This is a genomic window from Streptomyces sp. NPDC012835, assembly GCF_042900885.1.
Lineage (GTDB): Bacteria > Actinomycetota > Actinomycetes > Streptomycetales > Streptomycetaceae > Streptomyces.
The window spans coordinates 1,640,895-1,697,280 of the sequence record NZ_JBIBBW010000001.1 but is presented as its reverse complement, the minus strand read 5'-3'; the positions used below and the strand labels follow the sequence as shown (position 1 = coordinate 1,697,280).

The following is a 56,386-nucleotide window of genomic DNA, read 5'->3' as shown; positions in this document are numbered from 1 at the left end:
CGCCGTCCTGGAGGTCCTGATGCGCAGCGAGGGCGCGGTCGTCTCCGCCGAGCAGCTGCTGGAGAAGGCGTGGGACGAGAACACCGACCCGTTCACCAACGTCGTACGGGTGACGGTCATGACGCTCCGCCGTAAGCTCGGCGAGCCGCCCGTGATCGTCACCGTGCCCGGCTCCGGCTACCGGATCTGATGCCCGTGGCCACCACCCCGGCGCCGCCCACCGCGCCCCCGAAGCCCACCTGGGACCCCAGGCGTCCCGAGCAGAGCCTTCCGTGGGTGCGTCCGACCATCCGGATACGTCTGACGCTGCTCTACGGCGGGATGTTCCTGATCGCGGGCATCCTGCTGCTCTCGATCATCTATCTGCTGGCCGCGCAGGCCCTGCACGTGGGCAGTGAGCTGCCCTTCAAGATCGTGAGCGGCAAGGTCAGCAGCGATGTCTGCAACTTCCCCGACCAGGCGCCCCCCGAGCAGTTCAACGTCGCGATGAACACCTGCGTCAACCACCAGCGCCAGCAGGCGCTGGACGATCTGCTCAGCCGCTCGCTGTTCGCGCTGGTCGGGCTGAGCGTCATCGCCTTCGCCTTCGGGTACGCGATGGCCGGGCGGGTCCTGTCGCCGCTGGGCCGCATCACCCGTACCGCGCGCCGGGTGGTCGGCTCCGACCTGGCGCGCCGGATCGAGCTGGACGGCCCGGACGACGAACTCAAGGAGCTGGCCGACACCTTCGACGAGATGCTGGAGCGCCTGGAGCGGGCCTTCACCGCGCAGCAGCGCTTCGTCGCCAACGCCTCGCACGAGCTGCGCACCCCGCTGGCGATCAACCGCACCCTGCTGGAGGTCCATCTCTCCGACCCGGGGGCCCCGGTGGAGCTCCAGCAGCTCGGCAGGACGCTGCTGGCCACCAACGAGCGCAGCGAACAGCTGGTCGAGGGGCTGCTGCTGCTGGCGCGCAGCGACAACCAGATCGTGGAGCGCAAACCGGTCGACCTCGCCGAGGTGGCCACGCGCGCGGTCGACCAGGCCCTCTCCGAGGCGGAGGCGAAGGGGGTCGAGATCCGCGGGCACCGCGTACCCGCGGTCGTCCAGGGCAACGGTGTCCTGCTGGAGCGGATCGCCCTGAACCTCGTGCAGAACGCGGTCCGGTACAACATCCCCGAAGGGGGATGGGTGGAGGTCACCACGGAGTCCCAGCAGGGCCAGGCGGTCCTGATGGTCTCGAACACCGGTCCCGTCGTTCCCGCGTACGAGATCGACAATCTCTTCGAGCCGTTCCGGCGGCTGCGTACGGAACGGACCGGGAGCGACAAGGGGGTGGGCCTCGGCCTGTCGATCGCCCGCTCCGTGGCCCGCGCCCACGGCGGGCGCATCGTCGCCGAACCCCGTGAGGGCGGTGGACTGATGATGCGGGTCACTCTCCCGGTCTGAGAGACTGCGGGCAGTGATAGGGACGGAGGATCGCTTTGTTCGCTTTACGCGGAATTTTCCGGACCGTTTCACCGGATGGATATGTGTGATCGATCACAGGGTCGAATTCCCGCCTCTCCACTCTGCGTGATCATGCCTTCCGTGGAAGGCCGGTAAAGTCCGGGTTTCCGGGGGGCGGGATCACGGGAAGTACACGGGGTGGCGCCCGTGAGGTACGACAGGGGGACCGTGTACGGTCCCCCTCGCCACCCGAAGCCGATCACTCCTCGTGAGTGCGGCTGGGTGTCGATTCAGTAACAGACCTTGATGTGAGGCAAAATCTCCGCCTCGGGTCGGGCACAAGTCCGGCCCCTCACGCGTTACCCGCGCTGAGACACCACAGATACCCAGAGGGGGAGAGCGACATGGCAACGGATTACGACACCCCACGCAAGACCGACGACGACGTCGATCAGGACAGCCTTGAGGAACTGAAGGCCCGTCGGAACGACAAGTCGACTTCAGCGGTCGACGTCGACGAGTTCGAGCAGGCCGAGGGCCTGGAACTGCCCGGCGCGGATCTCTCCAACGAGGAGCTTTCCGTCCGGGTCCTGCCCCGCCAGGCCGACGAGTTCACCTGCATGAGCTGCTTCCTCGTGCACCACCGCTCCCAGCTGGCGAGGGAGAAGAACGGTCAGCCCATCTGCCGCGACTGCGACTGAGTCGGGACCGGCCGTGGCAGACGACTCACCGTCCAGGAAACGGCGCTTCCGACGCAAGGACTCACCGGAGGCGCAACAGGGCGGCACCGGCCCGGCAGAAGGCGTCGAGCCCCCTGCCGAGCACTCCGCCGCCCTGCTGCCCCGACACGGCACGCACGAGGACGAGCGGGGCCTTCCGGCCTCGCTCGAATCCGGCCGGAACGACCACGACGGCCCCATGACCGGGGGCCGGCGGCTGGCCGGTGTACGACGGGGAGTACGCAGGGGGAGCGAGGGCGCGAAGGCGGCACTCGGCCATCTCGCCGACGTGATCATCGACAACGCGCCCCGCGTCCCGGTCCGCGATCTGGCCACCCTGCGGCGGCAGTTCCCCGGGCTGGGCCCCGAGGAGCTGGCGGACAAGCTGGTCGCGGGCGCCGCGAACAGCAGCTCCACCGTGGGCGCGGGCGTCGGCGCCGCGGCCATGATGCCCGTACCGCCCGCCATGCCGGCGGAGCTGGCCGCGGAGATCACCGCCGTCGCCGCGATCGAGCTGAAGCTCATCGCGGAGCTGCACGAGGTCTACGGACTGCGGCCCCCCGGCACGCTCAAGGAGCGCAGCGCCGGCTATCTGACCTCCTGGACCCAGGAGCGCGGCGTCGACATCACCAAACCGGCGAGCTTCAACGGCGTCCTCAGCGGTCCGATGAAGCGCGAGCTGCGGCACCAGATCACCAAGCGCATGGTCCGTACCCTGCCGAACCTGGTCCCGTTCATGGTCGGCGCTGCCGTCGGCGCGATGATGAACCGGCGGGACACCAAGAAGGTCGCCGAGCACATCCGCAAGGATCTGCGCGCCCGCCAGATCCCGTGGGACGCGCTGCCGTCCTTGCCGCCCCTCGAAGGGCCCGGGACGCTGCCCCCTGCGCCGAAGGGGGAGCTGGGCGGCTGACGCCCGCCCCTCCCGGCCCGGCTGTCCGGCTCAGCCGTCCAGAGCGCTCCCGGCGCCACCCGGCGAACCCTCGCGGGAGCCGGTCGAGCCGGCCGCTTTGACGGTCCCCGCGGAGTCCGCCCGTGCCGCGTCCAGCGCCTTCAGGAGCCCCCGCGGATCACGCGTCGAGAGGTACAGGTACGGCGTCGGGTCCGCCGGATCCGTGACCGTCACCCGCAGCGCCGTCGGCACATAGCCGCGCAGCAGCATGAAGGCGCGCGGGTCGGCCTTGTGCAGCCGCCAGGCGATCGTCTCCTCGGGGTCCAGCACCTCGCCCTCGCCCAGCGCCGACACCGGGATCCGCGCGTCGCCCGCGACCAGCGAGTCCGCCACCACTCTGATCCGCGCCGAGCCGTAGGAACTGACCCCGGCGGCCGCCAGCCCGCCCGCCCCGATCAGGCCGCCGAGCAGCGGCAGCGCACCCAGCGGCAACAGCATCAGACCGCCCGCGAGGGAGATCAGGGCGGCGATGCCCCACCACGAGCGGGGTGCGGTCAGACGTTCGTCGTAGCGTGCGACGGAAGGCTCCATGGAGCCAAGCTTGGCACGGTGCGGTACGGGGGCGACCGCGCGGGTAAGGTCTGCGCCTGTGAGTAACGTGCCAACCACGGGAACCCCGTCCGGGCCCGACCCCGCGCCGCCGCCGGCGGGACCGGGACCGCTGACGCCGCCGTCCGACGCCGTGCCGCCGGTGCGCCACCCCGAGGCCCCGGCCCCGGGCGAGCCGCTCGGCGCGCACTACGAGCACTGCTTCGGCTGCGGTGAGGCACAGCCGCACGGGCTCCGGCTGCGGGCGCGGGCCGGCGAGGGCGTACGTATCACCGCCGAGTTCACCGTCAGGCCCGAGCACCAGGGCGCCCCCGGTCTGGCGCACGGCGGCGTCCTGGCCACCGCGCTCGACGAGACACTCGGCTCGCTGAACTGGCTGCTGCGGGTGATCGCGGTGACCGGCCGGCTCCAGACCGAGTTCCTCCGGCCCGTGCCGGTCGGCACGGTGCTGCATCTGGACGCCGAGGTCACCGCCGTGCACCGGCGCAAGATCTACTGCACGGCCACCAGCAGGATCGGCGGCCCCGAGGGGCCCGTCGCCGTCCGTGCCGACGCGCTTTTCATCGAGGTCAGGGTCGATCACTTCATCGACAACGGCCGCCAGGAGGAGATCCGGGCCGCGATGGCCGACCCGGACCAGGTCAGGCGCGTGCGCGCCTTCGAGGTGAACCCATGAGCCCCGCCCCCACCGGCCCCGTCGACGTGCTGATCCGCCGTATCGACCCGGAAGCGCCGCTGCCGTCGTACGGGCACCCCGGCGACGCCGGCGCCGATCTGGTCACCACGGCCGCCGCCGAGCTGGCGCCCGGCGAGCGGGCGGTGCTGCCCACCGGCATCTCCATCGCCCTGCCGGACGGCTACGCGGCCTTCGTGCACCCCCGCTCCGGGCTGGCCGCCCGCTGCGGCGTCGCTCTCGTGAATGCCCCCGGGACGGTGGATGCCGGGTACCGTGGAGAGATCAAAGTGATCGTGGTCAATCTGGACCCCCGCGAGAGCGTGCGGTTCGAGCGGTTCGACCGGATTGCCCAACTGGTCGTCCAGCAGGTCGAGAAGGTCCGCTTCCACGAGGTGGCGGAACTCCCCGGCTCGGCGCGGGGCGACGGGGGCTTCGGGTCCACCGGCGGCCATGCGGCCGTGGGTGGGGTACAGGGTGGGAATCGATACGCTTCGGTCGTATCCGACCGGGAAGGACAGTGACGTGTTCGGACGTCGCAAGAAGAGTGGTTCCGCCGAGGACACGGCGGACGCAACGGGCGAGACCGAGCAGGTCGACGGCTCCGCGGACGACAGTGCGGACGCCGCCGCCGGTGAGCCGGGGGACGCTCCCCGCCGGGTGAACCTTCCGCCGGCCCCTCGGCCCGACGGTCCCTGGGACCTCTCGGAGGTCTCCAAGCCCGACGAGGGCCGCGTCGACCTGGGCGGCGTCTTCGTGCCCGCGGTCGAGGGCATGGAGCTGCGCGTGGAGGTCGCCGGTGACGCGATCGTCGCCGCCACGGTCGTCGTGCGCGACAGCGCCGTACAGCTCCAGGCGTTCGCCGCGCCCAAGAAGGAGGGCATCTGGGGCGAGGTCCGCGAGGAGATCGCCACCGGCATCACCCAGCAGGGCGGCATCATCGACGAGGTCGAGGGCCCGCTCGGCTGGGAGCTGCGCGCACAGGTCCCCGTCCAGCTGCCGGACGGCACCGGAGGCGTACAGCTGGTGCGCTTCATCGGCGTCGACGGCCCGCGCTGGTTCCTGCGCGGAGTGATCTCCGGGCAGGGCGCGGTGCAGCCCGAGGCCGCCGGGCTGCTGGAGCAGATCTTCCGGGACACCGTCGTCGTACGCGGCGAAGGGCCGATGGCCCCCCGCGACCCGATCGTCCTCAAGCTGCCGGACGACGCGCAGATGGTCGCCGAGGGCGTCCAGCAGGAGGAGCAGGAGAGTTCCCGCTTCTCCGGCGGCATGGGCCAGCTCCAGCGCGGCCCGGAGATCACCGAGGTGCGCTGACCCGCCTCCCACACCTCCGACCGGTGGGCCGCATCCCTTCCCAGGGATGCGGCCCACCGGTTTTCGCGCTGGTCACGGTGGTGCGCCAGGCAGGTGCCCGGGCGGCGATCCGGGTGCCGGGCGTAGGAGATCCGTCAAGCCGGAGCCCCGGCGAGTATGAGACCCGTCAAGGAAGCCGGCACCCGCCGGAACAGCGGGTTTGCTCAGGGAGTCCGCTTTCTCCCGCACGCATCCAGGAGCACCCGATGGCCGATACGGCCCTCGTCGTCACCACACTCGCGGTCTTCGCGCTGGTGGCCCTCGTCGCCAAGGGGGTGACGAAGCTGTGACCGCCGAGAACATCGTCGGCCTGGTCGTCGCCGTCGCCCTGCTGGGCTATCTCGTCCTCGCGCTTCTCTTCCCCGAGAGGTTCTGAGCGATGAGCCCCGTCCTCGCCGGTGTGCTCCAGCTGCTCGCGCTCGTCGTGGCGCTCGCGCTGGCACACCGCCCGCTCGGTGACCACATGGCCCGGGTCTACGGCTCGGCCCGCCATCTGCGGCCCGAGAAGTGGATCTACCGTGCCATCGGCGCCGATCCCGCCGCCGCCATGCGCTGGCCCGCCTATCTGCGCGGTGTCCTCGCCCTCTCCGCGGCGAGCGTCCTCTTCCTCTACCTGCTCCAACGCGTCCAGGGCGCGCTGCCGGGCTCGCCCGGCTTCTCCTCGATCGGCCCCGACCAGGCGTTCAACACCGCCGCGTCGTTCGTCACCAACACCAACTGGCAGTCCTACTCCGGCGAACAGGCCATGGGGCACCTCGTGCAGACCGGGGGGCTCGCCGTCCAGAACTTCCTGTCGGCCGCCGTCGGCATGGCCGTCGCGGTGGCGCTGGTCCGCGGCTTCGCGGCCTCCCGGGGCGGCGAGCTGGGCAACTTCTGGGTCGACCTGGTGCGCGGCACCGTACGGATCCTGCTGCCCCTCTCCCTCGTCGGCGCGCTGGTCCTGGTGGCCTGCGGCGCGATCCAGAACTTCGCCGGCATCCATGAGGTCGGACAGTTCATGGGCGGCTCGCAGCAGTGGAACGGCGGCGCCGTCGCCTCCCAGGAGGTCATCAAGGAGCTGGGCACCAACGGTGGCGGCTACTTCAACGCGAACTCGGCCCATCCCTTCGAGAACCCCGGCGGTGTCTCGAACCTCTTCGAGATCTTCCTGATCCTGCTCATCCCGTCCGCGATGACCCGCACCTTCGGCCGGATGGCCGGCAGCCTCCGGCAGGGCTACGCGATCCTCGCCGCCATGGTGGTCATCTGGATCGGCTTCACCGCGCTGATGATGTGGACCGAGTTCCACCACGGTGGCCGGGCCTTCGACCTCGCCGGGGGCGCCATGGAGGGCAAGGAGGTCCGCTTCGGGATCGGCGGCTCGTCGATCTTCGCGGTGGCCGCCACGCTCACCTCGACCGGCGCCGTCAACTCCTTCCTCTCCTCGTACACCGGGTTCGGCGGCGGCATCGCGATGCTGGGCATGCAGCTCGGCGAGATCGCCCCCGGCGGTGTCGGCTCCGGCCTCTACGGGATGCTGGTCATGGCCGTCATCGCGGTGTTCCTGGCCGGTCTGATGGTCGGACGCACCCCCGAGTACCTGGGCAAGAAGATCGGCACCCGCGAGATCAAGCTCGCCGCGTGCTACCTCCTGATCACCCCGGCGCTGGTGCTCTGCTTCACCGCCGTCGCCGTCGCGCTGCCCACTGCGGGCAGCTCCGCGGCCAATCCGGGGCCGCACGGGTTCTCCGAGATCCTCTACGCGTACACCTCCGCCGCCAACAACAACGGTTCGGCGTTCGCGGGACTCGCCGCCGACACCCCGTGGTTCAACACCACCCTGGGGGTGGTGATGCTGGTGGGCCGCTTCGTGCCCATGGTGTTCGTCCTCGCGCTGGCCGGCTCACTGGCCGGGCAGCGCCCCGTACCCGAGAGTCTGGGCACGCTGCGTACGGACAAGCCCCTGTTCAGCGGGGTGCTCGTCGGTACGATCATGATCGTCGCCGGTCTCACCTACTTCCCCGCGCTCGCGCTGGGCCCCCTGGCCGAAGGACTGGCGACATGACCGTGCGACCCACCGGGGCTCCCTTCGGGGCCCGCCGGCTGATCGGCTCCCTCCCCGGGGCGATCCGCAAACTCGACCCCCGCACCATGGTGAAGACCCCCGTGATGTTCGTGGTCCTCGTCGGATCCGTGCTCAGCACCGTCTTCGCCGCGCTCGACCCGGACGACTGGTTCGGCTGGGCCGTCGCCGGCTGGCTCTGGCTGACCACCGTCTTCGCCAACCTGGCGGAGGCCGTCGCCGAGGGGCGCGGCAAGGCGCAGGCGGACACCCTGCGCAGGGCCAGGACCGACACCGTCGCACGCCGCGTGGTCCCCGGCGGCGAGGAACGGGTGCCGGGGACCGGACTCGCCGTCGGCGACCTCGTCGTCTGCGAGGCGGGCGACATCATCCCGGGCGACGGCGATGTGACCGAAGGCGTCGCCAGCGTGGACGAGTCGGCGATCACCGGCGAATCGGCCCCGGTCATCCGGGAGTCGGGCGGCGACCGATCGGCCGTCACCGGCGGCACGAAGGTCCTCTCCGACCGGATCGTCGTCAGGATCACCACCCGGCCGGGCGAGACCTTCATCGACCGGATGATCGCCCTGGTCGAGGGCGCGGCCCGGCAGAAGACGCCCAACGAGATCGCCCTGAACATCCTGCTCGCCTCGCTCACGGTCGTCTTCCTCCTCGCGGTCGTCACCCTCCAGCCCTTCGCCACGCACGCCGGCGGACCGCAGCCGATGATCGTGCTGATCGCGCTGCTGGTCTGCCTCATCCCGACCACCATCGGCGCGCTGCTCTCCGCGATCGGCATCGCCGGTATGGACCGGCTGGTACGGCGCAACGTGCTCGCGCTGTCCGGGCGCGCGGTCGAGGCCGCGGGCGACGTCTCGACGCTGCTGCTCGACAAGACCGGCACCATCACCCACGGCAACCGGCAGGCCGCCGAGTTCGTCCCGGTCCACGGCGTGGACACGGACCGGCTCGCCGCCGCCGCGCTGCTCTCCTCGCTGGCCGACGAGACCCCCGAGGGGCGTTCCGTCGTCGCACTCGCCACCCGGCGCTACGGGGTGCCCGAACGCCACCGGAGCGAGCTGACCGGCGCCGAGTGGGTCGGCTTCACCGCGCGCACCCGGATGTCGGGGGTCGGCGTCCCCGAGGGGGACGGCTTCCGCGAGATACGCAAGGGGGCGGCCGGCTCGGTCGTCGCCTGGGTCGAGAAGCGCGGCGGCCGGGTCCCCGAGGACGCCCTGACCCTCACCGACACCATCGCGCTGGCCGGCGGAACCCCCCTGCTGGTGGCCGAGGAGGACCGTGCCGGGGCCCGGGTCCTCGGCGTGATCCACCTCAAGGACGTGGTCAAGGAAGGGATGCGGGAGCGCTTCGAGGAGCTGCGCCGGATGGGGATCAGGACCGTCATGATCACCGGGGACAACGCGCTGACCGCCAAGGCGATCGCGGCCGAGGCCGGGGTGGACGACTTCCTGGCCGAGGCCACCCCGGAGGACAAGATGGCCCTCATCCGGCGCGAACAGGCGGGCGGGCAGCTGGTCGCGATGACCGGCGACGGTACGAACGACGCCCCGGCGCTGGCGCAGGCGGATGTCGGCGTCGCCATGAACACCGGCACCTCCGCCGCCAAGGAGGCCGGGAACATGGTCGACCTGGACTCCGACCCGACCAAGCTCATCGAGATCGTCTCCATCGGCAAACAACTGCTCATCACCCGGGGCGCCCTGACCGCCTTCTCCCTCGCCAACGACGTCGCGAAGTACTTCGCGATCATCCCCGCGATGTTCGTCGCCCTCCATCCGGGGCTCGACGCGCTCAACATCATGGGCCTGTCCTCGCCCCGGACGGCGATCCTCTCCGCGGTCGTCTTCAACGCGCTGATCATCGTCGCGCTGGTGCCCCTCGCCCTGCGCGGCGTGCGCTACCGCCCGATGAGCGCCGACCGGCTGCTCAGAAGGAACCTGGGGATCTACGCCCTCGGCGGCCTGATCGCACCCTTCGTCGGCATCAAGATCATCGACCTGCTCCTCTCCCTCATCCCCGGCATCGGGTGAACGGTGTGACTTCCATGAACAGCTCCGTACGCGACGCCGCACGGCTCCTCGGGGCCGGCTCGCGCGCACTCCTCGTCCTGACCGTCCTGTGCGGCGTGCTCTACCCGCTGGCCGTCACCGGCCTCGCCCAGGGCCTCTTCCCCCACCAGGCCAACGGCTCCGAGGTCACCGAGAGCCGCTCGGGCCGGGTCGTCGGCTCGTCCCTGATCGGACAGCGCTACGACCTGCCGCCGCGCGAGGGCCACGCCCCGGCCCCCGACCTGCGCTGGTTCCAGCCGCGCCCCTCCGACGGCCTCGGCACCAACACCGTCAACGAGCGGTACCGGCTGCTCCTGTCCGGGGCGACCAACCTGGCGGGCGACAACCCGGAGCTGATCCGGTCGGTCGAGGCCGCCAGGACCGCCGTCGCCGAGGACAACTCCACCCCGGGCCACCCGGTCCGCCCCGCGGAGATACCCGCCGACGCGGTCACCTCGTCGGGCTCCGGCCTCGACCCGGACATCTCGCCCGCGTACGCCCGTCTCCAGGCCCGCCGCGTCGCGGAACGCAACCAGCTGCCCCCGCGGCAGGTGGAGCGGCTGGTCGAGGAGCACACCGACGGGCGGGTCCTCGGCTTCGTCGGGGAGCCCCGGGTGAACGTCCTCGCGCTCAACACCGCGCTGCGGGAGCTGGTGGCGGCCGGGTAACCGCGCACCGCCCATCAGAATCGCGTCAAGAACGACTCGGAAGTCCGCCGTCGTCCCATTTGTCGCCTGTTTCGGCTGTAGTTTCAGGACAGCCGGCGCGTCGGGCGCGGTGGCTCAGCTGGAAGACAATGGGGCCATGGGACGCGGCAGACTTCGGATCTACCTGGGCGCGGCACCGGGCGTCGGCAAGACGTACGCGATGCTCTCCGAGGCACAGCGCCGCGTGGAGCGCGGCACCGACTGCGTGGTCGGTTTCGTCGAGCACCACGACCGGGCGCGTACGGAAACGATGCTGCACGGCCTCGAACAGGTCGCCCGCCGCGAGCTGGACCACCGGGGCGCGCGGCTCACGGAGATGGACGTCGACGCGGTGCTGGAGCGGCGGCCCGCCGTCGTCCTGGTCGACGAGCTGGCCCACACCAACGCGCCGGGCTCCCGCAACGCCAAACGCTGGCAGGACGTCGAGGAACTGCTCAGGGCGGGCATCGAGGTCGTGTCGACCGTCAACATCCAGCACCTGGAATCACTCGGCGATGTCGTCGAGTCCATAACCGGGGTACGCCAGCGCGAGACCGTCCCCGACGAGATGGTCCGGCGGGCCGACCAGATCGAGCTGGTCGACATGTCGCCCCAGGCGCTGCGCCGCCGGATGGCACACGGCAACGTCTACAAGCCCGACAAGGTCGACGCCGCCCTCTCGCACTACTTCCGCCCCGGCAACCTGACCGCGCTGCGCGAGCTGGCGCTGCTCTGGGTCGCCGACCGGGTGGACGAGTACCTCCAGCAGTACCGCGGCGAGCACAACATCCGCACCACCTGGCAGGCCCGCGAACGCATCGTCGTCGGCCTCACCGGCGGCCCCGAGGGGCGTACCCTCATCCGCCGCGCCGCCAGAATGGCGGCCAAAGGCTCCGGCAGCGAGATCCTCGCCGTCTACATAGCCAGGAGCGACGGCCTGACCGCCGCCTCGCCCAAGGAGATAGCCGTCCAGCGCAAGCTGGTCGAGGACCTGGGCGGCACCTTCCACCACGTCATCGGCGACGACATCCCCTCCGCGCTGCTCGCCTTCGCCCGCGGCGTCAACGCCACCCAGATCGTGCTGGGCTCCAGCCGCCGCAAGACCTGGCAGTACGTCTTCGGCCCCGGTGTCGGGACCACCGTCGCCCGTGAGTCGGGGCCGGACCTGGACGTCCACATCGTCACCCACGAGGAGGCCGCCAAGGGCCGGGGGCTGCCGGTGGCGCGCGGAGCCCGGCTGGGGCGCTCCCGGATCGTCTCGGGGTGGCTGGCCGGGGTCGTGGCCCCCGTACTGCTCTCGCTGCTGCTGGCGGAGCTGGGCAACACCCTGGGGCTCGCCAACGACGTCCTGCTCTTCCTCTTCCTGACCGTGCTCGCCGCCCTGCTCGGCGGGTTGCGGCCCGCGCTCGCCTCCGCCGCCGTCGGCTCGCTGCTGCTCAACTTCTACTTCACCCCGCCCACCCACACCCTGACCGTCCAGGACCCCAAGAACCTCGTCGCCATCGTCATCTTCTTCGCGGTGGCCGTCTCCGTGGCGTCCGTGGTGGACCTCGCGGCCCGCCGTACCCACCAGGCGTCCCGGCTGCGCGCCGAATCCGAGATCCTCTCCTTCCTCGCGGGCAGCGTGCTGCGCGGGGAGACCGCGCTCGACGCGCTGCTGGAGCGGGTCAGGGAGACCTTCTCCATGGAGTCCGTGGCGCTGCTGGAGCGTGAGAGCGACGTCGAGCCGTGGACCTGCGCGGGCAGCGTCGGACCGCAGCCCGTCGACCGCCCCGAGGCCGCCGATGTCGACATGCCGGTCGGCGACCACATGGCGCTGGCGCTCTCCGGCCGGGTCCTGCCCGCCGAGGACCGCCGGGTGCTGGCCGCCTTCGCCACCCAGGCCGCCGTCGTACTCGACCGCCAGCGGCTGGTCGGCGAGGCGGAGCAGGCCAGGGCGCTCGCCGAGGGCAACCGCATCCGTACCGCGCTGCTCGCCGCCGTCAGCCACGATCTGCGGACGCCGCTGGCCGGGATCAAGGCCGCCGTCACCTCGCTGCGCTCCGACGACGTCGACTGGTCCGAGGAGGACCGGGCGGAGCTGCTGGAGGGCATCGAACACGGCTCCGACCGCCTGGACCACCTGGTGGGCAATCTGCTGGACATGTCCCGGCTCCAGACCGGCACCGTCACCCCGCTGATGCGCGAGATCGACCTCGACGAGGTGGTGCCGATGGCGCTCGGCGGCGTACCGGAGAACAGCGTGGAGCTGGACATCCCGGAGTCGCTGCCCATGGTGGCCGTCGATCCGGGCCTGCTGGAGCGCGCCGTCGCCAACATCGTGGAGAACGCCGTCAAGTACAGCCCCGACGGCCGGCCCGTCACCGTCGCCGCGAGCGCCCTCGGCGCCCGGGTGGAGGTACGGGTCGTGGACCGCGGCCCCGGCGTCCCCGACGAGGCCAAGGACCGCATCTTCGAGCCCTTCCAGCGCCACGGCGACGCGCCGCGCGGGGCCGGCGTCGGCCTCGGACTCGCGGTCGCCCGGGGCTTCGTGGACGCCATGGGCGGCACGCTCGCGGCCGAGGACACCCCCGGCGGCGGTCTGACCATGGTCCTCAACCTCGGAGCCGCGTCCGGACGCGCGCCCGCACGTACCGAATCACCCGCCCGGCTCAGCACATGACCGGGGCAGCAGAAAGGCGGACCCTATGACCCGGGTGCTCGTGGTCGACGACGAGCCGCAGATCGTACGCGCCCTCGTGATCAACCTGCGCGCGCGCAAGTACGAGGTGGAGGCGGCCTCCGACGGCGCGAGCGCGCTGGAACTGGCCGCCGCGCGCCACCCCGACGTCGTCGTGCTCGACCTCGGCCTGCCGGACATGGACGGCGTCGAGGTGATCAAGGGGCTGCGCGGCTGGACGAGGGTGCCGATCCTGGTGCTCTCCGCGCGCCACACCTCGGACGAGAAGGTCGAGGCGCTCGACGCCGGGGCCGACGACTACGTCACCAAGCCCTTCGGCATGGACGAACTGCTGGCCCGGCTGCGCGCCGCCGTCCGGCGGGCCGAGCCGGTGGGCGGGGACGGCGACGAGACGGCCGCGGTCGTCGAGACCGGCGGGTTCACCGTCGACCTCGCCGCCAAGAAGGTGCACCGGGGCGGCCGGGACGTACGGCTCACCCCGACCGAGTGGCATCTGCTGGAGGTGCTCGTACGCAACACCGGCCGGCTGGTCAGCCAGAAACAGCTCCTCCAGGAGGTCTGGGGGCCCTCCTACGGCACCGAGACGAACTATCTGCGGGTCTACATGGCCCAGCTCAGACGCAAGCTGGAGGCGGATCCCTCGCACCCCAGGCACTTCGTCACGGAACCCGGTATGGGGTACCGCTTCGAGCGTTGATACGACCGTCGCGGCGACCGCCCGCCCCCGCGTCCCGGTACGCTCTTGCGTATGAGTGCTGACAAGCCGACCGGCCGCTTCCGCCGGATGCTCGACCGGCTGTCCAGCTCCCAGGAGGATCTGGAGTCGGAGGAGCTGAGGGAGGACGCGCAGGCGTCCGGTTGCACCCGGATCTCCGAGTGCGACGACCGCCAGATAGTACGGGTGACCGGTACGTTGCGGACGGTCACCCTCCGTCCCAGAGCCGGTGTGCCCGCGCTGGAGGCGGAGCTGTTCGACGGCACCGCGCCCCTGGACGTGGTGTGGCTGGGCCGGCGCTCCATCGTGGGCATAGAGCCGGGCCGCAGACTGATCGCCTCCGGCCGGATCTCCCTGAGCCACGGCCGGCGGGTGCTGTTCAACCCCAAATACGAACTCCGACCGCTCGGACAGGAGTAGCCGGTGACGTCACCCGACGACCCCACCGCCCCGCCCGTTTCCCCAGACCCCCGTCCCGCGAACGCGGCCGACCCGGACGGCGAAGCGAAAGCCGTCACCGAGGCGGCGCTCTTCGAGGCGTTCGGCGGAGTGCGCGGCATGGTGGAGACAGTCCTCCCCGGCCTGCTCTTCGTCACGATCTACACGATCAACAAGGACCTGCACACCTCGGCGATCGCGGCCCTGGCCGTCTCGCTGCTGCTGGTGGCGGTCCGGCTGGTCCGCCGCGACACCGTCAAGCACGCCTTCAGCGGGGTCTTCGGCGTCGCCTTCGGTGTCGTCTTCGCGATGATGACCGGCAACGCCAAGGACTTCTACCTCCCCGGCATGCTCTACACCCTGGGGCTGGCGCTCGCCTACATCATCACCACGCTGGCGGGCGTGCCGCTGATAGGGCTCATCCTCGGCCCGGTCTTCAAGGAGAACCTCTCCTGGCGCACCCGTAACCCCGGCCGCAAGAAGGCGTACGCCAAGGCCAGTTGGGCCTGGGGGCTGATCCTGCTCGCCAAGTGCGCGATCCTCTTCCCGCTCTACTGGTGGGCCGACACCGCGCAGCTCGGCTGGGTGCTGATCGCGCTGAAGATCCCGCCCTTCCTGCTGTCCGTCTATCTCACCTGGGTCTTCCTCGCGAAGGCGCCGCCGCCGATCGACGTCTTCGCCGAGATGGAGGCGGAGGAGCAGGCCGAGAAGGAGCGCAAGGCGGCCGCCGCCGCGACGGCCGGGGACAGGCCGCCCGCCGCCCGGCACCGCAGGTAGCGGCCGGCCGCACGCACACGTACCACCGCGCACACGACATCGCCGTACGGGGCTCGTACCCGTACGGCGATGTCATGCGCGCGTGTGTGCGTCGCCCTGCCGGCCCGTCAGCCCTTCGGGTCCTCGTGACGTACCGACAGCAGGTCCTCCAGCTGCTCCTCGCGCGCCTGCGCCGCCACGAACAGCAGCTCGTCGCCCGCCTCCAGGGTCTCCTCCGGGTTCGGTGTCAGGACGCGCGTACCGCGGATGATGGTGACCAGGGACGTGTCCTCGGGCCAGACGACCTCACCGACCTGAGTGCCGGCCACCGCCGACTCCGGCGGAAGCGTCAGCTCCACCAGGTTCGCGTCCCCGTGGCTGAAGCGCAGCAGCCGGACGAGATCGCCGACGCTCACCGCCTCCTCCACCAGCGCCGACATCAGCCGAGGCGTGGAGACCGCCACGTCGACGCCCCACGCCTCGTTGAACAGCCACTCGTTCTTGGGGTTGTTGACCCGGGCGACCACCCGCGGCACGCCGTACTCCGTCTTGGCGAGCAGCGAGACGACCAGATTGACCTTGTCGTCGCCGGTCGCGGCGATCACGACGTTGCAGCGCTGGAGCGCCGCCTCGTCCAGCGAGGTGATCTCGCAGGCATCGGCCAGCAGCCACTCCGCGAGCGGTACCCGCTCGACGGAGATGGCGGTCGGCGCCTTGTCGATGAGCAGGATCTCGTGCCCGTTCTCCAGCAGCTCACCCGCGATGGAACGGCCCACCGCACCGGCTCCGGCAATCGCGACGCGCATCAGTTCACGCCTCCGTCCGGGCCCTCGGCGAACGCCGCCTCGACCTTCTCGATGTCATCGGTACGCATCATCACGTGGACGAGGTCGCCCTCCTGGAGGACCGTCTGGGACGTCGGCAGCATCGCCTCTCCCAGCCGGGTGAGGAACGCGACCCGGACGCCCGTCTCCTCCTGAAGCGTGCTGATCTTGTGGCCGATCCAGCTCTCCGAGGTGTGCACCTCGGCGAGCTGCACGCCCCCGCTGGGGTCGCGCCACAGCGGCTCGGCGCCGGACGGCAGCAGCCGGCGCATCATCTGGTCGGCGGTCCAGCGGACCGTGGCCACGGTCGGGATGCCGAGACGCTGATAGACCTCGGCGCGCTTCGGGTCGTAGATCCGGGCGGCGACGTTCTCTATGCCGAACATCTCGCGGGCCACCCGGGCCGCGATGATGTTGGAGTTGTCGCCGCTGCTCACCGCGGCGAAGGCGCCGGCGTCCTCGATCCCCGCCTCGCGCAGGGTGTCCTGGTCGAAACCGACCCCGCTGACGCGACGGCCGCCGAAGCCCGAACCGAGCCGCCGGAACGCGGTGGGGTCCTGGTCGATGACGGCGACGGTGTGTCCCTGCTGCTCCAGGTTCTGCGCGAGCGCGGCGCCGACCCGGCCGCAGCCCATGATCACGATGTGCACGTCGCCCTACCCCGCAGTCCTGGTCGCCTCGATGACCTGCGAAAACACCCTGTTCACTCTTCTTTCTCGACCTGCCGCGTATCCGATGGGGCGCCACGCTCCGCGGCCCCCGACGACGAGCTTATGCGTCGGCGGTCGCGATGCCGTCATCCCCGTGGCCCGGCGGCGCGCATCGGGCGGGGGTGGTGGCCGCACGGGCGACAGTTCGAACGCATACGATCCCTTCCGTGTCCAAACTGACCGACGTGCCCAAACGCATCCTGATCGGGCGGGCGCTGCGTAGCGACAGGCTCGGGGAGACCCTCCTCCCCAAACGCATCGCGCTGCCCGTCTTCGCCTCCGACCCGCTGTCCTCGGTGGCGTACGCCCCCGGAGAAGTCCTCCTGGTGCTCTCCATCGCGGGAGCGTCCGCGTACCACTTCAGCCCGTGGATCGCGGTGGCCGTCGTCGTCCTGATGTTCACGGTCGTCGCCTCGTACCGGCAGAACGTGCACGCCTACCCCAGCGGCGGTGGCGACTACGAGGTCGCCACCACCAACCTCGGCCCCCGCGCCGGGCTCACCGTCGCCAGCGCGCTGCTGGTCGACTACGTCCTGACCGTCGCCGTGTCGATCTCCTCCGGCGTGGAGAACCTCGGCTCCGCGGTCCCGTTCGTCGTCGAACACAAGGTCGTCGTCGCCATCGCGATGATCGTGCTGCTCACGCTGATGAACCTGCGCGGGGTACGGGAGTCGGGCAAGCTCTTCGCCATCCCCACGTACATCTTCGTCGGCGGCGTCTTCATCATGATCGTCTGGGGCGCCTTCCGCGGGCTCGTGCTGGGCGAGACCATGCACGCCCCGACGGCGGACTACCAGATCAAGCCCGAGCACCAGGGGCTGGCCGGGTTCGCGCTGATCTTCCTGCTGCTGCGGGCGTTCTCCTCCGGCTGCGCCGCGCTGACCGGCGTCGAGGCGATCAGCAACGGGGTGCCCGCCTTCCGCAAGCCCAAGAGCAGGAACGCGGCGACGACGCTCGCGCTGATGGGCGCTCTCGCCGTCACGATGTTCTGCGGCATCATCGGGCTGGCCATGGCCACGGACGTCAAGATGGCGGAGAACCCGGGCACGGATCTGGTGCACAACGGCGTCCCGGTCGGCTCGGCCTATGTGCAGAACCCGGTCATCTCGCAGGTCGCCGCGGCCGTCTTCGGCAGCGGGACGTTCTTCTTCGTACTTCTCGCCGCCGCCACCGCGCTCGTGCTCTTCCTGGCCGCGAACACCGCGTACAACGGCTTCCCGCTGCTCGGCTCGATCCTCGCCCAGGACCGCTATCTGCCGCGCCAGCTGCACACCCGAGGGGACCGGCTCGCCTTCTCCAACGGCATCGTCCTGCTGGCCGGTGCCGCGGCCCTGCTGGTCGGGGTGTACGGAGCGGACTCCACGCGGCTGATCCAGCTCTACATCGTCGGTGTCTTCGTCTCCTTCACCCTCAGCCAGACCGGCATGGTGCGGCACTGGAACCGCCATCTGCGCACCGAACGCGATGCCGCCAAGCGCCGCCACATGGTGCGCTCGCGGGCGATCAACACCTTCGGCGCCTTCTTCACCGGGCTGGTGCTGATCGTCGTCCTCGCCACCAAGTTCACCCACGGCGCCTGGGTCGCGCTGCTCGGCATGGTGATCTTCTACGGCACGATGACCGCGATCCGCCGGCACTACGACCGGGTCGCCGCCGAGATCGCCGCGGCCGAGGCCCCCTCCGACGACACCGTCCGGCCGTCGCGGGTGCACTCCATCGTCCTCGTCTCCAAGGTCCACAAGCCCACGCTGCGGGCGCTCGGCTACGCGAAGCTGATGCGTTCGGACACCCTGGAGGCGCTCTCCATCAATGTCGACGCGGCGGAGACCAAGGCGCTCAGGGAGGAGTGGGAGCGGCGCGGTATCAATGTGCCGCTGAAGATCCTCGACTCCCCGTACCGCGAGATCACCCGGCCGGTGATCGAGTACGTACGGGGGCTGCGCAGCGAGAATCCGCGCGACGCGATCAGCGTGTACATCCCGGAGTACGTCGTCGGCCGCTGGTACGAGCATCTGCTGCACAACCAGAGCGCCCTGCGGCTGAAGGGCAGACTGCTGTTCACGCCGGGGGTGATGGTGACCTCGGTGCCGTACCAGCTGGAGTCCTCCGAGCGGGCCAGGACGCGCCTGAAGAAGCGCGCGGTGTACAACGCGCCGGGGTCGGTACGGCGCGGCCCCGTGGACGCGCGGCAGCCGGGCGGGACGCGTCCCAAGGAGTGAGTGGCGGGCGGCGGGGCGACACGCACGTAGACTCGTGGGCTGTCGTCCCGCCGTACCCCCTTGATCTTGGAGCCACCCCCTCATGTCAACAGAACCGCAGGCTTCGCTGATCGGGGAGGAGTACGAGGTCGAGGTGGGCCCCGTCGCACACGGCGGCCACTGCATCGCCCGTACCGAGGAGGGGCGCGTGCTGTTCGTACGGCACGCGCTGCCCGGCGAGAGGATCGTCGCCCGGGTGACGGAGGGCGAGGAGGGCGCGCGCTATCTCCGTGCCGACGCCGTGAAGATCCTCGACGCCTCCAAGGACCGCGTCGAGGCCCCCTGCCGCTTCGCGGGCCCCGGCCGGTGCGGCGGCTGCGACTGGCAGCACGCCAAGCCGGGCGCGCAGCGCCGCCTCAAGGGCGAGGTCATCGCCGAGCAGCTCCAGCGGCTCGCCGGCCTCACCCCGGAGGAGGCCGGCTGGGACGGTACGGTCATGCCCGCCCCCGGCGACAAGCTGCCCCAGGGCGAGGTGCCGGCCTGGCGCTCACGCGTGCAGTACGCGGTCGACGAGAACGGACGCGCGGGCCTGCGCAAGCACCGCTCGCACGAGGTCGAGCCGGTCGACCACTGCATGATCGCCGCGCCGGGCGTCAGCGAGCTGGGCGTCGAGCGGCGCGAGTGGCCGCAGATCGCCACGGTCGAGGCCATCGCGGCGTCGGGCTCCGGCGACCGCCAGGTGGTCCTCACCCCGCGCGAGGGCGGCCGGCTCCCGCTCGTCGAACTCGACAGGCCCGTCTCCGTCCTGCGGGTCGAGGAACACGACGGGGGAGTGCACCGCGTCCACGGCCGCGCCTTCGTCCGCGAGCGCGCCGACGGCCGTACGTACCGCGTCGGCATGGGCGGCTTCTGGCAGGTCCACCCGCAGGCCCCCCAGCTGCTGGTCGAAGCGGTGATGCAGGGGCTGATGCCGAGGAAGGGCGACATGGCGCTCGACCTGTACTGCGGGGTCGGCCTGTTCGCCGGCGCGATCGCGGAGCGCGTCGGCGAGAGCGGCGCGGTGCTCGGCATCGAGTCCGGCAAGCGCGCGGTCGAGGACGCCCGGCACAACCTCCAGTCGCTGCCCCGGGTCCGTATCGAACAGGGCAAGGTCGACCAGGTCCTGCCCCGCACCCGCATCACCGAGACCGACCTGATCGTCCTGGACCCGCCCCGCGCGGGCGCCGGCAAGCAGACCGTGAAACACCTCGCGAGCCTGGGCGCCCGCCGCATCGCCTACGTGGCCTGCGACCCGGCGGCGCTCGCGCGGGACTTGGCCTACTTCCGGGAGGGTGGCTACAAGCCGCGGACGCTGAGGGCGTTCGACTTGTTCCCGATGACCCATCATGTTGAGTGCGTCGCGATTCTGGAGCCTGCTGCAAAGGGGCTCTGACCTGCAGTCTTACCGGGGTTCTCAGGCATGGCGAGATGCGCTCGGCATGTTTTCCACCGGACACGACGTGGAGCGCACGGCCGTCCAGACACACTGCTCTGACCTGCGGTTTCACCCAAGAGCGCAGAGGTAAGCAGTCTGCGGGGGCCTTCGTTGGGAATGGTGCACGACGGGCTCGACGCTCATCTGACGCTCATTCTTATGGTGTGTCAGGTGAGCCTCGAACCCAGCGCAGTACGGGTCGTCGCGTCATTATGGAGGCGAGGTTTCTTGGCTGCCGCGAGCCATCTGGGCGCCCGGGCGGCCAGATGGGTGCAGCCGTCCTGGCCCCGGTCGGTGCGGTCAGGGCGCTGAGATACATCCGCCTTCGGACTGCGGATCGCCTGCGTCTCCTCCGGGTTGCGCTGTTGAGGCCCTGGCGATGTCCTCAAAGGACTGCGGTCACCGGCCAGTCGGACCTTCAGGTGGGGTCCCGCGAGGGCTCGACCCTGCGATGCTGTCCACCTTCGTGACTTCTTGCGGCTGTGGAGCGCCCGTCCCTCGACCGTCCAGCCGGATCAGACGTTGGACAGCATCGCCGCCAGCGACTGGAACCAGGCGCCGTGGGAGAACGGTTCCGGCGGGCCCACCTCCATGCCGAGTTCGGCGGCAGCCAGGGCATAGTCCCCCTCGTCCAGCGGGAGGGCGAGCAACTCGTGGAGTTCACCCACGAGGCGGGCGACCAACTGCGGGTTTGTGGTGTCGGCGTAGTCGGCGACCGCGGCGTCGTGGCCGAGGAACTCGTCGACGATGTCCTGCGAGAACCAGCCCCCCCCCAGCAGTTGCGCGGTCTCCGGGAAACGCGCGTGCCACTCCCAGTGCGTCTGCGGGGACGATGGCTCCGGGACGTCGCCCTCCTCGATGCTTCTCTTCAGGTGGTCAGCCAGCACTGTCAGCCAGTCGCCTATGTCCGACTGGGGCTTTCCGGTGTCCGGGATCGAGTAGAACTCACCCAGCTCCTGCCGAATGCGGCCCGGAGGATTACGGCTGTACTCACGCAGTTGTCGCTCCGCCTCCGCGACGGCCGCAGGGCGGGTATGCCAGGTGTGACGGAGATACGCGTCCAGGGCGCGACTGCGCCGCTCCGGGGTGTCGTCCGCCGACTGACCCAGATACGCGCGCATCACATGGTCCAGCTCGCCGTACCGCCGGTCGTGCTCGAGGGGCTTCATGGACATGTGCGTGCGACCCCTACAGGTAGAACGGGACGGTCGTGTGGACGACGAAGCCGAGCGGACTCGCAGGCTCGCGGCGCAGCACCACGCGCGCCGCGCGCACGTCGACGGGGCCGCGCCCGGCCAGCAGGTCGCCCTCCAGCTGGACTCGGCCCACGGGCTCCTCACGGGACGGCCAGGCTGCCCCGAGGGTGAGGCGGACCCGGGTGTTCTGAGCGAGCCAGCGGTGGACGGCCTGTTCATTGGCGGTCACCACCTGCTGGGTGGCCCACTGGGCGGTCTCCCGGTCGGGATAGGAGGCGGAACGGGTCAGCCCGGGGGCATCCTCTCAGATTGCCTCTTCAGGAGCCGAACTCCTACGGGTGGCAGGCGGTTCAGTAGTCGGCGAAGTTCCAGAACATGCCCACCTCGGTGTCCGAGACGACGATGAGGCCGTAGTCCTCCGAGTACACGCTCAGCGGGCTGTACGCCCAGCCCGACGATGTGAAGTCGAGCGTGCCGATCACGTGACCGGGCTTGTCGACGTTGGTGTGGAAACTGGCGGAGTCCCCGTAGCGCGTGAGGATCGTGCGCGCCATCGCCCGGAGCTCCGCCTCGCTTTCGGCGAAGCGACTCAGATTGGACAGGGTGCAGCCGTCGTCCGTAAGGGCGAGGAGCAGGTTTTCGGCACTGTCCCGATCGATCTCCTGGAGACGCCTCGCGATGTACTCCGGCGGGTGGGCGACGAAGGGATACGTGAGGGACGCCTCGCGCTCCGGGTTCTGAGCCGCGTCATCGAGACCGGTCCAGCCGCGGGGGTCCGGAGCCCGTGCCATCAGAGCAAGGACGTCGGGGACCCAATTCTCATGGCGACGCGGGCCCGTGGCGTCGTACGGGTACGCGTCCTCGTACAAGTGCCGTACCGCGGCTTCCCAGGACGTCTGGTCGACGGACATGTGGTGCTGGCCTTTCTCGGCTTTCGCTACGACTTGGAGGGCATCGACGTCATGACAGTGAACGGAGGGTTGCGGCTGCTGTCGTAGCGGATACGCGTGTCGACGCCGCTCACGTCGTACGCCTGGGCATTCAGACCGCCCTGCTTGTACCCGGACAGCGGGTCGTTGGGGTCCACCGGCTGCTTGCTCACGCTGCGGCCACTGGTCTCGCCGCTCGGCACCGTGTCGTAGAACGACTTGACGTCGCCGTCGGAGGCCGGCGGAGGCCCCTTGATCCATGCCTCGATGGCGGCCTTGTTCGTGTTGAGGTTGCGCTCGGTCAATTCTTCGGCGCGCTGGTAGTTCGGGAAGGCGGAGGAGCCGCTGGGCATCGGCTTGCCGTGGGGCCAGGCCGCTGTCGGGCCGCCTGCCTGCTGGTCGCGCAGGCGCTGCGCCAACTGCTCGTCCGTCTTGCCGACGTGCTTGTCCAAAGTATGGCCGTTCGCCATGTATTCGTTGGCGGCGAGGTTCAGGTCGTAGTTGCCGTTCGAATCGACCTTCAGTCAGACCTTCGAGTCCTTGAATTCCTCCAGGGCTCGGGTACCGAAGCCGTGTGAACGGGCGACGCCGGCCTCGAACTTGGGTGCGCTCCGGAATGCCTCGTCCAACGGCTCCCTCAGCGCCTCGATGCGGGTGGTGAGGCCCCCCAGGATGCCGGTGTACTTGTCGACGATCCCGTTCAACTTGCTCGTATCGATGTTCAGTACGGTCTTGACGTCGAACGAAAGGACCAGGCCCGCGCCCTTGCCGATCACGGAGGTTACGGTGCCAAGGATGCTCTTGGGGTCCTTGGGCTTCGCGAGATCTTCGATGATCTCCTTGGCGGCTTTCCACATGGCGCGATGGAGCTCGTCCGCGACATCGCGGTTGAGGTCGACGGCGGCCTCGGCGTACTCGCGCAGGATAGTGGCGATTTTGTCCGCAGGGTCCTCGAGCACGGCCAGAACCGGCGCACTGCCCGTGGGTACCCGTGGTGTGCCCGGACCTGAGTTGGCGGTCAGCCCCCACCGGTAGCCGTCCCGCTCCGCCACCCAAGCGACAGAACAGGGAGGGCTGGGCCAGTCAGTCACCGGGGCGCTCGGGCCAGTTGTGTCCGGGTAGCCGTCCCGTTCGTGCACCCGGAGCCGGTGGGGAGCGGGACCGACTGCCCCATCCGGCCGGCACGAGCCCTCCCGGGCAAGGTCACGTCAGGCCCCTGAGCCGCCTTCACGAGGGTGGCAGCCCGGTGTTGAGCCGGTCGGGGGGCACCCGCTCGACGCGGGTCCAGCCCCTCCAGCCCCGCTCCTCCAGGATCGCCACGAGTCGCCGGGCGCACGGAGCGGACTCGACCATGGTTGAGTCCAGCAGGTCGACGAACTGGTCGTCGAAGCCGTCGGCGGCCACCTCGCCGGCCTCCACCGCGCGCACCATCAGGCGCTCCACGATGTCGGCCACCTCGACGACCCTCGGATCGTCGACCGGCCAGTCGAGTGCCCCGCTGAGCAGGCTGTAGAGCTTCACCATGTCGGGGTCGTCCAGCTCCTCGTGCTTCTTGGCGATCACGGCGTCGACTCGATGCGGCACCCGGGCGGCGACCATGATCCAGGCGTCCCGCTCCATCTCGATGTACCCCTCCTCGACGCCGAGACCGCGCAGCCGGTCGAGGTAGTCCACGATGCTCTGCGGGAACGCGAGGTGTTCTCCGGCGGCCAGCCGGACGAGCCGTCCGCGGGTGCCCTGCAACCGCCGGATCTCAGCTCGCAGATCCTTGTCGATCTCCTGGACACCATCGGCGAACTCCTCCCGGGTGGCGTCGAGGAGTTCCTGCACCCGGGCCAGCGGCACGCCGGCGTCTGCCAGGGTGCGGATCCGGATCAGTCGCACGACCGCCCCGGCGTCGTAGGCCCGGTAACCGGACCGGTCGCGTTCGGGCTCCGGCAGCAGCCCTATCCGGTGGTAGTGGCGTACCGCCCGTACCGTCACCCCGGCGTACGCCGCGAGCTGGCTGATGGTGAGCATGGGTCCCAGACTGTCTCAGACGCGGTTACGGCGATAGGCGGCCATCGCGAAGAGGTACGCGACGACGAGGATGCCGACGCACCAGCCGAGGGCGAGCCAGATGTCGTCGCCGACCGGCCGCTGGGCGAACAGGTCGCGGATCGTGTTGACGATCGGCGTCACCGGCTGGTGCTCGGCGAACCAGCGCACGGGGCCCGGCATGGTCTGCGTGGGCACGAACGCCGAGCTGATGAACGGCAGGAAGATGAGCGGGTAGGCGAACGCGCCCGCGCCCTCGACCGAGGTCGCGGAGAGCCCGGGGATCACGGCGATCCAGGTCAGGGCCAGGGTGAACAGAAGCAGGATGCCGGCGACCGCCAGCCATGCCGACACCCCGGCCCCGGTGCGGAAGCCCATGAGCAGAGCGACGCCCAGGACGATCACGAGCGAGATCAGGTTGGCTGCCAGCGAGGTGAGGACATGTGCCCACAGCACACCCGACCGTGCGATCGGCATGGACTGGAACCGCTCGAAGATCCCGCACTTCAGGTCGGTGAAAAGCCGATAGGCGGTGTAGGAGATGCCCGACGCGATGGTGATGAGCAGGATGCCGGGCAGCATGTAGTTCACGTACGGAACCGCCCCCGTGTCGATCGCGCCGCCGAACACGTAGACGAACATGAGCATCATGGCGACCGGCGTGACGACGGTCGTGATGATGGTGTCCGTACTGCGCGTGACATGACGCAGGGTCCGCCCCGTGAGAACAGCGGTGTCGCCGAGGAAACGCATGGTCATCCTTGCCTCCGGTCGATTGTGCTGGTGGCGTCGCTCATGTCGTCGCCGCCGATGATCGCGAGGAAGATCTCCTCCAGGGTCGGCTGCTTCTCGACGTATTCGACCGTGGCCGGCGGGAAGAGCTGCCTGAGCTCGGCGAGGGTGCCGCTCACGAGGATCCGCCCCTGGTGGAGGATCGCGATCCGGTCGGCGAGCTGTTCGGCCTCGTCCAGGTACTGCGTGGTCAGCAGCACGGTCGTGCCGTGGTCCGCGAGCTCCTTGACGGCGTGCCACACCTCGATGCGCGCCTGGGGGTCGAGCCCGGCCGTCGGCTCGTCCAGGAAGATCACCGGCGGATTCCCGATGAGGCTCATCGCGATGTCCAGCCGGCGGCGCATCCCACCCGAATACGTGGACACCTTCCGCGTGCCGGCGTCGGTCAGCGTGAAGCGCCTCAGCAGGCCGTCCGCGATGGCGCCGGGGTCCTTGAGATGGCGCAGCCTGGCGACGAGCACGAGGTTCTCCCGACCGCTGAGGATCTCGTCCACGGCCGCGAACTGCCCGGTGAGGCTGATGGACTCGCGCACCTCAGCCGACTGCGTGGCGACGTCGTAGCCATGGACGCCGACCGTCCCCGCGTCGGCCTTCAGGAGCGTGGCGAGGACCCTCACGGTGGTGGTCTTGCCCGCCCCGTTGGACCCCAGCAGGGCGAAGATCTCGCCCCGCGCCACGTCGAAGTCCACTCCGCGCAGCACTTCGAGCGTCCCGTACGACTTCTCCAGACCCCGCACATGAATCGCCGGACCGGCGATCGAGTGGGCCACCATGGTCATCCGCCTCCTTCGTGGAGCTGTCCCGGCCGACTGCGAGAAGCTCCTGCCGGAAGGATGGAGGGTTGACCCGGCGTCAAGGTCAAGCCCGCTCCGGCCACCGCATCCGGATCGCCGGCCCCGGCACCGCGAACGTTCGCCGCCGTCCGGGGCGAGCCCCGGCCCGTGACCGGCCAGTGGACCTGTTCGAGGCGGGCGGTCAGCCCGGCCGCGCCGCCGCTCGGCGCGTGCACGGCGACATCGGGGCGCGCGGCTCCGAGTGCCGCCGTGTCCAGGGCTGAGGGCGGTGATCCGGAGGCAGGGGGACGGCACGCATGCCGCCACCCCATGCGCTCCGCCACCGGCTTCAGGCGCCCCGGCGCCCCGGCGATCGTGTCGCCGAGGTCAGGCGCCCCGGCGCACGGCGATCGTGTCGCCGACGCCCACGGTCGTCTCCCGGGTGGCGGTGGTGAAGGACGAGCCGTCGACGCTGACCTTCCAGCTGGCCGAGCCGCTGTTCGCGGTGCCGTTGAGGGAGGTGACGGCTCCCGCGCCCGCGGACGGGACCACGGACGTCACGCAGCCCGAAGGGGTGGCCGCGCCGGCGGCGGCGTCGAGGAGGGCGCCCAGTGAGGTGGTCGAGCCGGTCGGGGTCAGGGCGACGGAGCACACCTTGAGGGCGCCGGTGCCGTCGTCCACGGTCAGGGCCAGCTTCGTCGCCGTACCGGAGGTGAGGGTGGATTGGCCGACCCACCGCGGGGCGCCCGCGGTCACCGGGACGGGCGGGGCGGAGGTGAAACCGCCGCCCGCGACGGCCCGCAGGCCGTCGATCGACGCGTACGCCGACGGGCCGGTGTCGCCGGGCAGGTACTTGAAGCCGCCGCCGGGGTTGAACTGCTGGGCGATCAGGAAGTCGACCGGCGTCCTGCCCTGGGAGGTGAGGAAGTCACCGGTCTGCGGATTGATGCCGCAGGCGTTGAGGCCGGAGACGGCCCAGCCGTTGGAGTCGGTGTTGACGCCGAACATGGCGTTGAAGGCGCCGCTGCCCGCCACCAGCTTGCTCTTGAGGAACGTCTTGGCCCGCACGATGTCGGTGTCCGTGGCGGGCACGCCGGACACGCACAGGGCGGCCATCGCCGCGCCGGTCATGTCGATGTCGCTCGTCGCCGCGAGCTGGCCCGGGTTGCCTTCGGCCTTGCTGTGGTTCCAGCCGCCGTCGCTGTGCTGGTTGGCCCGCACGCGGGTGATCATCGCGTCGCGCAGCGCCTGCGGGACACGGATCCGACCGGCCTGGGTCCTGGCGCCGTTCAGGGCGAGCGCGGCGAAGACGGTGCCGTTGAAGTTGGCCGAAGGACCGAAGTAGCCGGTCTCGGAGGTCTGCCAGTAGCCGTAGATGTCGGCGATGAGGTTGCGGGAGGTGGAGACGCGGGCCGGGTCGACGCCGGCGGCGTAGGCGTTGAGGGTGGCGCGTTCGTAGTCGGTGACGACGGGGGAGGCGGACGGCCAGCCGCTGGTGGACAGCAGGTCGCGGTAGACCGTTCGCGCGTTCTTGCCCGTGTCGCCGCCGGGTGTGACGTCGACGGCGGCGGTTCCGGCGGCGGCGAACGCGCTGAACGCCCATTCGTTCGACAGCCCTGAGCCGGCGTACGAACCGTCGGCCGCCTGGAGGGAGGTGAGGTAGGTGACGCCGTTCGTCTTCGACGTGGCGATCTGCGCCGGGGTGGTGGTCGCCGCCGCCGGCAGGGTGGTCAGGGCGAACGCGCCGAGCGCGGCGGCCGCGCTCAGCGCGGGGCGGCGGAAGGACGAGGACACGGTACGGGGCATGGCCTGCTCCTGGGACGAGGGACGCCGGCCCGACCCGTGCCGGACCCTCGCGGATCGAGGGGAGCGGCGGGCACGGCCGCCGTCCGAGACGCGTGGACCGGCTTCCGAAAAGTGCTTCACCGCGTGGGCATTCGGGCTCGGTCCGGCATCCAGCCGCCCCACACCGCTGCGCGTCAGCCCCGGAATCCCACCGGGTTCCCCCACTCGGCAGTGCGGGATGGTACCCGACCGGTATCCCCGTCGCCAGAGGCGCTCCGGACGGCCCGTGGGCCGGCCCTTCCGCATCTTGACGCTCCCTGCGAACCGTGTTCAAATCCGTCTGATACGCAAGGAGTTCCAGGGGAAGCCGGTCGAAATCCGGCGCTGACCCGCAACCGTGGGCCCGGTACCACCGGGCGAGCCGGAATGCCTGGAGCGTTCAACAGCGACAGACGCCGTCGCGGACTACGGCGTGGTGCGACCAGCTTCCATGCGCGGACGGTTCTCCGCGTTTCGGGGGCCCTCAGCCACGTTTGCGCCCGTGCCGGTCAGGGACGAGGGGGCCGCGGTGGGGACCGGAAAGCGAAGGGGCGAGCGGACGGGGACCGGACCCGGACGTCGTACGGCACTCGCATCCGCGCTGCTCGTCCTGCTGGCAGCGTGCACGACGTTCCTCACGACAGTCCCCGCCGCGGCCGATCCGATCGGGGACTGCACCGCCACCAGGGGATCGGCCGTCGCCGTCGACTTCGGACCGTTCGGCGGGAAGGTCGAGCGCGGCTGCGACGCCACGCCGACCACCGGTTACGACCTGCTCCACGAGGGCGGTTTCACCACCGTCGGCACCGAGCACGACGGCCCGGCCTTCATCTGCCGCATCGGCTACGGCTCCTTCAACTCCGGTACGCGGTACCCCACTCCGGACAAGGAAGCCTGCGTCCTCACTCCGCCGGCCACCGGCTACTGGTCCTACTGGATCGCTTCCCCCGGCCAGGACGAGTGGACCTACAGCCAGTACGGCGCCATGGACCGCAAGCCCAAGGACGGCGATGTCGACGCCTGGGTGTACGGCGGCACGGATGTCGGCGGCGGCACGGGCAAGCCCGGCTTCAGCCCGGACGACGTGCGCGCCGGCGGTGGCACCACTCCCGACCCGGGCGGTACGCCCACCGGCCCGCCCGGCGAGGTCGACGTGACCGCCGCCGCGAAGTGGCTCACCGGCCGCCTGACCGACGGCGAGCGCGTCGTCGAGGACGGCGCCGACACTCCCGATTACCCGCTGACCACGGAGACGGCCTACGCACTCGCCGCGGCCGACGACCGGAGCGGCGCCCTCGACAAGGTCACCGCCTTCCTCGCGGCGCACAGCACCGCGTACGCCTACCCGGACGGTGCCGGACAGGCCCCCGACGCCACCGCGGTCGCCCGCCTGGCCCTCCTCGCCGAGATCACCGAGGCCGATCCGCACGCCGTCGGCGGGCACGACCTCGTGGGCGACCTGGCGGGGAACGTGTGCGCGGCGGGGCCCGAGTCGGGCGAGCCGACCCCCGGCTGCACGGCCGAGGGCGACTTCCGCAACGCGGGCCACACCGACGGGCAGGCCCTGGCCGTCCTCGCGCTGCTGCGGGCGGGCACGGCCCCTCCGGCCGCCGCGGTGGAGCGGCTCACCCAGGTGCAGTGCGCGGACGGCGGCGTCACCGGCATCCTCATCCGTCCGGGCGAGTTCTGCGACGGCGACCCCGCCACCACCGGCCTGGTCGCGCTGGTGCTCCAGAAGGCGGGCGGCCATGACGACGCCGTGGCGAAGGCGCGTACCCATCTGACCAGGGTCCAGCGCGACGACGGCTCCTTCCTCGGCTACACCGGCGCCACCACCGGCAGCGTCGCCGCGACCGCCCACGCCGTCCAGGCCCTGCGCGCCCTCGGCGACACCGCCCGCGCCGACGCGGGCGTCGCCTGGCTGTCGCGGCAGCAACTCGACGGCGGAGGCTTCGGATTCGAGGAGAACGCCACCGAGCCGTCCCTCTACCCGACGCCTCCGGCCGTCCTGGCCGGCGCCCGCACCAGCCTGGCCGTCCTGACCACGGAGCAGCCCGAGCCCACCGACCCGCCCACCACCACCCGGCCGCCCACCACTTCTCGGCCGCCGACCACCGGCCCCGGCACCCCGCCGGGTGACGGCCCCGATCTGAAGCGGGGCGTCGCCTACCTCACGAGCGCCGCCAACCTCCAGCGCGGCCAGTACCACACGGCCGGTCCCGGCACCTCCCGCGCCGACTTCGGCCTGACCGTCGACGGCGCCTACGCGCTGGCCGCGACCGGCCTGAACAACGCCGCGCTGCGCGGCATCGTCGACTTCCTGGACCGGGGCGGCAAGGACGGCGAGGGCCGCGCCGTGCACGCCTGGACCGGCGTCGGCACCCCGTACGCGGTCGGCGGGGCCATCGGCAAGACCGCGCTGCTCGCCGAGGTGGTGGGCCGCGATCCGCGTGACTTCGGCGGCGAGGACCTGATCGCGGCGCTGGAGAAAGCCGTGTGCGAGAAGCCGAGCACCGCCCCCGACCGCTCCTGCGCCGCCGAGGGCGCCTACACCTACGCCCCGTCCGTCTTCGCCCAGTCCCTGGCGGTCATGGCGCAGCTGCGGGCGGGCGAGGAGGCCGCGGCCCGGGGGCCGATCGCCTACCTGGCCGGCCTCCAGCACGACAGCGGCGCCTGGCCCAGCCTGATCCCGTCCACCGACGACTCCGACGTGGACTCCACCGCCATCGCCGCGATGGCCATGGACCTGGCGGGTGGTCATGACGAAGCGGTGGCCGAAGCCCTCGGCTGGATCGCCGCCCAGCAGCTCTCCGGCGGTGGCTTCCCCGGCGCCGCGGGCAACTCCGTCAACTCGGCCGCGCTCGCGGTCCAGGGCCTGTCGCTGGACGCGGGGAAGTACGCCGGGCGGATCGCGAAGGCCCGGAAGTTCCTGGCCTCGCAGCAGAACCCCGACGGTGGCTTCAATGTCGCCGAGGCCGGGCAGCGCGGCTCCGACCTGCGGGCCTCCACCCAGGCGGTGAGCGGCGCCACCGGCGTCTCCTTCGGCGCGCTGGAGCGCAGCCTGGCCGGCACCTCGCCGCAGCCCACCCCGAGCCCCGGCGGCACGACCCCCGACATCGTCACACCGGGAGCCACCGGCGGCGGGACGGCCGTGGGCGGCGGAGGAAGCGGGGCCATGGCCTCCACCGGTGTCCAGGCCGGAGCGCTCGCCGCCGTCGCCGCGCTGCTCGTCCTCGCTGGGTGGCGCACGAGCGTGGCCGCCCGCCGCCGCGCCGCCACCCAGGAGCAGCGATGACACGGCGGCCCGTCCCCGGCCCGGCGCTCCGGCTCACGGCAGCCCTCGGGCTGACGGCCGCCGTCCTCGGCGCGACCGTCACCCCGGCCGGCGCGGCCCCTCAGCCGATGGGCCGTTGCACCACCACCTCCGGGGTGGTGCTCGCCGTCGACCTGAGCCACTGGAGCGGCCCGGTCCTCCGCTCCTGCGGTACGACACCCGGCACCGGCTACGAACTGCTCAACCAGGGCGGCTGGCGCACCACCGGCACCGCACACGACGGGCCGGCCTTCATCTGCCGTATCGGCTACAGCGGTTACCAGGGCGGCAAGCAGTTCCCGACCCCGCGGGAGGACGACTGTGTCCTCACCCCACCGGCGTCCGCGTACTGGTCGTACTGGCACGCCGGCCCCGGGGACGACGACTGGGAGTACAGCACGCTCGGCGCCATGCTGTACAAGCCCGAGCCGGGCAGCGTCGACCTGTGGAAGTTCGGCGGTACGAACGTCGAGGGCACCGAGGGAAAGCCGACGGTCACCCCGGACCGGCTGCGCGCCCACAACACCCGCCCGCAGGGCGACGCGGGCACTCCCGCCGCCACCGACAAGGCGCCCGCACCGCCGCCCGGTGTCGATACGGGCCCCGCCCCCGAACAGCCGAGGACCACGCCAGCGAAGTCCGCGTCGACCCCACCGGGGAAGAAGGCCGAGCCGGCCGAGAGCGCCTCACCGTCCCCCTCCCCGTCACCGTCCCTGTCCCGGTCCCCGTCGGCGAGCGTCTCGGCCACCGGGACCTTGGACGCGGTCGCCGCGCCGAGCCCCTACGCGAAGGTCGTCGACGCCGCACCCACCGCCGACGCCGAGCACGACTCAGGCTCGATGGTCCCGGTGGCCACGGGGCTCGGGCTCGTCGCGCTCATCGCCGGGGCGGCGGTGTTCGCCGCTCGCCGACGACGCCGTGACGAGTGACCGGCCATGGCCCGTACGACCGCTGACGCGGCAGCGGCCACGCCCGGGTCCGCACCGGACACGGGAGGCCGTCGCCTGCCGCGCACCCTGCACCCCGTGGCCTGGTGGGTGTGGGCGCTCGCCCTGGCCACCGCCGTCAGCCGCACCAACAACCCGCTGCTGCTGTTCCTGGTCCTCGCCGTCCTCGGCCACGTCGTGACGGTCCGCCGCACGGAGGCGCCCTGGGCGCGCGGCTTCGCGTACTACCTGTACCTGGCCCTCACGGTCGTCGCGATCCGCGTCGTCTTCCGAGCCGTGTTCGCCACCGGCATCACACCCCGCGACCACTTCCTGTTCTCCCTGCCGCACCTCCCCACCCCCGACTGGTACGCGGGCATCCGGATCGGCGGCCCGGTGTCGCTGGAGGCCGTGCTCTCCGCCGCCACCGACGGGCTGCGGCTCGCCTGCATGCTCTGCTGCGTCGGCGCCGCCAACACCCTCGCCAACCCGAAGCGGGCGCTGCGGGTGCTGCCCGGTGCCCTGTACGAACTGGGGGTCGCGGTCACCGTCGCCGTCAGTGTGGCGCCGCAGCTCGTGCAGAGCGTCCAACGAGTCTCCCGCGCGAGGAAGTTGCGGGCCGGACGTGCCAGGGGGATCAAGGCGCTGCGCGGCATCGCTGTCCCCGTCCTGGAGGACGCGCTCGAACGGTCCCTGCGCCTGGCCGCCGCGATGGACTCCCGCGGCTACGGCCGGGCGGGCTCCGCCACCCCTCGCTCCCGACGCGTCACCGGAGCGCTGATGCTGCTCGGCATGTGCGGCCTGTGCGCGGGGGCGTACGGACTGCTCGACGCGACCGCCCCGGCCGTCCTCGGCCTGCCCGCGATGCTCGCCGGAGCCCTGCTCTGCGTGGCCGGGCTGCGGTTGGGCGGCCGCCGGGTCACCCGCACCACCTACCGGCCCGACCCCTGGCGGCTGCCGGAGTGGGCGGTCGCGGGCGCCGGCGTCCTGTCCGCCGTGCTGCTGTACAGCAACCTCGGCTACGACCCGGCCGAGTTGAACCCCTCCCTCTCCCCGCTGACCTGGCCGACCCTGCCCCTCGTACCGACCGTCGCGATTCTGCTCGCCGGGACCGCCGGATTCCTCTCCCCGCCCCCGACCGCCCCCCGGCGCCCCGAGAAAGCCGACGCCACGTGATCACCTTCGACCGGGTCACCGTCCACTACGACGACGCGGACCGCCCCGCCCTGCGCGAGGTCGACCTCACCGTCGAGGAGGGCGAACTCTGCCTCGTCGTGGGCCACACGGGCGTCGGCAAGTCGACACTGCTCGGCGCCGTCAACGGCCTTGTGCCGCACTTCACCGGCGGCACCCTGTACGGCCGGGTCACCGTCGACGGCCGTGACACCGCGCACCACCCGCCCCGTGAACTCGCCGACCTCGTGGGCGTGGTGGGCCAGGACCCCCTGGACGGCTTCGTCACCGACACGGTCGAGGAAGAACTCGCCTACGCCATGGAGCAGTTGGCGATCCCACCGGCCACCATGCGCAAACGCGTCGAGGAGACCCTGGACCTGCTCGGCCTCGCCGACCTGCGCCACCGCGCCCTGTACGAACTCTCCGGCGGCCAGCAGCAGCGCGTCGCCATCGGCTCCGTCCTCACCGCCCACCCCCGCGTCCTCGTCCTCGACGAACCGACCTCGGCCCTCGACCCCACGGCGGCCGACGAGGTCCTCGCCGCCGTCACCCGCCTCGTCCACGACCTCGGCGTCACCGTCCTGATGGCCGAGCACCGCCTCGAACGGGTCGTGCAGTACGCCGACCGCGTCATCCACCTGCCGGGCGACGGCCGCGCGGTGACCGGCGCACCCGCCGACATCCTGCGTACGTCCACGATCGCGCCGCCGATCGTGGAACTCGGCCGGGCCGCCGGCTGGTCCCCGCTGCCCCTGTCCATCCGCGACGCCCGCCGTGCCGCCGCGCCCCTGCGCACCCGGCTGTCCGGACGCACACCCGCCCCCGTACGCCCCGTCCCGCCCGCCGGCAGGCCGCCACTGCTGACCGCGCGCGGTGTGACGGTGGCGTACCACGGCATACCGGCCGTTCGCGAGGCCGACCTCGTCCTGCACGGCGGCGAGGTCACCGCGCTCATGGGCCGCAACGGCTCCGGCAAGTCCTCCCTGCTGTGGGCCCTCCAGGGCTCCGGCCCGCGCCGCGCCGGTACGGTGAAGGTCGCCGGCGCCCCGGGGGACCCGCACACGCTGTCCGCCGCCGAGGCCCGCCGGGCCGTCGGCCTGGTCCCGCAGACCCCCGCCGATCTGCTCTACCTGGAAAGCGTCCAGCAGGAACTCGGCCAGGCGGACACCGAGTCGGCCGCGGGGGAGCCGGCCCGCGCCGTGCTGAACCGGCTCGCGCCCGGCATCCCCGACGACACCCACCCGCGCGACCTGTCCGAGGGGCAGAAACTGGCCCTCGTCCTGGCGATCCAGCTCTCCGCCGCACCGCGGGTGCTGCTCCTCGACGAGCCGACCCGCGGCCTCGACTACCGCGCCAAGACGGAACTCGTCCGGATCGTCGACGCGCTGGCCGCCGAGGGCAGAGCCGTCGTCATCTCCACCCACGACGTCGAGTTCGTCGCCCGCGCCGCCGACCGCGTCGTCGTCATGGCCGAAGGAGACCTCGTCGCCGATGGGCCCACCACCGAAGTCATCGTCTCCTCACCGGTGTTCGCCCCGCAGACGGCTAAGATCCTCGCCCCACTACCTTTCTTGACGGTCCATCAGGCAATCCCACTCCTGGGCGGCGACGGCGACGGGGCCGGGGCCGGGGGCGGGGGCGGCGGCTCGTGACCGCCCTCCGATCCTCCGCCCCGGCCATCCGGCTCACCCCGCGCGCCGGGATCGTGACGGCGCTCGCCGCGTTCCTCGGCGTGGTCGCGTTCTTCTGGCCGTTCGTCGTCGCACCGGGCACGTTCGGCTCGAACTACGCGCCCCCGCTCATCTTCGGCGTGCTCCTGGTGCTCGTCCTCTGCGTCGTCCTCTCCGAGATCACCGAGGGCGGCATCGACTCCAAGGCGCTCGCCATGCTCGGCGTCCTGTCCGCCGTCAACGCGGCCCTGCGTCCGCTGGGCGCCGGCACCGCGGGCATCGAGACCGTCTTCTTCGTGCTGGTCCTCGCCGGACGCGTCTACGGCCCCGGCTTCGGCTTCGTCCTCGGCTGCACCTCGCTGTTCGCCTCCGCCCTCATCACCGGCGGCGTCGGACCGTGGATGCCGTACCAGATGTTCGGCTGCGCCTTCGTCGGCATGCTCGCCGGTTTCCTGCCCCGGGCGAACGGCCGACGCGAGGTGCTGCTCCTCGCCGTCTACGGGTCCCTCTCCGGCTACCTCTTCGGCTTCCTCCTCAACCTCTCCTTCTGGCCGTTCTCCCTCGACCCCCACAGCTCCATCGCCTACCTGCCCGGCCTGCCGTTCACCGAGCAGTGGCACCGCTACCTCGCCTTCGACCTCGCCACCTCCCTGGGCTGGGACACCGGGCGGGCCGTCACCAACTTCCTCTGTGTCCTGCTGGCCGGTCCCGCCGTCCTCACCACCTTCCGCCGCGCCGCCCGCAAGGCCCGCTTCCGGGCACCCGTGCGCTTCGCCGCTCCGGCGCCGGCGGCCGATCCGGACAGCTCCGGCAGCTCCGACAGCTCGGACAGCTCCGACAGCTCGGACAGCTCCTGAACGGACCCCGGCCCGCCGGGCGGCCACCGGTCCGTGCTTCGGGCGGGGCTGGCGCGCGGGAGGTCTACCGGTTGTCGGTCTCGTCGTCCCAAGGGCGCCGGCGGCCGGTGCCGTCGACGGTGCCGAGCTGCTGGTCGGCGAAGTGCGCGCCGAAGCCGAAGACGTCGCTCCGGGCCAGGAACTCCACGAGCCGGCGACGTGAGTGCTCGGCCCGGGCCCGGTCGTGGTCGAGGACGACTTCCCAGTCGGGGTGCCGGATCCGGACGGGGGAGTGCAGGGCGTCGCCGAAGGCGACGACCCGGCGGCCGTCACCGGTGTCGAGGATCCAGGCCGTGTGCCCGGTGGTGTGTCCGGGCAGCGCCCAGGCCACGCGGCGGATCTCAGGCATGAGCGGTCTCCCCGCCTGGTACGTGGGTGCGCTCCGCGCCCGCGGGAGAGGTTTACGGGCCGGGAGACCGCTTTCGTTCGCCGACGGGCCGGCGAGCGGCTCCGCGGGGCTCGGGCGGACCAGGTCCAGGGACCGGATCGCGAGGCCGATCAGCGCGATCACCGCTCCGAGCGCGGAGATGCCCGCCCAGCCCACCAGCGGATACAGCGCGGCCGTCAGCGCTGACGTGACCGTGCCGCCGGCGAAGGCGGAGACCATGAGCGCTGTGGTGACCCGGCTGCGCAGGATGACCGCGGGCCTGCGTGGAGCGGGGCGTCGACGTGGGCGAACTCGACGGCGACACCGATGTCGACGGGGTGACCACCATGATCCACGGCTTCCTCATCGGCGTCTCCACGCAGCTGCGCGACGGGTTGGCCACAGCGACTGCGCACACGGCGGTCGACGTACTGCTGCTCAACCGGCGCCGCGCCGCGCATCCGAGGGGGCGGTTAGAGGAGAGGGATGAAACGCCGGTCATGCCTCTCGCTCCGGTCACTCCCTGGACGACGTCGTTGTCGTCCAGGAGGTGCTGTCAGGCCTCGGGGATGACGCGGCCGAAGTCGGCCAGGGTGACGGCCTCCGGCTCGGGGCCGCCGCGGCGGCCGGTCTCCAGGCCGTCGAGGGCCGTCAACTCGTCCGCGGTGAGTTCGAAGTCGAAGACGTCGATGTTCTCGCTGATCCGTTGCCGCTTGGTCGACTTGGGGATCACCGAGCGGCCGTGCTGGAGGCCCCAGCGCAGCAGTACCTGGGCCGGGCTCTTGCCGTGGGCCTCGGCGATGCCGGTGACCACCGGGTCCCGCAGGACGCTCTTGCGGTTCTCGCCGTAGCCCGGGTAGAAGGTGATCCCGCCGATGGGGGACCACGCCTGGTTGACGATGTGGAGCGGTTCGTCGAAGTCGAGGACGGCGCGCTGCTGGAAGTAGGGGTGGATCTCCAGCTGGTTGACGGCCGGCACGACGGAGGTGGCGTCGAGCAGCGCGGTCAGGTGATCGACCATGAAGTTGCTGACGCCGATGGCGCGGACCTTGCCGTCGGCCAGGAGCTTCTCCAGGGCGCGGTAGGCCGCGAGGGTCCTGTCGAATTCCGACGGCAGCGCCTGGTGCAGGATCAGCAGGTCGATCCGGTCGACGCCGAGCTTGGCGGCGCTCTTGTCGAAGCCGTGCAGGGTCTCGTCGTAGCCGTAGTCGTTGATCCAGATCTTGGTCTCGACGAAGATCTCCTCGCGGGGCACCTCGGAGTCGCGGATGGCCTGGCCGACCTCGCGCTCGTTGCCGTAGGCGGCGGCGGTGTCGATGTGCCGGTAGCCGAGGTCGAGCGCCGCCGTGACGGCGTCCCGGGTCTCGTCCGGCGGGGTCTGGAAGACGCCGAGCCCGAGGGCGGGCATCTCGACGCCGTTGTTGAGGGTGAGGGTCTGCATCACTGGGACCTTTCGTTACGGGTGGCCCGTGCGGGCGGGGCCGGGATGGGTACGGTCACGATCGCAGGCGTCAGCGGGACGGCCGAGCAGGTGGGCCGGCGCCCCGCCCTGCTCGCACCGGTCCGGGCGCGCCGGCGGCAGGCGCGGGGACCCCGGCGTCACTCGGCACATGGGTGGCGCCCGGACGGCCCGGGGCGGCGCCGGCCCGGAACAGATGTCGCCCGCTCCCAAGCCCGTGGGCGGGTGCTGCGCGCACGCTGTCCCTTCGGTCGGCTGCGGGTTCGGGCCCGGTCTCGGACTGCCAGTTTCTGGCCTTCCCCAGGTAACCGCATGTCGGCCCACGACTGGGAGTCACCGGTCTTCCAGGTACTGGCAGTACCTCGCAGCCCCGGCCGGACCGACCTACCGTGAAGATATCGGCACGACAGCCAGGATGATCACAAGGGAGGTCGCAGTGGCCCCGCCTCCGGCACACACTCCGGCCCGGCCGCTGAGCCGCGCCGTCCGTCCCGCGCCGCGCTCCCGCATCGGCGACATCCCGCCGCGCCGCGCACGGGCCCGGCGGCACACGGGCCCGGCTCGGCGCGAGCGCTTTTCCCACCGACCCGCGCCCGCGCTGTCCGCCGTGGACGTGACCGGCCGCAGCGCCGGGATCTGAGCATGGCCGGCAGCACCAGGACGGAGCTGCCGGCCGACCCCGGTCCGCGCCTCGACTTCCGCATCCCCGAACCGGATTGCCGGGAGCGGGCGGCTCTCGGCCTCCTCGCCGGCCGGGCGAGCGCGGGTACGGTCGTGCCCTCCCGGAACCACTGACCACCATCGATCGAGGAGAACCCCACCATGCAGTACCGACCGCTCGGCCGCACCGGTGTCCAGGTCAGCCCGCTCTGCCTGGGCGCGATGATGTTCGGCCCCTGGGGCAACGAGGACGAGGCCGACTCGATCCGGATCATCCACCGCGCCCTCGACGCGGGTATCAACTTCGTCGACACCGCTGACGTGTACTCCGCCGGGGTCTCGGAGGAGATCGTCGGCAAGGCCCTCAGGGACCGCCGCGAGGACGTCTTCCTGGCGACCAAGTTCTTCATGTCGATGGGCCAGGAGGGACCCCAACCAGCGAGGCGGCTCACGGCGCTGGATCATCCGCGAGGTCGAGAACTCGCTGCGGCGGCTCGGCACCGACCACATCGACCTCTACCAGGTCCACCGCCCCAGCCCGGACACGGACGTGGCCGAGACCCTCGGCGCCCTCTCCGACCTCGTGCGGCAGGGCAAGATCCGCTACCTCGGCTCCTCGTCCTACTCCGGCTCGCAGATCGTCGAGGCCCAGTGGACCTCGCGGGAGCGGCACCTGGAGCGGTTCGTGACCGAGCAGCCGCCGTACTCGATCCTGGTGCGGGGCATCGAGGAGGACGTGCTCCCCACCGTGCGCCGTCACGGCATGGGCACGCTCACCTACAGCCCGCTCGCCGGCGGGTGGCTCTCCGGCCGCTACCGCAAGAATGCCTCCGAGGGCCCTGCCTCCGCGGCGCGCCCCCAGGCCCGGTTCGACATGAGCACCCCTGCCAACCAGCGCAAGCTCGACGCCGTCGAACAGCTCGCCGTGCTGGCGGAGAAGTCCGGCCTCACCCTGATCGAGCTGGCCGTCGCCTTCGTCATCAACCACCCCGGCGTCACCTCGGCGATCATCGGACCGCGCACCATGGAGCAGCTGGAGGCGTTCCTGCCCGCCGCCGATGTCACCCTCCCGGCCGACGTGCTCGACGCCATCGACGACATCGTCGCGCCCGGCGTCACCGTCAACCCGGTCGACAACAGCTACGGCGACTACGAGCTGCGGGCCGACCAGCGGCGACGCTGACCCGCGGCCGGCCCGCCGCCCGGCAGGCGGGCGGGCGTCGGCGTCCCGTGGGGCGCCGACGCCCTGGTGGTGGGGTGTCAGCTCTGGTCGATGCCGAGGGCCAGGCCGGCGGTGTATCCGGCGGTGGTGGAGCCGGTCACGGTCATGAGGCCCGCGGCGGCGCCTCCGTTGCCGTAGATGCCGTCCTGCGCGAGCGTGGTGCGCGGCACGGTGTTGGTCGAGTAGGGCGAGACGCGGGCGACGGCGGTGGTGATCGCCTCGTCCACGAACAGCTGGCCGGTGTGCAGTTCCTGGCCGCCGCGGAAGGAGCCGTCCGAGGTCAGTGTGACGTTCGTGTGCACCTTGACGTGGATGTGTATGCACCGGCCCCGGTACCAGCCCGGATAGATGGTCGTGATGCGTGCGATGCCGTCACTGCCGGTCAGCACGCCGCCCCGGAGGAAGGTGCCGTTGTCGGGCTCCTGGTGTCCGTTGTTGCCGACGAAGCCGGAGTACTCGCCGAGCGCGTCGCTGTGCCACAGCTCCACGAGTGCCCGGTTCAGTGGCGCGCAGGTGGTGTTGTCCACGACGGTGAGGGCTAACCGGAACGGGATGCCCGGCTTGCCCTCGGTGAGGTCGGCGCGGACGAGCGCGCCGTCGAGGTAGTACGGGCCTTCCGTCAGCTCCTTGGTGAGCGTGCAGACGGCTGCGGCGGCGACGGGTGCCGTGCGGTCGGTCCCGTTCGCCGTCGCTGTCGGCTCTTTGGCGCCGGCCGCGCCCACGGCGAGCGCGGCGGCCGTGGCGCCGGTCCCGAGGAGTACGGTGCGGCGCCGGATGCGGGGTTCGTTGTTGTCTGTCATGAACACGGCATCTTAAGGAGATCAACTGTCAGCCAGCTGTGAATTGAGCAAAGTGACGGTGTGTCAAGACGCGGACCGGTCGTGATCGGACGGGCGGACTCCGGGTGTGCCCGGGGCAGGCCCCGCTCCGCGTCAACAGGGCCTCGACCTCGGCCGCCGGCCGGCCGGAGCGCGGGCCGATCAGATCCACGAGCAGATCGGCCGACGGGGGCCAGTCGGGGTCTCCATGGTCGTTGCGGCGGCTGACCAGGCCGTACGGTGCGGTCCAGAGCAGAAGTCCGGCCTGCCACCGCTGCTCCGGCGGCCGAGTCCGGTCCGGATCGGTGACAGCCGCCGAGGAGCCGGCGACGGAGCCGAGCGGGTCGGCCCCGTCGCCGTGGCCCGACGCGGGGACGAGGTCGGCGGGCATCCGCCCGCCGAAGAGAGGGCGAACGCCTCGACGGCCGGGTCCCACGCGACCGCGACGGCCCTTATGCCCGCCGACCGCCGTCGATCGACATCGCGATACCGGTGACGTAGGACGCGGCATCGGAGCAGAGCCAGACCGCCGCCGCCGCGACCTCTTCCGAGGTGGCCATCCGGCCGAGCGGGGTGATCGACTCCTGGAACGCGATCATGTCGGTGCCGGCCGCCACCCTCTCGAACCCGGGGGTGCGGGTCGGGCCGGGGCAGACGGCGTTCACCCGGATGTTGTCCGGTGCGTAGTCGACCGCGGCGACCTTGGTGAGCCCGACGACGCCGTGCTTGGCGGCCACGTAGGCGGGGGCGGTCGGGATCGCGTACAGGCCACCGTTGGAGGCGACGTTGACGATCGCGCCGCCGCCCTTGAGCAGGGGCAGCTCGTACTTCATGCACAGGAAGGTCCCGGCCAGGTTGACGCGGACCACACGCTCGAACTCGTCCAGACTCATCCGGTCGAGCTGCCGGCGGTGCGAGCCCAGGCCGGCGTTGTTCACGGCGAAGCTGAGGCCGCCGTACGCCTCGACCGTGCGCTCGACGGCCGCCCGTACGGAGTCCTCGTCGGTGATGTCGACGTGGAGGGCCAGTGCCTCCCCGCCGTCCTTCCCGATCAGCTCGGCGGTCTCGGCCGCCGCACCCTCGTCGATGTCGAGCACGGCGACCGCGGCGCCGCCGCGGGCCATCTCCAGCGCCGTCGCGCGGCCGATGCCACTGCCGGCGCCGGTGACCAGTCCCACTCTCCGGTTGGCGGGCCTGCCGCTCACACCAGTGCCTCGTGGTTCGCCCAGGCGACCTTGTACGAGTGCCGCGACTGCCAGCGCTTGATGACCTCGTGCACGCCGGGCGCGGCGAACGCCTTCGCCAGCGCGTCGCTGTCGGCCACCGCGATCTGCACGATCGCGGTCGCGATCAGCGCCGGTACGGCTTCCTCGCCGGGAATGGGGATGTGGCGCCGGGACACGACCGACTGCGTGAGACCGGTGTCGAGCATGGCCTGTTCGATATCCGTGAGGTACTGATCGAGCTCAGGATTGGGCAAGGGGAGATCGAAGGAAACGATCATCGTGTGGTTGATCATGCGGCAATTCTTCTCCGCTGAGGCAGCCGGCGTCCAAGACCGGTTCGACATCCAGCGATAACCTGGAGGCATGATTGAACTGGAGACCAGAGAGCTGGAGTACTTCCTCGCCGTCGCCGACGAGCTGCACTTCGGCCGGGCCGCCGTCCGCCTCTCGATCGCCCAGCCGGCGCTGTCGAAGGCGATCCGACGGATCGAGGCCCGGCTCGGCGTCCAGCTGTTCGTGCGCTCCAGCCGGCATGTCGCCCTCACCCCGGCCGGGGAGGCGTTGCGGGAACACGGGCGGCACGCGCTCAACGCGGTCGGCGCCGCCGTCCGCAGCGCCCGGCACGCCGGCGACTCCGAGGCACACCTGCGGCTCGTACTCAAACCCGGCGGCGACGCCGGCCTGCTCTCCGGGATTCTGGCGGCGTACGCCCGTCAACCCGACGCCCGCCGGGTGGACATCCTCTTCAGCGGCCCCGCCGACCGCACCGACTACCTGCGCGACGGCCGGGCCGATGTCGGCCTGCTCTACGCGCCGTTGGACGATCTCGACGGCCTGGCCCACGAGACGCTGCACACCGAGGACCGCGTGGTCATCGTGCCGTCCGGGCACCGGCTGGCGGGACGCGCCTCGGTGCGGATGTCCGATCTGGAGGGGGAGACCCTGCCGCGCTGGAAGGACATCCCCGGCGGGGACGGCACCGGCCCGGAAGTCGCCGACGTGGTCCAGCTGCTCCACATGGTCACGGTGGGCCGGACGATCGGCGTACTGCCCCGCTCGCTGGTCGAACCGATCCCGGCCGGCCTGGCCGGCGTCCCGGTGGCCGACGCGCCGCCCAGCCGCCTTGTCCTCGCGTGGAACGAGCAGGACCACCGGCCGCTGCTCGCTTCGTTCGTCACCGCCGCGCTCCGGCAGCGCCGCCACGACACACCGTCGGGCCTCGGCACGCCGTCGGATCTCGGCACACCGCCGGGCCTCGGCACGTCATCGGGCCTCGGTACCTCTGCTGTGGCGCCGGTGATCCGCCCTCGGGCCGCGGTGGAACCCCCTCGGCCGACGTAGGCCCCTTGACGCGTGTGGTGTTGTGCGTTGCCACGCGGCTGCTCACCAGCGCAGGTGATCTCGGCGCGGCAGACACCTTTGGTGGACTACGCGCGGCTTCCTGCCGACCCGCGCACCCTCACCAACTGTGCCCGCATTATCTCAAGAAGTGACGATGATCACTGTTGACAACCCTGCGCAAGGGATCTTAACTCTGCGGAGTTGTGTATTTCTTGTGGGGTGGGGGCGGTTTTGTGGGTTCGGTCCGGGGGTTTCGTGGTGTCTCTGTGAGGAGATGCCGCGTTGGTCGATCGGTTGTCGGCGGCCTGGCGTGCGGGGTGGTGTCCGCGTTGGCGGTGGGGCTTGTTCCCGGGACCGCTCTGCCCGCTGTCGCGCAGTCGCCGGTTCGGGAGCCGCAGGCGGTGCAGGCGTCCGCGGCAGATGCGGGTCGGGCGACGACGGCCGAGGCGCTGGCCGAGGCGAAACGCTCCGGCAAGCCCGTCGAGGTCGGCTCGCTCCGGGCGGAGAGCAGTGATGTGTACGCCCAGCCGGACGGTTCGCTGGAGTCGCGCGAGTATCTGCGTCCTGTACGGGCCCGGGTGAACGGTGAGTGGCGGCCGATCGACACCGATCTGGCCGAGGGGGCTGACGGGACGGTCGCTCCCAAGGCGACCACGGTGGGAATCCGGTTCTCCGGCGGTGGCAGTGGGCCGCTGGTGCGGATGGAGAAGGCGGGGCGTGAGGTCGCGCTGTCCTGGCCCGGCGTCCTTCCCGTACCGGAGTTGACCGATGCCACGGCCACGTACCGGGACGTGCTTCCCGGCGTCGACCTGCGGATGGGCGCCCAGGAGGACGGGTTCACCCAGCTGCTGGTCGTCAAGTCGGCCGAGGCGGCGGCGAGCGAGAAGCTCGCCGCGTTGCGTCTGGACCTCGCCGCCGAGGGCGTGGCGGTGAAGGAGACCGCTGAGGGCGGTCTGGAGGCCGTTGACCACGGTGCGAAGGGTGCGGTGTTCGAGGCGCCCAAGCCGATAATGTGGGATTCCAGCACGCCGTCCGGCGCGGAGACCGCGGCTTCCGCACGCATGCGGACGGCGGACGCGGCGGACGCGGCCGGGGCGGCCGGGGCGGGCGACAAGGAGCCGGCGGCCGGCGAGTCGGGCAAACTCGCGCCCGTGGGTGTGGAGTTGCCGACGAGCGGTGACGCGCTGGTGCTGAAGCCGGACGCGGACGTGCTGGCCGGTGACGACACGGTGTATCCGGTGTTCATCGACCCGATGTGGTACACACCGCGCGCCTCGGCCTGGACGATGGCGTCGAAGTACTGGGCGTCGTCGCCGCAGTGGAAGTTCAACGGTGACTCGGACGCGGGGATGGGCTACTGCAACTGGTCCTACTGCCAGCCGAACGACACCAAGCGCCTCTTCTACCGGATTCCCACCTCGAAGTACGCCGGGAAGACCATCCTGAGCGCCGAGTTCACGGTGCCCAATACGTGGTCGGCGTCCTGTGACGCGCGAAGCGTCGAGCTGTGGCGGACGAAAGACATCTCGTCGTCGACCACTTGGAACGCGCAGAACGCTTCCGGTTTCTGGACCAAGCGGCTCGCCTCGAAGTCGTTCGCCCACGGCTTCAACGGCTGCGCGGCGAAGGACGCGGAGTTCGACATCAAGTCGGCCGTCCAGGAGGCCGCGAACGGCAAGGCGTCGACGATGACGTTCGGCCTCCGGGCAGCCGGCGAGTCGGACGCCTACGCGTGGAAGCGCTTCTCGAACAAGGCGTCGCTGCGGGTGCGGTACAACCAGCCGCCGCCGCAGATCAAGATGTCGCAACTGTCGATGCGGTACGGCGGGACGTGCGAGAAGCAGTCGGGCGACAACCTCTCGGTGAGTCCGCCGTCGTCGATTCCGCCCGACAAGCGGGTGCCCAGTGCGGGCGCGCCGACAACCGGGAGCGGCAGTGTCAGCCGGCACCTGCCCGGACAGATCGACGACACCTGCCTCCAGGACCGGGTGATCGCCGACGACGAGGGGCAGCAGCAAGTCGAGCAGCGGGCCGTCAAGGGCCGGTGGAACTTCGAATCGGCGTCCGGTACCACACCCGTCACCACGCCCGACCTCTCCGACCAGCAGAACCCCATGACCCTGTCCGGGGGCGCACGGCTCGGCGCCGGCTGGATCGACGCGTCCGGCCTGGAACTCGACGGCGTCAACGGCTCGGCGGGCACGAGCGTCATGCCCATCGACACCAGTGCCGGCTTCACGGTCACGGCGTGGGCCCGGGGCGCGGCGACCCCGGATCACCCGGTGGCCGTGGTGAGTGGCGAGGGGACGAGCGAGAGCGCGTTCAACGTCCGCTTCGTACCGGATCCCGATGACCCCGACGGCCTCGGCCGCTGGCAGCTCACGCTCCCGGACTCCGACGGCGAGGGCGCGGCGGTGCGGCACGTCAGCAACACCGAGTTCTACGACGTGCGTGACTGGAACCACCTCGCGGTCGTCTACGACGGCGTCGCCAAGCAGGCCCGGCTCTACGTCAACGGCATACTCCAGGAGTTCGTGTGCGGTGACGACGACACGGATGGCACCGCGTGCGAGGACCTCATCTCCTGGGCCGACAATGTCCAGACGTTCAGGGCGGACAAGTCCCTCCAGGTCGGGCGGGCGAAGACGGCCGGCACTTGGGGGGAGTACTTCGCCGGCTCGATCGACGACGTATGGGCCTTCCAGGGTGCTCTGAGCAGTGGTCAGGTCCAAAAGCTGGCCGGGTCGTGGTTCGGTCTTCCGACCGAGGTCCCGGAGGGGGATTGACTCACACCGGGGCTGCGTCCCGCCGCTACGAGTGGACGCAGCCCCGCCGCCTCTCTGCGGCGTGGGCGGTGCCGGTCGGTGTCGGTCGGTACGGGGCCGGCCCCCGCCGGACGCCGTCGCCGCTTCGTGGCGGGACGAGGGGCTACTCGACGCTCGGCCCGGAATCGGAAGACGCCGCGTCCCGCCGCTCCGGCGCGCCGATGATCACCGCGCCGCGGTAGTGGTCCGGCGCGAGCGTCGACATCATGTCGAGCGACGGGTCCGCTACCGGCAGCAGGTGGGCGTCGACCCAGGTGTCTCCCGTGGCCGCGTTGGCCCACGGGTCCTCGATCACGACCGCGCCGGGTACGGTGCCGTGGCAGAGCACCCAGTGCGGCACGTCGAACCCCTGCATTTCGGCGAGCGAGACCAGAAGCAGCACGTGCTCCCGCCGGCCGATCGCGCTCCGGATGCCGGTCATGGGCAGGTGCTGCGCGTCGATCGGGACCCCGACCCGTTCGGCGTCCGTCCGGGACGCGCGTTGGAGCACGGCCCGCCACTTCTGCCCGCTCTCCGGAAGGTGGTCGAGCAGGACGGGCCGGTCGGTGTCGAGGAAGACCGTGACCGGCGACGACGGCCACGCCCGGCGCACCGCGACGCCCAGGCCGACGGGCTCGCACGCGGGGAAGTTCGTCGCGTCGCGCCACATCGTCAGCTCCGCCGGGCGGTCGAGCGACTCCGCCGCCAGTACCCCGGCCTGTGCCTGCGCGACCAGGGCGGTGACGGCGCCGCACGTGAAGTGCGTCGTCTGCCCGTAGTACGGAGGCTCGGTCAACGCGGTGTCGCACAGCCAGCGCACGTAGCCGGAATCCGGCCCGTCCGCGCCCGCCGCCCGCGCGAGCGGGCCGCTCAGCGGGGCGAAGCCGGCGGCGGCTGCCGCCTCCGCGCTCGCCGTCCACCCCTCCCACTTGACCTGGGCGAGCCCCCGGTGGCGTGCGTGGGAGACCACGGCCTCGACCACCGCCGGCACATCACCGACGGCATCGACGATCTTCAGGTAGGCCGTCCGCGGGCGGGCGGTCACGAGCGCGGCGGCGGTCCAGTCCCCGGCGGCCTCCCCGGGTACGGCCACGATGTGCGGGGCGTGGGCGGAACGGTCGACCGCGCGCCAGCGCTCCAGCACGTCGTGGCGTACGAGCCGCCTCAGCGGGGCCGGCAACGCGTCCGGCTCGAACGGGACGGTGGTGATCTTCACGGGCGTTTCCTGGTGAGGCGGCATTCCGGTACTCCTGGCGGGTCGGACGGGAGCGAGGGGCGGCGCGGGCCCGGAGGCCCCGGCCGACCGGCGGCCCGGGAAACGGGCGGACCCCGCCCCGGGGGCGCGCCGCGCGGCGCGCCCCCGGGGCCGGTGACGGTGGCGTACCGCCGAGGCGGGCGTGCCCCCCGGTGTCATGCGCGGGACTGCCGGAGCACCCAGACGAAGTACGGGGCTCCGACCAGGGCGATCATGAGGCCCGCCGGCATCTGGGCAGGCGCGACGACCGTGCGGCCGAGGGTGTCGGCCACGCAGACCAGCACCCCGCCGAGCAGCATCGCGACCGGGATCGCGCGGCTGTGGCGGGCGCCCACCAGCGACCGGGCGAGGTGCGGGGCGACGAGCCCCACGAACCCGACGACGCCGACGGCGATCACACTGACCGCCGCGAGCACCGCGGCGATCGTCAGGGCGGCGAAGCGCGTGCGCTCCGGCTTGACGCCCACCACACGCGGGGTGTCCTCGTCCACGGCGAGCAGGTCGAGCTGCCGGCGCATGGCGAGCAGGATGGGCAGCGCGAGCGCCAGTGCCACCGCGACCGGTACGACGTCGGGCAGTGTGCGCCCGTAGGTCGTGCCGGAGAGCCAGGTGAAGATCCGGGGCGTGTTCCACGGGTCGGCACGCAGCAGGAGGAACGTGGTGACGGAGCTGAGGCCGTACCCGCAGCCGATGCCGATCAGCACGAACCGGTCGGGCTGGAAGCCGCCCCGCCAGGCCAGCAGGGCGATCACCGCGAAGGTGACGAGCCCCGTCACGACCGCCGCGACGATGAGCAGCGGCCGTCCGCCGGGCAGGTCCGATGTCACGACGCTCGCCGCACCCAGCCCGGCACCCGCCGTGATGCCGAGCACGCCCGGCTCCGCCAGCGGATTGCGCACCGCGCTCTGCACGGCGCACCCGGCCAGTCCGAGCGCCGCGCCCGCGAGGACCGCCGCGACCACGCGCGGGATCCGGTCGTCGAGCGCCTGACCGATCAGATCCGGGGCGCTTCCCCGTACCCAGAGCGCGAGGTCCCCCGTACGCAGCCAGAGGCTCCCCGCGAGGACCGCCACCAGAACCGCGACGGCCAGGAGCGCCGCAGTGCCGAGCACGACGAGGAGGAACGCCCGGCGCGACCGCGCGCCGACCCGCGCGGGCGGGGGCTGCCGGAGCTGGCCCGTGTCGCGGAGGCGCAGGGCGAGGACCACGATCACGACGGCACCGAGCAACGCGGTCGGCACGCCCGTCGGAATGGCGGCGGCCCCGTCGGCACCCTGCACCGCACGCAGCGCCGCGTCCGCGAGCAGGATGAGCAGCGCGCCGAACAGCCCGGACGCGGGCACCAGGAAGAGGTGCCGGTGCAGCGCCCTGACCCGTCCCGCGATCAGGCGGGTCAGGACGGGGGCGGCGAGCCCGACAAAGGCGATCGGGCCGGCGAGCGTCACCGCCGTGCTGGTCAGGAGCACCGCGCAGAGCACGGCGGCCACGCGGGTGGTCCGGATCGGCACGCCGAGGGTGGACGCGGTGTCGTCGCCGAGGCTCATCACGTCCAGCTTCCGGGACAGCGCCAGGGCGACGCACAGCACGATGACCACGAGGGGGAAAGCGCGTACCGACGCGTCGATGTTCAGCTGTGCGAGCGAACCGCTTCCCCAGGCGAAGAGACCGGTCGTGTTCTGGCGGAACAGGATGAGCAGCATCGCGGTCGCCGAGTCCAGGGCCAGCGCTATCGCCGATCCGGCGAGGATCAGGCGCGTACCCGTGGTGCCGGCGGCCCGGCCCGCCAGGGCCAGCACGAGCGCCGCCGCGAGCAGGCCGCCCGCGAAGGCGACGGCCCCCGACGCCCACAGCGGGACCGCGAGACCGAGGGCCGCGACGAGCGAGAGCGTGAAGTAGGCCCCGGCCGTGACCGCCAGGGTGTCGGGGGAGGCGAGCGCGTTGCGGGTGACGGACTGGAGCAACGCACCGGCGGAGCCGAGGGCGAAGCCCACCGCGATCCCGGCGAACAGGCGCGGCATGCGCGAGCCGGTGAGGATCTCGCCGACCGGAGCCCCGCCGGTGTTCTCCCGGTCCCCGGCGAGATAACGCATCAGGTCGCCGAAGCCGACGCCCGACGTCCCTTGCGTCAGGTGCCACATGCCCACCAGGACGGTCACGACGAGGAGCAGTGCCAGGACGGCCACCCCGGTGGGGCCGCTGCCGCGATCGGCGTGCGGCAGCGGTCTCCCTCCGGGTGCCGGTATCCGCGGTGTGCTCACTTCTTGTCGAGTACGTCGACGTACGCGTCGATCGCCTGCTCGCAGGAGCGCGGACCGCCGGCGCCCCACACGCGCGCCGGGAAGGAGTGCGTACGGCCTTCCTTCACGGCCGGGAGGGACTTCCAGATCGGGCTCTTCTCCAGCGCCTTGACGTATCCCCCGACGCCGTCGTCGTTGGCGTAGAAGAGGTTGGCGTTCCCCACCGCTGTGAGGCCCTCGACATCGGTCTGCGCGAGGCCGTAGGAGGGGTCGACGCCGCCGTCCCCGTGGGACTTGTTGATGTCGTTCGTCCACGCGGGCTTCAGGCCGAGCTGTTCGCCTATCTCGGTGAACAGGGCGCCCTTGGCGTACGGGCGGACCGTGAGGTTGCCGCCCTGGAGCCACCCGTCGAAGAACAGGAAGTCCTTCGTCGGCAGATCGGCGTCGGCGACCTGCTTCTTGGCCGTCGCGAGGTGGTCGTCGAACTCCTTGAGCACCTGGTCGGCCCGTTCGGTGCGCCCCGTCGCCTTGCCGATCATGCTGAACACGTCCCGCATGTTCCCGATCGGGTCGGCGGGATACGCCCCGCGCGTGGCCATCACGGGGACGCCCCGCTTCTCCAGCTTCTTGATGGTCTCGTCGTCGGCCTTGAACGCCTCCACGACGATGAGATCGGGCTTCGCCGCGTACAGGGTGTCGAGGTCGGGCTCCTCACGGGTACCGATGTCCGTCACCCCGCCGGGCAGCTTCTCCGCGCTGACCCATGTGCGGTACCCCTTCGCGTCGGAGACCGCGGTGGGGGTGACGCACAGCGTCAGGGCGTCCTCGACCTGCTGCCATTCCAGGACCGCGATCCGCTTGGCCGGCTTGTCGAGCTTCACCTGCCGGCCGACGCCGTCCTTGAAGGAGACCGGCCCGGTCGAGGTGGTCGTGGTGTCCCCGGCGCAGTCCTTCGACGAGGGCGAGGCGCTGCCGCCGGCCTCGACTTTGTCGACGCTGGTCGTGCCGCAGGCCGTTGAGGCGAGGACGACGAGCCCTGCGGAGGCTGACGCCGCCAGGAGACGGGCACGGTTCATGAAAAGTCCTCTTTCTTGCGATTCGTGGGAGCGACGGATGCGCCGCTCCGGGCGGAGTGCCGCCCGAGTGGGTCGATGCGGAGACGGCCCGTACGAGGGTCCGTTCCGACCTCGACACGGATGTCGTAGACCGCGCCGATGTTCTCCGCGGTGAGGACATCGGCGGGTGGGCCCGCGGCGTGCACCCGGCCGGAGCGCATCAGGACCAGCGTGTCCGCGACGCGCGCGGCCTGGTCGAGGTCGTGCAGTACGACCCCCACCGCGGCGCCGTGCTCCTCGACGAGATCGCGCACCAGGTCGAGTGTCTCGATCTGATAGCGCAGGTCCAGGTGGTTCGTCGGCTCGTCCAGCAGGACGACGCCGGTGTCCTGGGCCAGACAGGCCGCGAGCCAGACCCGCTGCATCTCCCCGCCGGACAGTTCCCCGACCGGCCGGTCGGCCATGTCCCGCACGCCGGTGACGCCCATGGCGTGCTCGATGGCGCTCCGGTCGTCGGCGGACAGTCCGGCGAAGCCACGCCGGTACGGGTGTCGCCCGAACGCCACGACCTCCGTCACCGTCAGCCCTTGGGGCGCCGGCCTCGACTGGGAGAACAGCGTGACCTCGCGCGCGAACTGGCGGGAGCTGAGCAGCGCCGCCTCGCGCTCGGGGTGTCCGTCACGGGCGCCGAGCGTCACCCGGCCGTCGTCCACCCGGTGCAGTCGGGAGAGCGCGCGCAGCAGCGTGGACTTCCCGCTGCCGTTCGGTCCCACCAGAGCGGTCGCGCGACCGGGCTCCAGGGCCAGCGAGACGCCGTGGACGACCGGCGTCCCGCCGTACCGCAGTACCAGATCGTGCCCGCTGAGGGCGGCCGCCGGCGTGGCCGGACCGGCCGCACGCCGAACGGCGCGCCGGGAGGGGTTCGTGAGCATGGGTGGTTTTCCGGATGGTTGAAGGGGCAACGGCTGCGGCACCCTCCGTCCGGCCGTCGCCGACCGGGCCGCAGCCTCTCCAGCGCCCGGAAACCGCACGCGGTGAGCAACAACTAAGGGTTGCCTAACTGGAGGGAAGGTTATATTCCGCTCGCGATGTCGACAATCCGGAGTTCTGGACACCCGATACGGGATTCCGGACATCTCCCGTGATGTCGTCGGCCGCGCCGTAGAACGCGCCGGGCGTGGTCCCCATGGCCCGCCGGAAGGCGGCGATGAAGGTGCTGGGCTGCGCGTAGCCGAGCGTCTCGGAGACGGTCTGCACATCGAAACCCTCCGACAGCAGCGTCAGCGCCCGATGGACACGCAGCGCCTGTCGCCACTGTGCGAAGGACAGCCCCGTCGTGTGACGGAACGCACGCGTGATCGTCCGGTCGCTGATCCCCAGCGCCCGCGCCCACTCCTCCAGCGAACGGCAGTCGGCGGGATCGTCCAGCAGGGCTTCGGCGATCACGTCGATCCGGGCGTCGCCGGGCAACTGCAACGCGAACTGGCGCTCCGACGGCCGGAGCACATCGAACACGACCGACTCCGCCCGGGCCCTGGCCCCGGCATCGAGATCCGTGCGGGACAGATGGGTCAGCAACGACTCCAGCACCGGCGTCATCGCTATCGCTATCGGCTCCGCGAACGCGAACGGTGTGCCGTCGGGGGCGAAGAAGGCGTCATAGAACTCCGCACCCGCCGTCGCCCGGCCCCCGTGCACCACTCCGGCAGGCATCCACAGCCCGTGCCCCTCGGACACGGTGAAGATACGATCCTCCACACGGGACGTCAGCGTTCCCCCGCGTACCCAGACCAGCTCGTGCAGGGGATGCGAGTGCGGCGCCCACTCCGTGGGGACGCGAGGAACCCGCGACCCGGCGGTAATGACGAAGGGGCTCGGTGCCTGCTCCGGAAGCGCCGCGGCCCGCCGCACCACAGTGCCCGTCTCACGCCGCCACGTCCCGGGGCTCGCACCACCACGAGACGATCGGACCATACGGGCGATTCTATCCGGGCCCGCACCGACGCCGACGGCCCCGTGGCCCACGACCAGGCACGAGACCCGTGCGCGCGGTCCGGAGCGGTGCGAGAGCGGACCGGTGTGTTTCGCGCGCCCCGGACGACACTCCTCCGGGGCGGACACCGCCCGTCGCGCACTAGGCTCTGCGTGTGTTCGGAGCGATGACGTCAACGTCAGTACGGATGAAAGGCGTTCGAGGCGCCGTGGCTCGCTGGAACACGCTGGACGTGCTGGTACGGGACGGAGTGTGCACCGTCGTGCTGGCACCGGTGGTGTTCGCGCCGGTGACGGCCCCGCTCGGCGCGGAGTTCGGTGATCTCGCGAAGCGTCCGTACGACATGCCGGGCGTCCTCGTCGCACTGCTCCTGTGGCTGCCCCTGGTGGTGCGACGCCGGTGGCCAGGGGTGTGCCTCGCTCTCGTGTCCGGCGCCTTCGCGGCTCACCAACTGGCCTCCTATCCGGCCACGTTCGCGAGTATCGGGCTGTACGTCGCCCTGTACGGCGCGGGGGCCTATGGCAGGCGCGTCGACGGTGTGCGGCCGGCGCCGGCGGTGGCCGCGGCCACCGGGCTCTACGTGCTGTTCGCCGTCGGGCTGCACGACAGGGGTTCGCCGCAGCGGGCGTCCGACTTCCTTCTCATCCTCCTCGTGCTGGCCTGCTGCTGGGGCGCGGGCCGGGCGGTACAGGCGCGGCAGGCGGCGGAGGAGGAGCGGCGCCGTCTCGGTGTGCGGGCGGCGACGGCCGAGGAGCGGGCCCGGATCGCCCGGGAGCTGCACGACGTGGTGACCCACCATGTCACCGCGATGGTGGTACAGGCGGACGCGGCCCAGTTCCTGCTCGCCGACGCGCCGGACCGGGTGGCCACCGGACTCGGCGCGATCAGCGAATCGGGCCGGCACGCCCTGACCGACCTCCAGCATCTGCTGGGCCTGCTGAAGGCGTCCGGCGGTACGGGGTCGGGGGCCATGGCCTACGGAGATACGGGCCCCGGAGGCGCGGCGTCCGGCGATACGGAGTCCGGCGGTAGGGCGTCCGGGGGCACGGCCTCCGGGAACGCGGCAGCCGATGAGCGGCTGGGCATGGCCTACCCGGCGGATCGCGGTCCGGCACCGGGTCGGCTGAGCGATCTGGTCGAGCAGGTCCGGGCGGCGGGCCAGCCGGTGGAACTGACGCAGACGGGGCAGCGGCCGGAGCCGGCCTCGGACGTGGAGCTGGCCGCGTACCGCGTGGTGCAGGAGGCCCTGACCAACGCCCTCAAGCACGCGCCGGGCCACCGGACGCTCGTCACCGTCCGCTACGCACAGGACGGAATGGAGGTCGGGGTGATCACCGAGGGGACGCCCGTCACACCCGTCATATCCGCCACGCCCGCCCTGTCGCCCCCGCCCGCCACGCCGGCCGTCGCCGGAATCGGACGCCTCGGCCGGGGCGGCGGGCACGGACTCGTCGGACTGCGTGAGCGAGTGGGCGTTTTCGGTGGGGAGCTGCTGGCCGACGCCCGCCCGGACGGCGGTTTCGCCGTCACCGCTCGGATCCCTTTCGCGACACACGGCATGCCCTCCAGGAGGCACGGATGACGGACACCTTCGGGACCAGGCCGGCAGGCACCGGGGAGGTTCGGACCGCGGGCACGAGTGAGGGACGGACCGTGGACATGGGTGAAGCACGGACCGCGGGCACGGGTGAAGCACAGACCGCGGGCATGGGTGAAGCACGGACCGCGGGCACGGGTGAAGCACGGACCATGGGACTCGCTTCGGCGGCGCCGATCAGGGTCCTGGTCTGCGAGGACCAGGAACTCGTACGCACCGGCTACGTCACCATCTTCACCGCCCAGCCGGACCTGGAGGTCGTCGGAGAGGCCGCCGATGGCCGCGCGGCGGTGGAGGCCGCGGGACGGCTGCGTCCGGACGTGGTGGTGATGGACATCCGGATGCCGCTGCTGGACGGCATCGAGGCGACCCGGCTGCTGGCCGGACCCGAAGTGGCCTATCCGGTAAAGGTGTTGGTGGTCACCACCTTCAATCTGGACGAGTACGTGTACGAGGCGCTGCGCGCCGGTGCGAGCGGTTTCCTGCTGAAGGACTCGCCGCCGCGCGATCTGGTGCAGGGGATCCGTACGATCGCCGCGGGCGAGTCCCTGCTGGCGCCCGCCGTCACCCGGCAGCTCGTCGGCAGGTTCGCCGACCGGATCGTCCGCCCCGCCGACGACCGCAAGCGCGCCGCGGCACGGGCGCTGTCCGTCCTGGCTCCGCGCGAGACCGAGGTGCTCGAACTCATCGCCGAAGGACTGTCGAACGCCGAGATCGCCGACCGGATGGTCCTCAGCCGCGAGACGGTGAAGACGTACGTGTCGCGCATCCTGACCAAGCTCGGCCTGCGCGACCGCGTCCAGGCGGTCGTGTTCGCCCACCGGGTGGGCCTGGTCACCGCGCAGGGCTGAGCCGTCCGGCGCGCCCGGGGCCGCCGTACCCGCACTCGTGGCGGTGAGCGCGTCCGGCACCCCGTCCGAGCACCACGCGCACTCCCTCCCGGCGCCTGTCCGAGCACCGCACACACTGCTCGGCGCCCGGCCGGGCGCGCGCGGCACATCCCGCGGGTGCCGCCGCGTCCCCGACCGGACACAACGCGTCGGCGCCCGCCGCTCCGTGTCCCCCATGAGAGCCACACCCAGGTGTCCACCGGAGGGGGACGTGCCGCGTGGCCCTTGATCCATAGCCTTCCGGCAGTACAGCGGCCATCGGGCCGCGGCCGTAGAAGAGGAAAACCATGTCGCGTCCGTCGCTGCCGAGCACACACCGACTGAAGGAGCTGTTCGCGCAGACTTCCCTTGCCCCGACGCGCCGTGTGCGCTCGGCTGGGGTCCGCCTGGTGCTCATGGCGGTCCTGTTCCTCGTGGTCATCGCGCTCTCGTCCGGGCTGCGAGCCATGGCCGGAGCCCAGCCGGTCCTGGCCGTTCTCGCCGGAGCCCTGATCGCGGCGCTCGGCCTGGTGGCCTACGCGGCGGCCGTCCGGGCCCTGGAACAACGCCCCGTGTCCGAACTGGACCCCGCGCCGGCGGTCGCGGAGTTGCGGACCGGCGCCTTTGTCGGGATCGGCCTCTTCACCGTCACACTCACCCTGATCGCCGTGTTCGGCACCTACAGCACCATGCCCGGCGGCTCGATCGGCGGGATGCTGGCCATTTTCGGGATGATGGCGGGAGTCGCCGTCACGGAGGAAGTGCTGTTCCGGGGGATCGTCTTCCGCCTGGTCGAGGAACTCACCGGCACGCGCGCCGCACTGGCCCTGTCGGCCCTGCTGTTCGGAGCCCTCCACCTGGTCAACGACGAGGCCACGGTCTGGGGCGCCCTCGCCATCGCGATCGAGGGCGGTCTGCTGACGGCCGCGGCATACGCGGCCACCCGCTCCCTGTGGACGCCGATCGGCATCCACTGGGGCTGGAACTTCGTCAGTGGGGGCGTCTTCGGTACCACCGTCTCCGGTGACGACACGACTCCCGTGGGCCTGGTCCGCGGAGTCCTCTCCGGCCCGGGCGCCATCACCGGAGGCGGCTTCGGACCGGAGGCCGGCATCTTCTCCGTACTGGTGTGCACCGTGGCCACTGTCCTGTTCCTGCGTACGGCCCGGCGCCGGGGCCATGTCCACGACCGAGGCCACTTCCGCGCGGCCCGAGGTGCCGACGCGGGGGCCGCCGCCTCCTGACGTACCCGCTCCCGCTCTCACCAGGTACACCCACATGCCCCGTGGCGGGCACTTCGCCGCCCACGAGGAACCCGGACTCCTCGCGCACGACCTCACGGAGTTCTTCCGCGCACACCGGTGAACGACCACACCGGTGAACGACCACACCGGTGAACGACCACACCGGTGAACGCGCTTATCGACGAACACCGAGGCCCGGGCGCCACTCCCTCCCGGCCGACGTCGGGACTGATACGCACTGCATGGTGCGGAGCCGTGCCCGTACTCGACGGAGCCGGGACGTGCGGCGTGGGCGTACACGGGTGTGGGGGCCCCCCGCGGGGGCCCGCGGGGCCCCCCCCCCCCCGGCGCGCCCCGCCCGGGCCCCCGAATTAACGGGCGGCGCCCCGGGGGGCCCGGACCGGTTTCCCTTGCACAATGTTAACAGGGGGGTACACGAATG

The 56,386-nt window shown here is 71.6% G+C and carries 50 protein-coding genes, 1 pseudogene and 2 riboswitches (1 of these 53 running past the window's edge); of the genes and pseudogenes, 29 read left to right on the top strand and 22 right to left on the bottom strand.

Annotated elements, in window-relative coordinates; all coding sequences use genetic code 11:
- The 4 genes from ACFY6S_RS06950 to ACFY6S_RS06935 all read left to right on the top strand — a co-directional run.
- Nucleotides 1-190: the end of a response regulator transcription factor gene (locus ACFY6S_RS06950; protein ID WP_388823657.1), read on the top strand. The gene continues 464 nt to the left of window position 1, outside the view; the window shows 190 of its 654 coding nt (coding positions 465-654); the start codon falls outside the window, past its left edge; the stop codon is at nucleotides 188-190.
- Nucleotides 191-195: 5 nt separating this feature from the next.
- Complete coding sequence (locus ACFY6S_RS06945; RefSeq protein ID WP_388823655.1) at nucleotides 196-1,428, top strand: sensor histidine kinase; 1,233 nt, start codon at nucleotides 196-198, stop codon at nucleotides 1,426-1,428.
- 404 nt (nucleotides 1,429-1,832) lie between these two features.
- A complete protein-coding gene (locus ACFY6S_RS06940) occupies nucleotides 1,833-2,129 on the top strand; it encodes a DUF4193 domain-containing protein (protein ID WP_030350183.1) in 297 nt (98 codons plus the stop codon).
- 13 nt (nucleotides 2,130-2,142) lie between these two features.
- Nucleotides 2,143-3,060, top strand: a complete 918-nt coding sequence (locus tag ACFY6S_RS06935) for a hypothetical protein (protein WP_388823653.1) — start codon at nucleotides 2,143-2,145, stop codon at nucleotides 3,058-3,060.
- Between the two features lie 30 nt (nucleotides 3,061-3,090).
- Here the strand turns inward: ACFY6S_RS06935 and ACFY6S_RS06930 are convergent, their stop codons facing one another.
- The gene (locus ACFY6S_RS06930) at nucleotides 3,091-3,630 is read right to left on the bottom strand and encodes a DUF3093 domain-containing protein (RefSeq protein WP_388823651.1); all 540 of its coding nucleotides are present in this window, start codon (nucleotides 3,628-3,630) and stop codon (nucleotides 3,091-3,093) included.
- Between the two features lie 151 nt (nucleotides 3,631-3,781).
- Here ACFY6S_RS06930 and ACFY6S_RS06925 point away from each other — a divergent pair, with 151 nt between their 5' ends.
- From ACFY6S_RS06925 to ACFY6S_RS06875, 11 genes are all read left to right on the top strand, one after another.
- Nucleotides 3,782-4,324, top strand: coding sequence for a PaaI family thioesterase (locus tag ACFY6S_RS06925; RefSeq protein WP_388823896.1), 543 nt, complete (start codon nucleotides 3,782-3,784; stop codon nucleotides 4,322-4,324).
- Nucleotides 4,321-4,845, top strand: coding sequence for a dUTP diphosphatase (gene dut / locus ACFY6S_RS06920; protein ID WP_388823649.1), 525 nt, complete (start codon nucleotides 4,321-4,323; stop codon nucleotides 4,843-4,845). Before ACFY6S_RS06925 ends, dut begins: the two co-directional genes overlap by 4 nt.
- A 1-nt stretch (nucleotide 4,846) precedes the next feature.
- Nucleotides 4,847-5,635, top strand: coding sequence for a DUF3710 domain-containing protein (locus ACFY6S_RS06915; protein ID WP_388823647.1), 789 nt, complete (start codon nucleotides 4,847-4,849; stop codon nucleotides 5,633-5,635).
- Nucleotides 5,636-5,960: 325 nt separating this feature from the next.
- Complete coding sequence (kdpF, locus tag ACFY6S_RS06910; RefSeq protein WP_037727062.1) at nucleotides 5,961-6,050, top strand: K(+)-transporting ATPase subunit F; 90 nt, start codon at nucleotides 5,961-5,963, stop codon at nucleotides 6,048-6,050.
- 3 nt (nucleotides 6,051-6,053) lie between these two features.
- Nucleotides 6,054-7,718 carry a potassium-transporting ATPase subunit KdpA gene (gene kdpA, locus ACFY6S_RS06905; RefSeq protein WP_388823645.1) on the top strand — a complete coding sequence of 555 codons (1,665 nt, stop codon included), beginning with the start codon at nucleotides 6,054-6,056 and terminating at the stop codon, nucleotides 7,716-7,718.
- Nucleotides 7,715-9,766 (top strand): potassium-transporting ATPase subunit KdpB, encoded by a 2,052-nt coding sequence (kdpB, locus tag ACFY6S_RS06900; protein ID WP_388823643.1) that lies wholly within the window; start codon nucleotides 7,715-7,717, stop codon nucleotides 9,764-9,766. The genes kdpA and kdpB overlap by 4 nt, the downstream gene beginning before the upstream one ends.
- Before the next feature lie 14 nt (nucleotides 9,767-9,780).
- The gene (locus ACFY6S_RS06895; RefSeq protein ID WP_388823641.1) at nucleotides 9,781-10,452 is read left to right on the top strand and encodes a potassium-transporting ATPase subunit C; all 672 of its coding nucleotides are present in this window, start codon (nucleotides 9,781-9,783) and stop codon (nucleotides 10,450-10,452) included.
- A gap of 136 nt (nucleotides 10,453-10,588) precedes the next feature.
- Nucleotides 10,589-13,132, top strand: a complete 2,544-nt coding sequence (locus ACFY6S_RS06890) for an ATP-binding protein (protein WP_388823639.1) — start codon at nucleotides 10,589-10,591, stop codon at nucleotides 13,130-13,132.
- Nucleotides 13,133-13,157: 25 nt separating this feature from the next.
- Nucleotides 13,158-13,847: a response regulator gene (locus ACFY6S_RS06885; protein ID WP_388823637.1), complete on the top strand. Its 690-nt coding sequence runs from the start codon at nucleotides 13,158-13,160 to the stop codon at nucleotides 13,845-13,847.
- Nucleotides 13,848-13,898: 51 nt separating this feature from the next.
- Nucleotides 13,899-14,285, top strand: coding sequence for an OB-fold nucleic acid binding domain-containing protein (locus tag ACFY6S_RS06880; RefSeq protein ID WP_388823635.1), 387 nt, complete (start codon nucleotides 13,899-13,901; stop codon nucleotides 14,283-14,285).
- A 3-nt stretch (nucleotides 14,286-14,288) separates the two neighbouring features.
- Nucleotides 14,289-15,080 (top strand): DUF3159 domain-containing protein, encoded by a 792-nt coding sequence (locus ACFY6S_RS06875; protein WP_388823633.1) that lies wholly within the window; start codon nucleotides 14,289-14,291, stop codon nucleotides 15,078-15,080.
- A gap of 107 nt (nucleotides 15,081-15,187) precedes the next feature.
- Here ACFY6S_RS06875 and ACFY6S_RS06870 read toward each other — a convergent pair whose 3' ends face one another.
- Nucleotides 15,188-15,865 carry a potassium channel family protein gene (locus tag ACFY6S_RS06870; protein ID WP_388823631.1) on the bottom strand — a complete coding sequence of 226 codons (678 nt, stop codon included), beginning with the start codon at nucleotides 15,863-15,865 and terminating at the stop codon, nucleotides 15,188-15,190.
- On the bottom strand, nucleotides 15,865-16,533 hold the full coding sequence (locus ACFY6S_RS06865; protein ID WP_388823629.1) for a potassium channel family protein: 669 nt from the start codon (nucleotides 16,531-16,533) through the stop codon (nucleotides 15,865-15,867). Before ACFY6S_RS06865 ends, ACFY6S_RS06870 begins: the two co-directional genes overlap by 1 nt.
- A 227-nt stretch (nucleotides 16,534-16,760) precedes the next feature.
- Here ACFY6S_RS06865 and ACFY6S_RS06860 point away from each other — a divergent pair, with 227 nt between their 5' ends.
- Together ACFY6S_RS06860 and ACFY6S_RS06855 are read left to right on the top strand one after the other, a co-directional pair.
- Nucleotides 16,761-18,812 carry an APC family permease gene (locus tag ACFY6S_RS06860; RefSeq protein WP_388823628.1) on the top strand — a complete coding sequence of 684 codons (2,052 nt, stop codon included), beginning with the start codon at nucleotides 16,761-16,763 and terminating at the stop codon, nucleotides 18,810-18,812.
- Nucleotides 18,813-18,894: 82 nt separating this feature from the next.
- Complete coding sequence (locus ACFY6S_RS06855; RefSeq protein ID WP_388823626.1) at nucleotides 18,895-20,223, top strand: class I SAM-dependent RNA methyltransferase; 1,329 nt, start codon at nucleotides 18,895-18,897, stop codon at nucleotides 20,221-20,223.
- A 557-nt stretch (nucleotides 20,224-20,780) separates the two neighbouring features.
- Here the strand turns inward: ACFY6S_RS06855 and ACFY6S_RS06850 are convergent.
- From ACFY6S_RS06850 to ACFY6S_RS06810, 9 genes are all read right to left on the bottom strand, one after another.
- Nucleotides 20,781-21,440, bottom strand: coding sequence for a contact-dependent growth inhibition system immunity protein (locus tag ACFY6S_RS06850; protein WP_388823624.1), 660 nt, complete (start codon nucleotides 21,438-21,440; stop codon nucleotides 20,781-20,783).
- 13 nt (nucleotides 21,441-21,453) lie between these two features.
- Nucleotides 21,454-21,750 carry an RNase A-like domain-containing protein gene (locus ACFY6S_RS06845; protein ID WP_388823894.1) on the bottom strand — a complete coding sequence of 99 codons (297 nt, stop codon included), beginning with the start codon at nucleotides 21,748-21,750 and terminating at the stop codon, nucleotides 21,454-21,456.
- A gap of 61 nt (nucleotides 21,751-21,811) precedes the next feature.
- Nucleotides 21,812-22,372, bottom strand: coding sequence for a hypothetical protein (locus tag ACFY6S_RS06840; RefSeq protein WP_388823622.1), 561 nt, complete (start codon nucleotides 22,370-22,372; stop codon nucleotides 21,812-21,814).
- A 26-nt stretch (nucleotides 22,373-22,398) separates the two neighbouring features.
- Complete coding sequence (locus ACFY6S_RS06835) at nucleotides 22,399-22,842, bottom strand: RNase A-like domain-containing protein (protein ID WP_388823620.1); 444 nt, start codon at nucleotides 22,840-22,842, stop codon at nucleotides 22,399-22,401.
- Nucleotides 22,843-22,914: 72 nt separating this feature from the next.
- A complete protein-coding gene (locus tag ACFY6S_RS06830) occupies nucleotides 22,915-23,442 on the bottom strand; it encodes a hypothetical protein (protein ID WP_388823618.1) in 528 nt (175 codons plus the stop codon).
- Nucleotides 23,443-23,617: 175 nt separating this feature from the next.
- Entirely contained in the window at nucleotides 23,618-24,409 is a 792-nt protein-coding gene (locus tag ACFY6S_RS06825) for a MerR family transcriptional regulator (RefSeq protein WP_388823616.1), read from the bottom strand.
- A 15-nt stretch (nucleotides 24,410-24,424) separates the two neighbouring features.
- Nucleotides 24,425-25,186, bottom strand: coding sequence for an ABC transporter permease (locus ACFY6S_RS06820; RefSeq protein ID WP_388823614.1), 762 nt, complete (start codon nucleotides 25,184-25,186; stop codon nucleotides 24,425-24,427).
- Nucleotides 25,183-25,992: an ABC transporter ATP-binding protein gene (locus tag ACFY6S_RS06815; protein ID WP_388823892.1), complete on the bottom strand. Its 810-nt coding sequence runs from the start codon at nucleotides 25,990-25,992 to the stop codon at nucleotides 25,183-25,185. Before ACFY6S_RS06815 ends, ACFY6S_RS06820 begins: the two co-directional genes overlap by 4 nt.
- 387 nt (nucleotides 25,993-26,379) lie before the next feature.
- A complete protein-coding gene (locus ACFY6S_RS06810; protein ID WP_388823612.1) occupies nucleotides 26,380-27,798 on the bottom strand; it encodes a hypothetical protein in 1,419 nt (472 codons plus the stop codon).
- Between the two features lie 125 nt (nucleotides 27,799-27,923).
- A riboswitch (cobalamin riboswitch) is annotated at nucleotides 27,924-27,999 on the bottom strand.
- 139 nt (nucleotides 28,000-28,138) lie between these two features.
- Nucleotides 28,139-28,208: riboswitch (cobalamin riboswitch) on the top strand.
- Nucleotides 28,209-28,345: 137 nt separating this feature from the next.
- On the opposite strand from ACFY6S_RS06810, the gene ACFY6S_RS06805 reads away from it, so the two are divergent.
- The 5 genes from ACFY6S_RS06805 to ACFY6S_RS06785 are packed head-to-tail and all read left to right on the top strand — an operon-like array spanning nucleotide 28,346 to nucleotide 35,758.
- On the top strand, nucleotides 28,346-31,111 hold the full coding sequence (locus ACFY6S_RS06805; protein WP_388823890.1) for a prenyltransferase/squalene oxidase repeat-containing protein: 2,766 nt from the start codon (nucleotides 28,346-28,348) through the stop codon (nucleotides 31,109-31,111).
- On the top strand, nucleotides 31,108-32,058 hold the full coding sequence (locus tag ACFY6S_RS06800; RefSeq protein ID WP_388823610.1) for a hypothetical protein: 951 nt from the start codon (nucleotides 31,108-31,110) through the stop codon (nucleotides 32,056-32,058). The genes ACFY6S_RS06805 and ACFY6S_RS06800 overlap by 4 nt, the downstream gene beginning before the upstream one ends.
- A gap of 6 nt (nucleotides 32,059-32,064) precedes the next feature.
- Nucleotides 32,065-33,231 carry a CbiQ family ECF transporter T component gene (locus tag ACFY6S_RS06795; protein ID WP_388823608.1) on the top strand — a complete coding sequence of 389 codons (1,167 nt, stop codon included), beginning with the start codon at nucleotides 32,065-32,067 and terminating at the stop codon, nucleotides 33,229-33,231.
- A complete protein-coding gene (locus tag ACFY6S_RS06790) occupies nucleotides 33,228-34,883 on the top strand; it encodes an ABC transporter ATP-binding protein (protein ID WP_388823606.1) in 1,656 nt (551 codons plus the stop codon). The genes ACFY6S_RS06795 and ACFY6S_RS06790 overlap by 4 nt, the downstream gene beginning before the upstream one ends.
- On the top strand, nucleotides 34,880-35,758 hold the full coding sequence (locus tag ACFY6S_RS06785) for an ECF transporter S component (protein WP_388823604.1): 879 nt from the start codon (nucleotides 34,880-34,882) through the stop codon (nucleotides 35,756-35,758). Before ACFY6S_RS06790 ends, ACFY6S_RS06785 begins: the two co-directional genes overlap by 4 nt.
- Nucleotides 35,759-35,822: 64 nt before the next feature.
- Here ACFY6S_RS06785 and ACFY6S_RS06780 read toward each other — a convergent pair whose 3' ends face one another.
- Together ACFY6S_RS06780 and ACFY6S_RS06775 are read right to left on the bottom strand one after the other, a co-directional pair.
- On the bottom strand, nucleotides 35,823-36,404 hold the full coding sequence (locus ACFY6S_RS06780) for a hypothetical protein (RefSeq protein WP_388823602.1): 582 nt from the start codon (nucleotides 36,402-36,404) through the stop codon (nucleotides 35,823-35,825).
- 316 nt (nucleotides 36,405-36,720) lie between these two features.
- Nucleotides 36,721-37,605 (bottom strand): aldo/keto reductase, encoded by an 885-nt coding sequence (locus ACFY6S_RS06775; protein ID WP_388823600.1) that lies wholly within the window; start codon nucleotides 37,603-37,605, stop codon nucleotides 36,721-36,723.
- A 660-nt stretch (nucleotides 37,606-38,265) separates the two neighbouring features.
- Here ACFY6S_RS06775 and ACFY6S_RS06770 point away from each other — a divergent pair.
- Together ACFY6S_RS06770 and ACFY6S_RS06765 are read left to right on the top strand one after the other, a co-directional pair.
- Nucleotides 38,266-38,418 carry a hypothetical protein gene (locus tag ACFY6S_RS06770; protein WP_388823598.1) on the top strand — a complete coding sequence of 51 codons (153 nt, stop codon included), beginning with the start codon at nucleotides 38,266-38,268 and terminating at the stop codon, nucleotides 38,416-38,418.
- 27 nt (nucleotides 38,419-38,445) lie between these two features.
- Nucleotides 38,446-39,466: pseudogene (locus ACFY6S_RS06765) on the top strand (aldo/keto reductase).
- Nucleotides 39,467-39,543: 77 nt separating this feature from the next.
- On the opposite strand, the gene ACFY6S_RS06760 reads toward ACFY6S_RS06765, so the two are convergent.
- The 3 genes from ACFY6S_RS06760 to ACFY6S_RS06750 form a co-directional block, all read right to left on the bottom strand.
- Nucleotides 39,544-40,305: an intradiol ring-cleavage dioxygenase gene (locus ACFY6S_RS06760; RefSeq protein ID WP_388823596.1), complete on the bottom strand. Its 762-nt coding sequence runs from the start codon at nucleotides 40,303-40,305 to the stop codon at nucleotides 39,544-39,546.
- A 470-nt stretch (nucleotides 40,306-40,775) separates the two neighbouring features.
- Nucleotides 40,776-41,528 carry an SDR family NAD(P)-dependent oxidoreductase gene (locus ACFY6S_RS06755; RefSeq protein ID WP_388823594.1) on the bottom strand — a complete coding sequence of 251 codons (753 nt, stop codon included), beginning with the start codon at nucleotides 41,526-41,528 and terminating at the stop codon, nucleotides 40,776-40,778.
- Complete coding sequence (locus ACFY6S_RS06750; RefSeq protein ID WP_388823592.1) at nucleotides 41,525-41,842, bottom strand: hypothetical protein; 318 nt, start codon at nucleotides 41,840-41,842, stop codon at nucleotides 41,525-41,527. The genes ACFY6S_RS06755 and ACFY6S_RS06750 overlap by 4 nt, the downstream gene beginning before the upstream one ends.
- 70 nt (nucleotides 41,843-41,912) lie before the next feature.
- Here ACFY6S_RS06750 and ACFY6S_RS06745 point away from each other — a divergent pair, with 70 nt between their 5' ends.
- Together ACFY6S_RS06745 and ACFY6S_RS06740 are read left to right on the top strand one after the other, a co-directional pair.
- Nucleotides 41,913-42,890: a LysR family transcriptional regulator gene (locus ACFY6S_RS06745; protein ID WP_388823590.1), complete on the top strand. Its 978-nt coding sequence runs from the start codon at nucleotides 41,913-41,915 to the stop codon at nucleotides 42,888-42,890.
- A 401-nt stretch (nucleotides 42,891-43,291) separates the two neighbouring features.
- Nucleotides 43,292-45,676: a LamG-like jellyroll fold domain-containing protein gene (locus ACFY6S_RS06740; RefSeq protein ID WP_388823588.1), complete on the top strand. Its 2,385-nt coding sequence runs from the start codon at nucleotides 43,292-43,294 to the stop codon at nucleotides 45,674-45,676.
- Between the two features lie 142 nt (nucleotides 45,677-45,818).
- Here the strand turns inward: ACFY6S_RS06740 and ACFY6S_RS06735 are convergent, their stop codons facing one another.
- From ACFY6S_RS06735 to ACFY6S_RS06715, 5 genes are all read right to left on the bottom strand, one after another.
- On the bottom strand, nucleotides 45,819-46,934 hold the full coding sequence (locus ACFY6S_RS06735) for a peptidase C39 family protein (protein ID WP_388823586.1): 1,116 nt from the start codon (nucleotides 46,932-46,934) through the stop codon (nucleotides 45,819-45,821).
- Between the two features lie 170 nt (nucleotides 46,935-47,104).
- Nucleotides 47,105-49,207, bottom strand: coding sequence for an iron ABC transporter permease (locus ACFY6S_RS06730; RefSeq protein ID WP_388823584.1), 2,103 nt, complete (start codon nucleotides 49,205-49,207; stop codon nucleotides 47,105-47,107).
- Entirely contained in the window at nucleotides 49,204-50,262 is a 1,059-nt protein-coding gene (locus ACFY6S_RS06725; RefSeq protein WP_388823582.1) for an iron-siderophore ABC transporter substrate-binding protein, read from the bottom strand. The genes ACFY6S_RS06730 and ACFY6S_RS06725 overlap by 4 nt, the downstream gene beginning before the upstream one ends.
- Complete coding sequence (locus ACFY6S_RS06720; RefSeq protein WP_388823580.1) at nucleotides 50,259-51,173, bottom strand: ABC transporter ATP-binding protein; 915 nt, start codon at nucleotides 51,171-51,173, stop codon at nucleotides 50,259-50,261. The genes ACFY6S_RS06725 and ACFY6S_RS06720 overlap by 4 nt, the downstream gene beginning before the upstream one ends.
- 124 nt (nucleotides 51,174-51,297) lie before the next feature.
- Nucleotides 51,298-52,215: a helix-turn-helix domain-containing protein gene (locus ACFY6S_RS06715; protein WP_388823578.1), complete on the bottom strand. Its 918-nt coding sequence runs from the start codon at nucleotides 52,213-52,215 to the stop codon at nucleotides 51,298-51,300.
- 227 nt (nucleotides 52,216-52,442) lie between these two features.
- Between ACFY6S_RS06715 and ACFY6S_RS06710 the strand changes: the two genes are divergently transcribed.
- From ACFY6S_RS06710 to ACFY6S_RS06700, 3 genes are all read left to right on the top strand, one after another.
- Nucleotides 52,443-53,816 carry a sensor histidine kinase gene (locus tag ACFY6S_RS06710; RefSeq protein ID WP_388823576.1) on the top strand — a complete coding sequence of 458 codons (1,374 nt, stop codon included), beginning with the start codon at nucleotides 52,443-52,445 and terminating at the stop codon, nucleotides 53,814-53,816.
- Nucleotides 53,817-53,983: 167 nt separating this feature from the next.
- Nucleotides 53,984-54,682 (top strand): response regulator, encoded by a 699-nt coding sequence (locus ACFY6S_RS06705; protein WP_388823574.1) that lies wholly within the window; start codon nucleotides 53,984-53,986, stop codon nucleotides 54,680-54,682.
- A 326-nt stretch (nucleotides 54,683-55,008) separates the two neighbouring features.
- Complete coding sequence (locus ACFY6S_RS06700; protein ID WP_388823572.1) at nucleotides 55,009-55,944, top strand: CPBP family intramembrane glutamic endopeptidase; 936 nt, start codon at nucleotides 55,009-55,011, stop codon at nucleotides 55,942-55,944.
- Nucleotides 55,945-56,386 lie beyond the last annotated feature (442 nt).

What these genes read in the sequence shown, in the direction of transcription:
- ACFY6S_RS06940 (WP_030350183.1), top strand. Translation starts at nt 1,833, where the DNA reads ATGGCAACGGATTACGACACCCCACGCAAGACCGACGACGACGTCGAT.
- ACFY6S_RS06930 (WP_388823651.1), bottom strand. Translation starts at nt 3,630, where the DNA reads ATGGAGCCTTCCGTCGCACGCTACGACGAACGTCTGACCGCACCCCGC.
- dut (WP_388823649.1), top strand. Translation starts at nt 4,321, where the DNA reads ATGAGCCCCGCCCCCACCGGCCCCGTCGACGTGCTGATCCGCCGTATC.
- kdpA (WP_388823645.1), top strand. Translation starts at nt 6,054, where the DNA reads ATGAGCCCCGTCCTCGCCGGTGTGCTCCAGCTGCTCGCGCTCGTCGTG.
- kdpB (WP_388823643.1), top strand. Translation starts at nt 7,715, where the DNA reads ATGACCGTGCGACCCACCGGGGCTCCCTTCGGGGCCCGCCGGCTGATC.
- ACFY6S_RS06895 (WP_388823641.1), top strand. Translation starts at nt 9,781, where the DNA reads ATGAACAGCTCCGTACGCGACGCCGCACGGCTCCTCGGGGCCGGCTCG.
- ACFY6S_RS06890 (WP_388823639.1), top strand. Translation starts at nt 10,589, where the DNA reads ATGGGACGCGGCAGACTTCGGATCTACCTGGGCGCGGCACCGGGCGTC.
- ACFY6S_RS06885 (WP_388823637.1), top strand. Translation starts at nt 13,158, where the DNA reads ATGACCCGGGTGCTCGTGGTCGACGACGAGCCGCAGATCGTACGCGCC.
- ACFY6S_RS06880 (WP_388823635.1), top strand. Translation starts at nt 13,899, where the DNA reads ATGAGTGCTGACAAGCCGACCGGCCGCTTCCGCCGGATGCTCGACCGG.
- ACFY6S_RS06870 (WP_388823631.1), bottom strand. Translation starts at nt 15,865, where the DNA reads ATGCGCGTCGCGATTGCCGGAGCCGGTGCGGTGGGCCGTTCCATCGCG.
- ACFY6S_RS06855 (WP_388823626.1), top strand. Translation starts at nt 18,895, where the DNA reads ATGTCAACAGAACCGCAGGCTTCGCTGATCGGGGAGGAGTACGAGGTC.
- ACFY6S_RS06850 (WP_388823624.1), bottom strand. Translation starts at nt 21,440, where the DNA reads ATGTCCATGAAGCCCCTCGAGCACGACCGGCGGTACGGCGAGCTGGAC.
- ACFY6S_RS06840 (WP_388823622.1), bottom strand. Translation starts at nt 22,372, where the DNA reads ATGTCCGTCGACCAGACGTCCTGGGAAGCCGCGGTACGGCACTTGTAC.
- ACFY6S_RS06825 (WP_388823616.1), bottom strand. Translation starts at nt 24,409, where the DNA reads ATGCTCACCATCAGCCAGCTCGCGGCGTACGCCGGGGTGACGGTACGG.
- ACFY6S_RS06820 (WP_388823614.1), bottom strand. Translation starts at nt 25,186, where the DNA reads ATGACCATGCGTTTCCTCGGCGACACCGCTGTTCTCACGGGGCGGACC.
- ACFY6S_RS06815 (WP_388823892.1), bottom strand. Translation starts at nt 25,992, where the DNA reads ATGGTGGCCCACTCGATCGCCGGTCCGGCGATTCATGTGCGGGGTCTG.
- ACFY6S_RS06810 (WP_388823612.1), bottom strand. Translation starts at nt 27,798, where the DNA reads ATGCCCCGTACCGTGTCCTCGTCCTTCCGCCGCCCCGCGCTGAGCGCG.
- ACFY6S_RS06800 (WP_388823610.1), top strand. Translation starts at nt 31,108, where the DNA reads ATGACACGGCGGCCCGTCCCCGGCCCGGCGCTCCGGCTCACGGCAGCC.
- ACFY6S_RS06795 (WP_388823608.1), top strand. Translation starts at nt 32,065, where the DNA reads ATGGCCCGTACGACCGCTGACGCGGCAGCGGCCACGCCCGGGTCCGCA.
- ACFY6S_RS06780 (WP_388823602.1), bottom strand. Translation starts at nt 36,404, where the DNA reads ATGGTCTCCGCCTTCGCCGGCGGCACGGTCACGTCAGCGCTGACGGCC.
- ACFY6S_RS06775 (WP_388823600.1), bottom strand. Translation starts at nt 37,605, where the DNA reads ATGCAGACCCTCACCCTCAACAACGGCGTCGAGATGCCCGCCCTCGGG.
- ACFY6S_RS06770 (WP_388823598.1), top strand. Translation starts at nt 38,266, where the DNA reads ATGGCCGGCAGCACCAGGACGGAGCTGCCGGCCGACCCCGGTCCGCGC.
- ACFY6S_RS06760 (WP_388823596.1), bottom strand. Translation starts at nt 40,305, where the DNA reads ATGACAGACAACAACGAACCCCGCATCCGGCGCCGCACCGTACTCCTC.
- ACFY6S_RS06750 (WP_388823592.1), bottom strand. Translation starts at nt 41,842, where the DNA reads ATGATCAACCACACGATGATCGTTTCCTTCGATCTCCCCTTGCCCAAT.
- ACFY6S_RS06745 (WP_388823590.1), top strand. Translation starts at nt 41,913, where the DNA reads ATGATTGAACTGGAGACCAGAGAGCTGGAGTACTTCCTCGCCGTCGCC.
- ACFY6S_RS06735 (WP_388823586.1), bottom strand. Translation starts at nt 46,934, where the DNA reads ATGCCGCCTCACCAGGAAACGCCCGTGAAGATCACCACCGTCCCGTTC.
- ACFY6S_RS06725 (WP_388823582.1), bottom strand. Translation starts at nt 50,262, where the DNA reads ATGAACCGTGCCCGTCTCCTGGCGGCGTCAGCCTCCGCAGGGCTCGTC.
- ACFY6S_RS06720 (WP_388823580.1), bottom strand. Translation starts at nt 51,173, where the DNA reads ATGCTCACGAACCCCTCCCGGCGCGCCGTTCGGCGTGCGGCCGGTCCG.
- ACFY6S_RS06715 (WP_388823578.1), bottom strand. Translation starts at nt 52,215, where the DNA reads ATGGTCCGATCGTCTCGTGGTGGTGCGAGCCCCGGGACGTGGCGGCGT.
- ACFY6S_RS06705 (WP_388823574.1), top strand. Translation starts at nt 53,984, where the DNA reads ATGGGACTCGCTTCGGCGGCGCCGATCAGGGTCCTGGTCTGCGAGGAC.
- ACFY6S_RS06700 (WP_388823572.1), top strand. Translation starts at nt 55,009, where the DNA reads ATGTCGCGTCCGTCGCTGCCGAGCACACACCGACTGAAGGAGCTGTTC.